We start from the raw sequence: 54,042 nt of genomic DNA on the forward strand, positions 1-54,042 counted from the left end.
GACCACGTCGCCCAGCGCCTCCTGGGCATGGTCGGTGATGCCGATGGTCACGCTGCCATCGCCGTTGTCCAGGACCCATTCGTGGCTGTCGGCGTAGCGCAGGTTGGCGGGGATAGAGCTCATCTGTGTTTCCTATAAGAAATTTGTTTTTGACCAGGGAATCCTAGGACAACCGCGGCGGGCCGCCAACCTTTTTGACTAGGTGTTTTGTAAATATACAAAGACTATATTCGAATAAAAGGCGGCGGAGCGATTTGGTATGGGTGGGTGTTGTCTCGTTAATTCAATGCTTTAGAGATGAGCAGACCGATGTGCTTCTTGCCATGTTCGCGGTCATGAGGGCGATGGCGAGAAGAGTTTCTCCAAAGCGATGCTTGTTTCCTTTAAGAAACTTCGTCTAGTCTTGGGGCACGCGAGGGCGGTCGCCCGCCGATGGCGGCCGTATCGAACACCTCTCTTTTCTTCGTCAACCCGAGGCGGTCCATGAGCGAGATGAAGCACACCCCCCTGTATGCCCTGCATGTCGAGCTGGGGGCCAAGATGGTGCCCTTTGCCGGCTACGAGATGCCCGTCCAGTTCCCCCTGGGCGTCAAGAAGGAGCATGAGCATACGCGCGGCGCCAGCGGCCTGTTCGACGTCTCCCATATGGGGCAGGTGCTGCTGCACGGGCCGAATCCCGCCGAGGCGCTGGAGACCCTGGTGCCCGCCGATCTCGTCGGCCTGCCGGCCGGCATGCAGCGCTACGCGCTGTTCACCTCAGAGGAGGGCGGCATCCTCGACGACCTGATGGTGGTCAACAACGGGGATCACCTCTACCTGGTGGTCAATGCCGCCTGCAAGTCGGAGGACATCGCCCACCTGCGCCAGCACCTGCCCGAGGGCTACGCGGTGGAGGAACTCGATCGCGGCCTGCTGGCCCTGCAGGGCCCGAAGACCGCCGAGGTGATGGCGCGCCTCTGCCCCGAGGCCTGCGAGATGGTCTTCATGCAGCATGGTCATTTCGAGATCGACGGCATCCCGGTGTGGATCAGCCGCAGCGGCTACACCGGCGAAGACGGCTTCGAGATCTCGGTGCCGGCCGACCAGAGCGAGGCCCTGGCCCGCCGCCTGCTGGCGGAGCCGGAGGTCGAGGCCATCGGCCTGGGGGCCCGTGACTCCCTGCGCCTGGAGGCCGGGCTCTGCCTCTATGGCCACGATATCGACACCGGCACCACGCCGGTCGAGGGCGGGCTGATCTGGGCCATCGGCAAGCCGCGCCGGAACGGCGGGGAGCGCCCGGGCGGCTTCCCCGGCGCCGACCGGATCCTCCACCAGGTCGAGGCCAAGGACCACGCCCGCAAGCGGGTCGGCCTGCTCGGCGAGGGCCGGGCGCCGGTGCGCGAGGGCACCGAGCTCTTTGATGCCGAGGGTAACGCCCTGGGCCGGGTCACCTCCGGCGGCTTCGGCCCCACGGTGGGCAAGCCGGTGGCCATGGGCTACGTGCCCGTCGCCCTGGCCGAGCCCGGCACCACCGTCTATGCCGAGGTGCGGGGCAAGCGCCTGTCCATGGTGGTGACCAAGACCCCCTTCGTCACCCCGGGCTACTACCGCGGCAAGTGAGGCCGCGGGCCACGATCCGCCCGCCGGGAGGCCCCGAGGCCAGCCCGGCGGGCATGCAGAGGCACCACCCCTAACAATCAAGAGGATGTCGTCATGTCGTTCACCCATCTGCAGGATGCCGATCGCGATCTGCTGCGGGCAATTCGCGAAGAGGAGGGGCGCCAGGAGGCGCACATCGAGCTGATTGCCTCCGAGAATTACGCGAGCCGCGCGGTCATGGAGGCCCAGGGCAGCCAGCTGACCAACAAGTACGCCGAGGGCTATCCCGGCAAGCGCTACTACGGCGGCTGCGAGTTCGTGGACAAGGTGGAGGCGCTGGCCATCCAGCGGGCCTGCGACCTGTTCGGCGCGGACTACGCCAACGTCCAGCCGCACTCCGGGGCCCAGGCCAATGCCGCGGCCTTCATGGCGCTGGTCAAGCCGGGCGACACCATCCTGGGGATGAGTCTCGACCATGGCGGCCACCTGACCCACGGCGCGGCCCCCAACTTCTCCGGCAAGTACTACCACGCCGTCCAGTACGGCCTGAACGTCGAGACCGGCGAGATCGACTACGACGAGGTCGAGCGCCTCGCTCGTGAGCACCAGCCCAAGCTGATCATTGCCGGCTTCTCCGCCTATGCCCGGGTGGTCGACTGGCGGCGCTTCCGCGCCATCGCCGACGAGGTGGGGGCCTGGCTGCTGGTCGACATGGCCCATGTGGCGGGCCTGGTGGCCGCCGGGCACTATCCGAGCCCGCTGCCCCATGCCCATGTGGTGACCACCACCACCCACAAGACCCTGCGCGGCCCCCGCGGCGGCCTGATCCTCTCTTCGCACGCGGATGAAGCGCTCCACAAGAAGCTCAACAGTGCGGTCTTCCCGGGCCAGCAGGGCGGCCCGCTGATGCACGTGATCGCCGCCAAGGCGGTGGCCTTCAAGGAGGCCATGAGCCAGGAGTTCGTCCAGTACCAGCAGCGGGTGATCGACAACGCCCGGGCCATGGCCGGGGTGTTCATGGCGCGCGGCTATGACGTGGTCTCCGGCGGCACCGACGACCACCTCTTCCTGGTCTCGCTGATCGCCCAGGGCGTGACCGGCAAGGACGCCGACGCGGCGCTGGGCCGGGCGCATATCACCGTCAACAAGAACGCCGTGCCCAACGACCCGCAGAGCCCCTTCGTCACCTCCGGCCTGCGCCTCGGCACTCCGGCGGTGACCACCCGCGGCTTCGGCGTCGAGGAGTGCGAGAGCCTGGCGGGCTGGATCTGCGACGTGCTGGATGTCCTGGCCGCCGGCGATGACACGACCGCCATCGAGCAGACCGTGCGCGACAAGGCAGAAGCGCTCTGCCGGGCCCATCCCGTCTACGCCTAGGTGTGATCTCGGTGTGAGGTGACGACAAGAGGAGGGGCGGCATCCAGGGATGCCGCCCCTCTTTCGTTTCTCCAGGGCCAAGGTCTCCTGCGGTGACTAGCCCAGGTAGGCGAGGGCCCCGGCGGCCATGGCCTCGATGCCGGTGCGCAGCGTGACCTCGTTGCCCGGGAAATAGTACGGCGAGTGGGGCATCTCCAGGTGGCGCATCTTCTCCGCCACGCTCTCACCCGGCGTCTCGGCCCAGCGCTCGGCGGGGGTGGCACCGATGAACCAGTAGACGTAGGGGATATCCTCGCCGCCGAAGCCGCCCTCCGTGGCGTTACCGAAGAAGGGGAAGTCCTCGCTGCCGTTGAGGCGCGGCATGGCGTAGAGGCTGGCCTCGCCGAAGTGCTCGCCGTGGGCTCGTCGCACCCGCTCGACGGCCGTGGGATCGTTGTGCAGGGCGAGGGTCTCGTTGAGCACGCGGCACTCCGGGGGGCGGGGCGAGCGGCCGGCCTCGCACTCGGCGCGAACGATGCGCTCGATCGCGTCCACGACCTGGCGGTGCAGGGCGTTGTCGAAGCTGCGGATATTGATCTCGAGCTCGGCGGAGTGGGGGATGATGTTGGCCTGGGTGCCGGCGGCAAGCTTGCCGACGGTGACCACCACGGTCTCCTCCGGGGGCACCTCGCGGGAGACGATGGTCTGCAGGCGGGTGACCACATGGGCGGCGATCACCACCGGGTCCACCGTCTGGGCGGGCATGGAACCGTGACCGCCGGCGCCGTGGATCGTCACCGCCAGGTTGGTGCAGGCGGCCATGGTGCTGCCGGCACGGTGGCCGATGGTGCCGGCCAGAGCCGGCATGTTGTGCTGGCCGAAGATGACATCCGGCCGGGAGAAGCGCGTGTAGAGGCCGTCATCGAGCATCGCCCTGGCCCCGCCGAAGATCTCCTCGGCGGGCTGGCAGATCAACATCAGGGTGCCGGACCAGTGTGCCTTGAGTCCGGCCATCACCGCGGCGGCGCCCACCACGCAGCTGCTGTGCAGGTCGTGGCCGCAGGCGTGCATCAGCGGCACCGTGCCGCTCTCGGTCTCGGCCGTGCGCGTGCTGGCGAACGCCAGGTTGGTGGCCTCCTGGATCGGCAGGGCGTCCATGTCGCCGCGCAGCATCACCGTGGGGCCCTCGCCGTTGTGGAGCAGGGCCACCACGCCGGTGCCGCCCACGCCGCGGGTTACCTCATAGCCCAGTGTCTCCAGCGCCTCGGCGAGTCGCTCGCTGGTCTCGTGCTCCTCGAAGGGCAGCTCGGGATGCTGGTGGATCTGGCGGTACAGCGCCTGAACCCTCTCGAGGGTCGCCTCCACCTGGGCGCCGATGGCGCCCTTGAGCGCCGGCATATCGGTTTGCGTCGTCATCGGGGTCTCCCTGGCAGGTCAGTGGCTGGAGGGGGTGGCCACGGGGTGGCCGTTGCGCGAGGCGTGATCGAGACGCTGCCAGGCGGCGACCACCGCCACGTTGAGCAGCATCGCCCAGACGCCGGCGTGCCAGCCCAGCGGCGAGCTCCAGACGAACTCCATCAGCAGGAAGGCCAGGCTGCCGGCGAGCGCCCCCGCCATCACGCTGGCCCGGCGCAGTCGCGGCATGAACAGCGCCCCGATCACCATCGGGAACAGCTGGATGATCACCCCGTAGGCGGTGAGCAGGATCATCACCAGGGAGCCGGGATTGAGCAGCGCGATCAGATACGCCGCCAGCGACAGCCCCAGTACGCTCCAGCGCGTCACGCCGACCGTGGTCTTCTCACTGGCGTGCTTCATCACGGTGGTCCCCAGGACGTCGCGCACCAGCACGATGGCCGCGGTATGGGCCAGGTTGGCCCCGGTGGACATGGCCGCCGCCAGGGCGCCGGAGAGCATCAGGCCGATCACCCAGGGCGAGAAGTCGGCCACCTCCATCACCATCTTCAGCAGCACGGTGTCGGCGCGCTCCAGCGGCGTGTCGGCAAAGGCCAGGATGCCGGCGAAGCCGATGAACAGCAGGGGAACCAGCAGGTAGGCATAGAGCGGGTAGAAGACGCTGACCTTGCGCAGGGTCCTGCCGCTGTCGGCCGAGTAGAACTTCATGAACAGGTGCGGCCACATGGCGCCGCCGAAGGCGCTGACCAGCACCGCGGTACTGAAGTAGCCCCAGCCCATGCCGGTGGCCCCGGGCATGGTCAGATATTCCGGCGCCTGCTGCTGGAGCTGGGTGAACATCTCGCCCACGCCGCCATACAGGCGCCCGGAGATGGCGAGCCCCAGGAACCAGGCGATGGCGATCATCATCACGCCCTGCACCAGGTTGGTCCAGCCGATGCCGCTCAGGCCACTGCAGAACACGTAGGCCGCCACCACCACGAAGGCCAGCAGGCCGCCCAGCCAGAAGGGCACCATGCCGTCGGTCGCGGCCTGGAATAGCAGGCCGGCGCCGGCGATCTGGATGGTCAGGTAGGGCACCAGGGCCACCACGCCGATGAGGCCGGCCAGCATGCCGAGCGGTTTGCTGCGGTAGTGATCGGCGATCATGTCGCCCTGGGTCAGGTAGCCCCGCTCGCGGCCGAGCTTGGCCACCCGCGGACCCAGGGCCCAGATGGTGATCGGCACCAGCGAGAGATACGCCAGGATATAGAAGGCCGGCGCGCCGTGCTGATAGGCCCAGCCGGGGGTGCCGAGGAAGGCGAAGGCCGAGAAGATCTCGGCGCCGAGGATGAAGAACAGGATCACCACACCCACGTGGCGGCCACCGGCCACGTAACCCTCCAGGCTCGAGCTCGACTGGCCGCGGGCGCGCAGCCCCACCGCCAGCACCATCGCCAGGTAGACGAGCGTGATGCCGATGATGATGACGGAATCACTCATGGCGGCCCCCTCCGTGACGGACGACGAAGGCGACCCACATGCCGGCGAAGAGCACCAGCATCCACAGCACGTACCAGAAGAACAGGAAGGGCAGGCCCAGCACGGTGGGCGCGATGCGGTTGGCGATCAGGGCGCCGGGCCAGATCATGGCCAGGGTGCACAGCGCGAAGTGCAGTCCCGTTAGCAGGTGATAGGTCTTGTTCATGGGAGGGTCCAGCTCGCCGAGACGAGTCTTGTTATGGGTTGTACCGACACTATGGGAGGCATTCAGCGATAGAAAAAATATAGGTTTGGTATCGCAGGGATGCTTTTATGGTATGGGTAGAGTCTGACGCCACCCTTTCCTGTACCGAGGAGAGCCATGGAGTTCCGCCAACTCAGCTACTTCATCGCCGTCGTCGAGACCGGCTCCATCTCCGCGGCCAGCCGTCACGTGCATGTCGCCCAGCCGGCACTGACGCGCCAGATTCGCCTGCTGGAGGAGGATCTCGAGACGCGACTGTTCGACCGCCATGCCCGGGGCGTGCGTCTCACCGTGGCGGGTCAGGCCCTGTATGAGGAGGCTCAGGAGCTGCTCGACCGACGCACCCGGCTCCGGGCGCGCCTCGTCTCGCTGGGGCAGGGAATGACCGGCAGGGTCTGCCTGGGCGTGACGGTGACCCACCTCTGGGTGCCGGAGGTGGCGCGGCTGCTGGGGAGCTATCGAGATCGCTATCCCCGGGTGGCCTTCGAGGTCTTCCCGCTGCTCTCCGGGCCACAGCTGGAGCGACTGCGGGAAGGGAGCCTGGATGCCGGCATCCTCTATCTGGACAGCGCCGAGCAGCCGGAGCTCGAGACACGACTCCTGCAGCATGACCATCTGATGCTTGCCGTGCCGGAGACCTCGCGCTGGTCTTCCACGCCGCCGCGCCGGCTGGTGGAGCTGGCGAAGACCGACTTCGTCTGGGGGGTTCGCAGTGCCTCCCCGCTCTACTACGACCGGGTGATGGCGCACTTTCAGCGCCTCGGGTTCTCGCCACGAGTGGTCCAGTACGGGGCCGACAATATCACCATCCTCAGCATGGTGGCGGCGGGGTTGGGGGTGGCCATCGTACCCTCGGCCAGCAGCTCGCATCCCATGCCCGGCATCCGCTTCGTCCACCTGCCGGAACTCGAGGCCTGCGACATGCCGCTATGGCTGGCCTGGCGGTCGACCAATGACTCGCCGGCCCTCCACAACCTGATTGGCCTGATCGACGAGGTTTTCGGGTGAGGAAATGCATCAATATCAGCGATTGTTGAACTCAGGACCTCATGAAGGCCGACGTCCCGGAACCTGCTAGGGGCCCATGACGGCCCCTGCCGATAGGTCGTTTGTTCGGTCTCAGGGGTAGCGGCCGCTGCGGCGATTCTCCACCAGCACCTCGAGGATGGCGGTGGCCGCCTGCATCACCGGGGAGGGGGGCTCCCCGCGGCGGCGGCTGCAGATGACGGGGGCTGTGATGCTCCGGTCGGCGAGATAGACATAGCTGATGCCGTCGCGCTGAACGCGTCTGACCTGCTCCGGGACCAGGCTGATACCGATCTCCGAGGCCACCAGGCCCAGAGCCGTCTGCAGCTCGTTGGCTTCCTGCACCACCTCGACCTTCAGTCCCTGGCGACGGAAGAGCCCGAGCATCGTGTCGGCCATGCTGGGGCGTGGCTTGGCGGGAAACAGGATCAGCGGATAGCGGGCGAGCTGCTCGAGGGTCGGGGTGGTGCCCTCCAGCGGGTGACCCGCCGGCAGGGCGGCCAGCACCGGCTCGTCGAACAGCACCTCCTGCTCCACGTCGGGGTCGTCGATCTTCAGCCGGCCGAAGCCCAGATCGATGCGACCCGCCTTCAGGGCCTGGATCTGCTGCACCGTGGTCAGCTCCGCCAGGCTCAGCTCGACATTATCCTTTTGTCGTAAGTCGCGCACCAGCAGCGGCAACTGCCCATAAAACACCGATGGCACGAAGCCGATGCCGAACATGACGCGCTTGCTGCGGGCCATGCGTCGTGTGGCATCCAGGGTGGCATCGACCTTTTCCAGTATCTGGATGGCGTGCTGCCGAAAGAACTGGCCAGTGGTGGTCAGGCGCAGGCCACGGGAGCCCCGTTCGAACAGCTCGGCCCCGACTTCCTTCTCTAACTGCTTGATCTGCCTTGATAAAGGAGGCTGTGACATGTGCAGCCGTTCGGCAGCGCAGGTCAGGTTCAGCTCCTCGGCGACCACGCAGAAGTACCTGAGATGGCGCAGTTCCATGATACCTCCTGGGTATGGCTGGGCACCCAAACAATATTGGTTCGGTCTTCGCGCTGCAATCAGACTGCCATCCAATCACCCGATTCCCGGAGTTCGGAGCCCCCATGTCATCCGTGATCGAACGTATCGAGACGCTGCTGGTCGACCTGCCGACCATCCGCCCACACAAGCTCTCCATGACCACCATGGCCTGCCAGACCATGGTCATCGTGCGGATGCGCCACAGCGATGGCATCGAGGGGCTCGGCGAGGCCACCACCATCGGCGGCCTGGCCTATGGCCCCGAGAGTCCCGAGAGTATCAAGACCAACATCGATGCCTACCTGGCGCCGCTGCTGATCGGTCAGCCGTCGGGCAACATCCATCGGCTGCGTGCCCGGCTGAACCGCCAGGCCCGCGGCAACGCCATCGCCAAGTCGGCGCTGGAAACCGCGCTCCTCGACGCCCAGGGCAAGCGGCTGGGCCTCTCGGTGGCCGAGCTTCTGGGCGGTGTTCGACAGGCGCATCTGCCGGTGCTCTGGACCCTGGCCAGCGGCGATACCGAGAAGGACATCGACGAAGCCCTGCTGCGCCTCGAGCAACGTCGCCACTGCGACTTCAAGCTCAAGATCGGCGCCAACCCGGTAGACCAGGATGTCCGCCACGTCGCCGCCATCAAGGAGGCCCTGGGCGATCGGGCAAGCGTCAGGGTCGACGTCAACCAGGCGTGGGACGAGCCCACCGCGGTGCGCGGCATTCAGGCGCTGCAGGACGCCGGCATCGAGCTGATCGAGCAGGCCATTCCCGCCCGCGAACATGCCGGCCTGACTCGCCTGTCATGTCGCTTCAACGTGCCGATGCTGGCCGACGAGGCCGTTCAGGATGCCCGCGACGGCCTTGAGCTTGCCGCCGGCGGCTTCAGCGGCGCCTTCGCCCTGAAGATCGCCAAGTCCGGCGGGCTGCACGGGGTACTGGAACTGGCCCATGTGGCCCAGGCCGCCGGCATCGGTCTCTACGGCGGCACCCTGCTCGAGGGCACCATCGGCACGGCCGCCGCACTTCACGCCTGGGCGACGCTGCCCGAGATGGCATGGGGCACCGAGATGTTCGGTCCGCTGCTGCTCAAAGACGACATCGTCGCCGAGCCGCTCAACTACCGCGAGTTTGGTGTCGACCTGCCCCAGGGCCCGGGTCTCGGCATCGCCCTGGACGAAGACAAGCTCGCCCACTATGCGCGCAAGAACTGAGAAGGAGAACGCCATGCTGTTTCAGGTGGAAATGACCGTCAAGCTGCCGCTGTCCATGCCGGCCGAGCAGGCCGCCGAGATCAAGGCGACCGAGAAAGCCTACTCCCAGGAGCTACAGCGCTCCGGCAAGTGGCGCCATCTGTGGCGCGTGGCCGGCAGCTATTCGAACGTCAGCATCTTCGACGTCGAGGATAACGCCGAGCTGCAGGAGCTGGTCAGCAACCTGCCCCTCTTCCCCTACATGGAGATCAGCGTCAAGCCGCTGTGTCGCCACCCGTCCTCCATCCGCCAGGACGACACCTGAGTCACGGATGAAGCACGCCATCTCCCGCCTGCGGGACAGCATCAGATAACAATCGAGGATAACCGACCATGACCGTGAAGATTTTCGATACCCCCGAAGTCCAGGACTTCCTGAACGCCATCGCCGGCTTCGACCAGCAGGGCGGCAACGAGCGCGCCAAGCAGATCGTCCATCGTCTGATCTCCGACCTGTTCAAGCTGATCGATGACTTCGATGTCAGCGAGGAGGAGTACTGGTCAGCCGTTAACCTGCTCAATGCGCTGGGCAGCCAGACGCAGTTCGGCCTGCTGTCGCCGGGCCTGGGCTTCGATCACTTCCTGGACATGCGCCAGGACGCTATCGATGCCGAGGCCCAGCGCACCGGCGGCACCCCGCGCACCATCGAAGGCCCGCTCTACGTGGCCGGCGCCCCGGAAGCCGAGGGCTTCGCGCGCATGGACGATGGCCAGGACCGGGATGGCGAGGCGATGTGGCTGACCGGTCAGGTGCGTGACGTCGACGGCACCCCCATCGCCGGCGCCAAGGTCGAGGTATGGCACGCCAACTCCAAGGGCGGCTACTCCTTCTTCGACAAGACCCAGAGCGAGTACAACCTGCGCCGCACCATCTATACCGACAGCAAAGGCCGTTACACCGCGCGCAGCATCATCCCGTCCGGCTACGGCGTGCCAGAGGGTGCCCCCACCGACGTAGTGCTCAAGTCCCTGGGCCGTCATGGCGAGCGCCCGGCGCACATCCACTACTTCGTCTCGGCGCCGGGTCACCAGCACCTGACCACCCAGATCAACCTGGCGGGCGACCCCTACACCTTTGATGACTTCGCCTTCGCGACGCGCGAGGAGCTGGTGGTGCCGGCCCACCGCATCGAGGCGGCGGACGAGATCGCCCGGCGCGAGCTGGACGGTCCCTTCTCCGAGGTGGTGTTCGACGTCGAGCTGTCGAGGACCGACGTGGCCGAACTGCAGACCCGTCATGCTCGCCCGCGGGCCAAGGAAGACGAGCAGGACCAGGCCAGCCAGCTCGCCGGCACCGCCAAGGTCTGAGCCGTTACCCCACTGACGAACGGAGACTTCGCCTCACGGCGGAGCCTCTTCTCAAAACAATCGAGGAGATGGACCATGACCACTCAGCTTGACCAACTCAAGGAACGCGTCCGCAGCGCCGTCGTCGACGACGCCGACAACGGCATCTTCCGCTGCCACCGCAGCATGTTCACCGACCCTGCCTTCTTCGACCTGGAGATGAAGCACATCTTCGAGGGCAACTGGCTGTTCCTGGCCCACGAGAGCCAGATCGCCGAGCCGGGCGACTACTTCACCGTGACCATGGGCCGCCAGCCGGTGGTCATCACCCGCGACAAGCAGGGCGAGCTGCACGGCCTGATCAACGCCTGTGCCCACCGTGGCGCCACCCTGTGCCGCCGCAAGCAGGGCAACAAGGGCACCTTCACCTGCCCCTTCCACGGCTGGACCTTCAAGAACGACGGCAAGCTGCTCAAGGCCAAGAACGAGAAGAACGGCGCCTATCCGGAAGGCTTCAAGCAGGAGGGTTCCCACGACCTCAAGCGCCTGCCGCGGTTCGCCAACTACAAGGGCTTCCTGTTCGGCAGCCTGAGCGATGACGTCCAGCCGCTGGAAGAGTACCTGGGCGAGACCACCAAGGTCATCGACAACATCGTCGACCAGGCGCCGGAAGGCCTGGAGATCCTGCGCGGCACGTCGTCGTACACCTATAGCGGCAACTGGAAGCTGCAGGCCGAGAACGGCGCCGACGGCTACCACGTGAGCTCGGTGCACTGGAACTATGCCTCGACCATGGAGCGTCGCAACTACGATGCCGGCGGCACCAAGGCGGTGGACGCCGACGGCTGGTCGAAGAGCCAGGGCGGCTTCTACTCCTATGAGAACGGTCACATGATGCTGTGGACCCGGCTGCTCAACCCCGAGGTGCGGCCCGTCTACACCCGCGAGGACGAGATCGAGGAAGAGCTCGGCGCGGCGCGAGCGGACTCCATCGTCAACCAGACCCGTAACCTCTGCCTCTATCCCAACGTCTACCTGATGGACCAGTTCTCCACGCAGATCCGCGTGCTGCGTCCGCTCTCCGTCGACAAGACCGAGGTCACCATCTACTGCTTCGCGCCCAAGGGCGAGTCGGCAGAGAACCGTCGCGTGCGCATCCGCCAGTACGAGGACTTCTTCAACGTCTCGGGCATGGGCACGCCGGACGACCTCGAGGAGTTCCGCGCCTGTCAGGACGGCTACCACGGCCAGCTGGCCGAGTGGAACGACCTCTCCCGCGGCGCCAAGCAGTGGATCGAGGGGGCCGACGAGAACGCCCAGGCGATCGACATGAAGCCGCTGCTCAGCGGTGCCTCCCCGGAAGATGAGGGGCTCTACGTGCTGCACCACCAGCACTGGGTCAAGGAGATGCTGCGTGCCATCGACAAGGAACGCAGCCAGTTCATCGCTACCCAGTCCGCGTAAGCGCACGAACCGAGAAGGGGAGAACAGACATGAGTATCAGCTACCACGACATCCAGGCCTTCCTGTACCGCGAGGCGCGCCTGCTCGACGACCGCCAGTGGGACGAGTGGCTGGAGTGCTACCGCCAGGACGCCGAGTTCTGGATGCCGGCCTGGGACGATGACGACCAGCTGACCCGGGACCCGCATAGCGAGATCTCGCTGATCTACTATCCGAACCGCGAGGGTCTCGAGGATCGGGTCTACCGGATCAAGACCGAGCGCAGCGGGGCGAGCACGCCGGAGCCGCGGACCACCCACCAAATCACCAACCTCGAGGTGCTGAAGGAGGCGGGTGACACGGTGGAGGTGCGTTTCAACTGGCACACCCTGAGCCACCGCTACAAGAAGACCGACAGCTACTTCGGCAGCGCCTTCTATACCCTGGATGTGTCGGGCGAGGCGCCGCTGATCACCAGAAAGGTCGTGCAACTCAACAACGACTACATCCACCAGGTCATCGATATCTATCACATCTGACCCGGTGCGGGAGGAGATTCGATCATGAGCTACACCATTGCCCTTAACTTCGAGGACGGCGTCACCCGCTTCATCGGTTGCAAGGCAGGGGAGACGGTCCTGGACGCCGCCTATCGTCAGAAGGTCAACCTGCCGATGGACTGCTCCGATGGCGTCTGCGGCACCTGCAAGGGCCACTGTGAGCAGGGCGGTTTCGACATGGGAGACGAGTACCTGGATGAGGCGCTCTCCGACGAGGAGGCCGCCGAGGGCCAGGTGCTGACCTGCCAGATGGTGCCGTCCTCCGACTGCGTCATCCAGATCCCGGTGGCCTCCAGCCTGTGCAAGACTGCGGTGGGCAAGCTCGAGGGCAGCGTGGCCGTGGTCGAGCAACTCTCCGAGGACAGCATCGAGCTGGGGATCGACCTGGACGACGAGGCCGCGCTGGCCTTCCTGCCGGGGCAGTACATCCATATCGATGTGCCGGGCAGCGATCAGCATCGCTCCTACTCCTTCAGCTCCAAGCCCGGTGATCGGCGGGCGACCTTCCTGATCCGCAATATCCCTAACGGGGTGATGAGCGGCTACCTGACCGAGCGCGCCCAGGTTGGCGATCGCCTGGCCCTGACCGGGCCGATGGGCAGCTTCTACCTGCGCGAGATCAAGCGCCCGGTGCTGATGCTGGCCGGCGGCACGGGCCTCGCGCCCTTCCTCTCCATGCTCGAGCTGCTGGTGCAGAAGAAGGCGGAAGGGGAGGCCAATGAGCAGCCGATCCACCTGATCTACGGCGTCAACAAGGACGACCACTTGGTCAAGGTCGATGCCCTGGAGTACTTCGCGAAGGAGCTGCCGAACTTCACCTACTCCACCGTGGTGATGGATGAGGCCAGCGAGCATCCGCGCAAGGGCTACGTGACCCATCATATGGACGGCGAGGTGCTGCACGACGGCGACATCGACGTCTACCTGTGCGGGCCGCCCCCGATGGTCGATGCCGTGCTCAAGCACTTCGACAAGGAAGGCATTGTGCCGCAGAGCTTCCACTACGAGAAGTTCACGCCGAACCAGGCCCCCAAGGAGGCGTTATGAGCATGGCGCGCCTCGACGGCTCACGCTTTCAGGATCGGGTCATGGTCATCACCGGCGCGGCCCAGGGCATCGGGCAGCGAGTCGCCGAGCGTGCCGGTGCAGAGGGCGCGCGCCTGGCGCTGGTGGATCGTGCCGACCTCGTCCATGAGGTGGTGGCGGGGCTGGTCGAGCAGGGCGTCGACGCCATCGCCTTGCAGGCCGACCTGGAGACCTGGGAGGGCGCCGAGGAGGTGATGGCCCGGAGCGTCGAGCACTTCGGCCGTATCGACATTCTGATCAACAACGTGGGCGGGGCGATCAACTTCAAGCCGTTCACCGAGTTCACCCCTGACGAGATCTCGGCCGAGATCACCCGCTCGCTGATGCCCACCCTGTGGTGCTGTCGGGCGGTGCTGCCGACCCTGGTGGCGCAGGGCGGCGGGGTGATCGTCAACGTCTCCTCGGCGGCGACCCGCGGTATCCATCGGATCCCCTACTCGGCGGCCAAGGGCGGCGTCAATGCCATGACCGCCTCGCTGGCCTTCGAATATGCCGAGCATGGCATCCGCGTGGTGGCCACCGCGCCCGGCGGCACCGAGGCGCCGCCGCGCAAGATCTCCCGCGGCACCCCGACGCCGCGCAACGCAACGGAGCAGGCCTGGTTCCAGGCGCATATCGACCAGACCAAGCAGAGCGGCTTCTTCGGTCGCTACGGGACCCTGGACGAGATGGCCGCGCCGATCCTGTTCATGGCGTCTGAGGAGGCCGGCTATATCACCGGCAGTGTCCTCCCCGTGGCCGGCGGCGATCAGGGTTAGCCCCAGGTAACAGAGCGGCCCGGTGCGGGCCGCTTTTCGCGAGTCGCCGTTTCTCTACTTCCTCCTTACACCAACCACAACAATTCCCCTGGAGCACCCCATGAAACACCTCGAGAAGGGCGTCGGGCTCTTGTCGGCGCCCCGCGCCTTTGCCCGCGACCTCAATGCCGATAATCTCAGTGCCGGGCTGGTGGCGGGGATCTTCGGCCTCAGCGCCGGGATCATCCATATCAGTGCCGGTACCGCCGCGGGTCTCCCTCAGGAGTTCACCCTGCTGTGGGTGATCAGCTACCTGATGATCAACGGCCTGTTCGGGCTGTTCGTGCCGGCCTACTATCGGCTGCCCCTGCCGATGGCCAACTCCATCCCCGGCGCCCTGCTGTTCGCCGCGATCATTCCCATCGTGGGGCTCAACGAGGCGCTTGGCGCGACACTGATGGCCGGGGCGATCTCGCTGGTCGTTGGCCTGGCCGGATGGATGAGCCTCGTCATGCGGCTGATACCAATGCCCATCGTCATGGGCATGGTCGCCGGTATCCTGCTCAAGTTCGGCATCAACATGGTGACGCCGCTGGAGAACGCCATGCTGCCGGCCATGGTGATGATCCTGTCGTTCTTCTTTGCGGCGCGCTTCCTGCGACCGGTACCGCCGCTGGTCGTCACCCTGGTCGTGGGCGTCGTCTACATGGCCATGTCCGGGGCCGACTTCTCGAGCGTGGAGTTCTCGGTCCGGTTTCCCGAGTTCATCATGCCGGCATTCTCCCTGGACGCCTTCCTGGCCTATGGGCTGCCGCTGGCGCTGATCCTGGTCGGCATGGAGACGCCGGCCGGCGTGGGCCTGGTCAAGGGCATGGGCTTCAAGAGTGCCCCGGCCAATGCCATTACCGCCGTGGGCGGCATCGGCACTATGGTCTCGGCCTTCTTCAACCTGCACAGTACCTGCATCGCGGCACCGATGACCGGCATCTGTTCCGGGCCGGAAGCCGGCAGTCACGACAAGCGCTGGGTGGCCGCCGTCATCGTCGGCATCATCTTCATCGTGGCGGCCCCCTTCTATGGCTTCGTGTTCAGCCTGATCGAGGCGATGCCCAGCTACTTCATCTCCATCATCGCCGGCCTGGCGCTGCTGCGGGTGATCGGCTCGGCGATGCACATGACCTTCTCCGGCAAGCATGAGGTGGGCGCGATGTTCTCCTTCCTGATCGCCGTGTCCGGCCTGCAGATCTTTGGCATCGGTTCCTCCTTCTGGGCGCTGGTGTTGGGGGCCGCGATCTCGATGCTCGTCGAGTTTAGGGACTTCGACTTCTCTCGTACGAAGGCAACCGTCTAGAGGAGGCCGGCCTTCTCCGGCTGCGCCGATCTTTCATCATCCTCGACACCCACCTCGGCGTCGCCTGAGGTGCGACGGAGAGACATTGCATGCGACTTCACAAGGATTGGTCGATACCCGCGATCAGCGCCGGCTTCGTGGCGGTGCTGGTCTCCTACTCCGGCCCGCTGGCAATCTTCTTCCAGGCGGCCCAGAGCGCCGAGATCTCGACGGCCATGATGACCTCCTGGGTGTGGGCGATCTCCATCGGCGCCGCCGTCTCTGGCATCGCGCTCAGCCTGTGGCTGAAGGTGCCCGTGGTCACCGCCTGGTCGGCCCCGGGCACGGCGCTGCTGGTCACGCTGTTCCCCGGCCTGTCACTGAACGAGGCGGTGGGGGCCTACCTGACGGCGGCGGCGGTGATCTTCGTGATCGGCATTACCGGCTCCTTCGACCGCATCATCCAGGCGATCCCGCCGGGCATCGCCAGCGCCATGATGGCGGGCATCCTCTTCCAGTTCGGGGTCGGGGTCTTCGTCTCCCTGGAGGCGGTGCCGGCGCTGACCCTGGGCATGATCCTGACCTACCTGGTGTTCAAGCGGCTGACCCCGCGCTACAGCCTGGTGGCGCTGCTGGTGGTCGGCGTCATCCTGGCGGTGGTGTTCGAGGATGCCAGCCTCGAGGGGGTGACGCTGAGCCTGGCCGAGCCGCAGTTCATCCGTCCCGAGTGGACCTGGAACGCTACCCTGAGCCTGGCCATCCCGCTGGTGCTGGTCAGCCTGACCGGCCAGTTCCTGCCGGGCATGGCGATCATGCGCAGTGCCGGCTACAACACCGCGGCCAGGCCGATCGTTACCCTGACCAGCCTGACCTCCTTCGTCACCGCCTGCTTCGGCGGCATCACCACGGTGATCGCGGCAATCACGGCGGCGATCTGCACCAGCAAGGAGGCCCACGAGGATCCCGACAGGCGCTACGTGGCTGGGGTGGCCAACGGGGTTTTCTACCTGATCGGGGGCACCTTCGCAGGCACCATCGTGCTGCTCTTCACCTCGCTGCCCGGCGAGTTCGTGGCGGTGCTGGCGGGCCTGGCGCTGATCGGCGCCATCACCAGCAACCTCAGCGCCTTCGCCGCCCACCATGACCACCTGGAGGCCTCGGTGATCACCTTCATCGCCACGGCCTCGGGCATGAGCCTGCTGGGGTTGGGCTCGGCCTTCTGGGGGGTGGTGATTGGCGCGCTCGCCTATGCGCTGCTGCACCGGCCGCTGCCCGGTCTCGGGCGCAAGGCCAGGCAAGCGCAAGCCCGCAAACCGTCCTGATTATCGCGATTTCAAGAGCAATGCCTTTCATGCACGACATCGATGTTGTTGCCACGGCTCAGGCACGTCATCAACCACAACAGCGTGGTCTGAGCCGCTCTGTCCTGCATCAAGGGTGTGGTGCCACGGGCGTCGCTGCGGGCCAGCTGCCAGAGTGGATCTCGCCCAGCGTGGTGGTATCGCTGAGATCGACCCGGCCCATGGCCAGTCGTCCTCTTGAATCGCGTTTTGTCCGGAAGATATTAACTACTAGAGAGAAATTGCTCGCCATCTTCGTTGCTACTTCAGCCTGGTGAGCAAGGCGGGATCAAGTGGTCGGCGCTCGCTCCCGGCATGATGCGGGGCGAGTCGCCATCTGGACGGCGCGCCGGGGCTCGCCTAGGGTAGAAGCCTTGCCCGCCCGGACGAGCGCGGGACCCACGTTCATCCGCCGTGAGAGTAGGCATGCGACTCCGGGTCCTGTCCGACCTGCATCTCGAACACTTTGCCGAGGGGCGCGACCTGCCACGGGTCGACGCCGATGCCGTGGTGCTGGCCGGCGACATTCACACCGGCTGCCAGGGACTCGCCTGGGCGGCCGAACGCCTCGCGGGCACCCCGATCCTCTACGTCCCCGGCAACCACGAGTTCTACGGCACCGGTATGCCCGTGCTACGACGGGAACTGGCCGCCGAGGCCGCACGTCTCAACATCCACCTGCTGGACAACCGCTCGCTGACTCTGGGCGGCGTACGCTTTCACGGCACCACGCTGTGGACCGACCTCGCCCTCTACGCTGGCCAGCCGGAACACGACCCGGCGTTGACCGAGGCCAGGGCGCTGGTCCTGATGCCGGATTTCCGTATCATCGAGCAGCCCGACGGGGCAGTGTTCTGCCCGGCAGAGAGCCGCCGTCTGCATGCCGAGGCCCTGGCCTGGCTGGAGGCTGAGCTGGCGCGGCCGTTCAGCGGCCCGAGGGTGGTGATCAGCCACCATGCCCCCCTGGCCGACTGCATTCCGGCGCGCTACCGTGGTGATCTGCTCTCTCCGGCCTTCGCCTCCCATCTGCCGCAGTTGATGGGCCGCATGGACCTCTGGCTCCATGGCCATGTCCATGAGCCGGTGGACCTCAAGGCCGGCGGGACACGCGTGATCGCCAACCCTGGCGGCTATCCCGACGAGTTCGTCCCGCCGCTCTTCATTCCCGACCTGATTATCGAGGTGCAAGCCCCATGACGCTGCTCATCGGTACCTACCTGCTGGCCAGCCTGGCAGCGGTGCTCCTCTATGGTATCGACAAGGCCGCGGCCCGACGTGGCGACTGGCGCATCCGCGAGTCGACCCTGCACTTCGTTGCCGTCGTCGGCGGCTGGCCGGGCGCCATCCTGGCCCGGCGCGGGTTTCGCCACAAGACGCGCAAGCAGCCTTTCGGCAGGATCCTGTGGGGCTGTGCGGCCCTGAACCTCGGCCTGGTAGCATGGCTGGCAACGGCGGACGCCGCCGGGGGGCTGCGGCGCCTGGCGGGCGTCGAGTAGCTCCCTTGTCGAGCGATTATCTGACAGAGCGGGGCGGCACGACGTCCCTCGGATTCATCCTCACCCGGCACTGGCGGGAGACGCCCGGGGGCGTGGAGGTCGCGTTCTGGCTGGCCACCGACGAGGGCCCGCTCGAGGTGCGCCTGGCGCCCCGGCCCTCGGTGGCCTTCCTGCCGGCCGAGCAGCGCGAGCGGGCCGAGGCGGTGCTTGCCGACGAGCCGGGCGTCACCCTGCGCGAGCTTTCGCTGCGCGACTTCCAGCGCCGCCCGGTGCTGGGCCTCTACTGCCGGGAGCAGCGCCGGCTGGGACAGCTCGAGCGCCGCCTCCGGGAGGTCGGCGTGACGCTCTACGAGGCCGATATCCGCCCGCCGGAGCGCTACCTGATGGAGCGCTTCATCACCGCGCCGGTGACGGTCACCGGCACGCCCGACGGGGAGGGCCGCCTGGTCGCGGCGCGGCTTAAGCCCGCGCCGGACTACCGCCCCCGGCTGCGCCCGGTGTCGCTGGACATCGAGACCAGCGCCCGGGGCGAGCTCTACTCGATCGCCCTGGAGGGCTGCGGGCAGCGCCAGGTGTTCATGCTGGGCCCGCCCAACGGCGAGGCCGGCGGGCTCGACTTCCGCCTCGACTACTGCGAGAGCCGCGCGGCGCTGATCGAGGCGCTGAACGCCTGGATCGCGACCCACGACCCGGATGCCATCATCGGCTGGAACCTGGTGCAGTTCGACCTGCGCCTACTCCACGAGCATGCCCGCCGGCTAGGCGTGCCGCTGCGGCTGGGCCGCGGCGGGGCCGAGATGGAGTGGCGGGCCCACGGTCGAGAGGCCAACCACTACTTCGCCTCGGCGGCGGGCCGGCTGATCATCGACGGCATCGAGGCGCTGCGCTCGGCCACCTGGCACTTTCCCTCCTTCAGCCTGGAGCACGTGGCGCAGACGCTGCTCGGCGAGGGCAAGGCGATCGAGACGCCCTATCAGCGCCTCGACGAGATCCTGCGCCGGTTCGCCGAGGACAAGCCGGCGCTGGCGCGCTACAACCTCAAGGACTGCGAGCTGGTGACGCGGATCTTCGCGCACACCGAGCTCTTCGCCTTCCTGCTGGAGCGGGCCAGCGTCACGGGGCTGGCCGCCGATCGCAGCGGCGGCTCGGTGGCGGCCTTCACCCACCTCTACCTGCCGCGGTTGCACCGGCTGGGCCTGGTGGCGCCCAACCTCGGCGAGGGCGAGCCGGCCGAGAGTCCCGGCGGCTTCGTCATGGACTCCCGCCCCGGCCTCTACGACTCGGTGCTGGTGCTCGACTTCAAGAGCCTCTACCCCTCGATCATCCAGAGTTTTTTGATCGACCCGGCGGGGCTCGTGGAGGGGCTCGCCGAGCCCTCCGACGCCGTCTCGGTGCCGGGCTACCTGGGCGCGCGCTTCTCGCGCACGCGCCACGCCCTGCCGGGCATCGTGGCGCGGGTCGGGGAGGGGCGCGAGGCCGCCAAGCGGGCCGGCAACGCGCCGCTCGCCCAGGCGCTCAAGATCATCATGAACAGCTTCTACGGGGTGCTGGGCTCGAAGGGCTGTCGCTTCTTCGATGCGCGCCTGGCCTCGTCGATCACCATGCGCGGCCACGCCATCATGCATCGCACCCGCGAGCTGATCGAGGCCGAGGGGTATACCGTTATCTACGGCGACACCGACTCGACCTTCGTCTGGCTCGGCTGCGCGCATCCGGAGGACCAGGCGGCGGCGATCGGCCAGCGCCTGGTGGCGCGCGTCAACGCCTGGTGGCGCGAACACCTTGCCGAGGAATATGGCCTCGTGAGCGCCCTGGAGCTGCAGTTCGAGACCCACTACCGGCGCTTCCTGATGCCCACCATCCGCGGCGCCGAGGCGGGCAGCAAGAAACGCTACGCCGGGCTCGTGCGCGACGCGGCGGGGGAGGAGCGGCTGGTCTTCAAGGGCCTGGAGACGGTGCGCAGCGACTGGACGGAGCTCGCCAAGGAGTTCCAGCAGGAACTCTACCGGCGCGTCTTCGCGGGTGAGCCGTGGCGGGACTACGTGCGGGACTTCGTCGGCGACTTCCTGCGCCGCACCCGGGAGGGCGAGGAGGATGCGCGGCTGATCTATCGCAAGCGGCTGCGCCGGCGACTCGATGACTACCAGCGCAACGTGCCGCCCCACGTGCGCGCCGCCCGGCTCGCCGACGAGCACAACGACCGGCTGGGCCGGCCGCGCCAGTACCAGCGAGGGGGCTGGATCCGCTACGTGATGACGGTGGCCGGGCCGGAGCCCCTGGAGCGGCGGCAGGCGGCGATCGACACCGACCACTACCTGACCCGCCAGCTCCAGCCGGTGGCCGATGCCATCCTGCCCTTCGTAGGCGACGACTTCTCGGCGCTGATCGACCGCCAGCTGGGGCTGTTCTGACCCTGGGGTTGAGAGCACCGTCAAGCGCCGGTGGGGGAGGAGCTCAGCGCTCGCCGGTGACGGAAGGAAGGGCGTGGCGGCCGAACTGCAGCTCGGCGAGGTGGCGATAGAGCGGGCTCGTCTCGAGCAGCTCGTCGTGGCGTCCGGCCGCCACCAGGCGGCCCTCGTCCATCACCAGCAGGCGGTCGGCGGCGACCACCGTGGCCAGCCGGTGGGCGATCACCAGGCTCGTGCGCTCGGCCATCAGCCGGTCAAGCGCCTCTTGCACCAGGCGTTCGCTCTCAGCGTCCAGGGCGCTGGTGGCCTCGTCGAGCAGCAGCACGCGGGGATCCTTGAGCAGGGCGCGGGCGATGGCCAGGCGCTGGCGCTGCCCGCCGGAGAGCTGCACGCCGCCGGGGCCGAGCGGGGTATCGAGGCCCTGGGGCAGCGACTCGATGAAGCCCAGGGCGTTGGCGTCCCGCGCCGCCCGACGCAGCGCGTCGGGATCGGCATCGCCCCGGCCGAAGCGCAGGTTGTCGGCCACGCTGCCGCTGAACAGCACCGGCTCCTGGGCCACCAGGCCGAGTCGTGAACGCAGCTCGCGCGGGTCAAGCTCGCGCAGGTCGATGCCGTCCAGGCAGAGGCGGCCCTGGTCGGGATCGTGGAAGCGCAGCAGCAGCGCGAGCAGGGTGCTCTTGCCCGCCCCGGAGGGGCCCACCAGGGCGACCCGCTCGCCGGGCGCGATGGTAAGATCGAAGGCCGTCAGCGCCGGCGTTTCCCGGCCGGGATAGGTGAAACTCACCCCCTCGAGTTGAATCTCGCCGCGCAGCGGGACGGGAAGGGACGTGGGGCGCGCCGGGGTATGGATTGCGGGGCGTGTCTCCAGCAGTTCCAGCAGCCGCTCGGCGGCGCCTGCGGCGCGCTGCACGTCGCCCGCCACCTCGGCCAGCGTCGCCACCGCCCCGGCGGCCAGCACCGCGTAGAAGACGAAGGCCGAGAGTTCGCCCGCGGTCATGCTGCCGGCGAGCACCGCCTGGCCCCCTTGCCAGAGCATCACGCCCACCGCGGCGAAGACCGCCAGCAGGGCGCCGCCGGTCAGCCAGGCGCGCTGGCGCGTGCGTGCCACGGCGGTGGCGAAGGCCGCCTCGACCCGCGCGCCATAGGCCCGGCGATCGCTCTGCTCGTGATTGAAGGCCTGGACGGTGCGGATGCCCGCGAGGGCCTCGCCGGCATAGCGCCCCAGCTCGGCCACCCGGTCCTGGCTGAAGCGCGAGAGGCGCCGCACCCGGCGGCCGAACCACAGGATCGGCAGCACCGTGGCCGGAATGCCCAGCAGCACGATGGCCGAGAGCCATGGCTGGGTCACCAGCATCAGCGCCACGGCGCCCGTCAGCATCAGCACGTTGCGCAGTGCCAGCGAGATCGAGGAGCCGAACAGGCTCTGCAGCACGCTGGTGTCCGCCGTGAGCCGCGAGGAGATCTCCCCGGCGCCGCCGCCTTCCCCGCGGCTGCTCTCGAAGAAGCCCGGCTCCAGCTCGAGCAGGTGATCGAAGACGCGGCGGCGCAGGTCGGCGGCCAGCCGCTCGCCGATCCAGGTGACCAGGTAGTAGCGCAGCGCCGAGGCGATCGCCAGCACCGCCACCACGGCCAGCATGCCCGCAAGGACCTGGTTGAGCTGGCGGGGATCCCGGGTCAAAAAGCCCTGGTCGATCACCAGGCGCAGCCCCTGGCCGAGCAGCAGCACGCTGCCCGCCGCGGCGAGCAGTGCCAGGGCGGCCAGCGCCACTCGCCCGCGATAGGGGGCGAGCAGCGACAGCAGGCGCAGCAGCACGCGGGGATCGGGACGGTCGGTCATGGGGTTCTCGCGAGAGACGCCGGTTGGCAGTGTCGCGACGATAACAGCCTGCGCGGCGCGCTGCATGACACCACGGCCACGCCGCGGGCGTCGCGCCGCTTGCTAGGCGTCGTGGGCGTGCAGGAAAATCGTGCAGGAAATCCCTTCGACCTGGAGTGCCCCATGACCGAGTCCCTGAAGCTGGGCTGCCCCCATTGCCACGCCGTCAATCGCGTCGAGCGATCGCGGCTCGACCATGGCCCGGCCTGCGGCAAGTGCCGCAGGGCGCTGTTCACCGGCGAGCCAGTAGCATTGAGCGACGCGAACTTCTCCGCCCTGGTCGAGCGTAGCGAGCTGCCGGTGGTGGTCGACTTCTGGGCCAGCTGGTGCGGTCCCTGCAAGGCGATGGCGCCGATCTTCGCCGACGCCGCCCGTGAGCTCGAGCCGCGGCTGCGCTTCGCCAAGCTGAACACCGAGGAGCAGCAGGCGCTGGCGGCGCGCTTCGGCATCCGCAGCATCCCCACGCTGATCGTCTTCAAGGATGGCGGGGAAGTCGCCCGCCAACCGGGGCTCCTGCAGGGGCCGCAGCTGCGCCAATGGCTGCAGCCCTACCTGGCATAGGGGCCGGCGCCGATCCGCTCGACCGCCCGGCCGCGAGGCTGCGTGGCGTCGTCACCACGCAGTTGCGCCCCCGCGCCTTGCCTGCATAGAGGGCTCGATCGGCGCGCAGCAGGCCGGGGTCCAGGCTGCCCTCGCCTGGCTCGACGCAACTGATGCCCAGCGTGACCGAGAGCGTCAGGATCATGCCGTTGATCTCCAGGGGCTGACGGGAGACCGCCTCGCGGATGCGTTCGGCGATCCCGCCGGCGGTGATCGAGCAGGCCTGGGGCAGGGCGATGACGAACTCCTCGCCGCCATAGCGGCCCATGTGGTCGCTGTCGCGCAGCATCGACTGGCAGCGCGCGGCGACCACCCTCAGGGCCATGTCGCCGACGGCATGGCCGTGCCTGTCGTTGATGGTCTTGAAGTGATCGATATCCACCATGCACAGCGACAGGGGCGTGCCGTCGCGGTTTGCCTCGCGGCGTGACTGCTCGGCCAGTTCGAAGAAGCGCCGCCGGTTGGTGATCCCCGTCAGCTCGTCGGTGCGTGCCATGTGACGCAGGCGCCGCTCCAGGGTGCTGCGTTCCTCAAGTTCCGCCGCCAGCCTGCGATTGACCGAGCGCGCGTCGGCCAGGCTGGCGAACTGCGCGCGTTGCAGGCGGTGGAGCCGGGTCACGGTCATCCAGCACAGCAGGTTGACGAACCCCAGCAGCAGCAGGCTGTTCGCCAGCACCCCGCCGGGCAGCGGCGCCCAGAGCCGCATCGCGACGAGCAGGCCGCCGATCAGGTAGGCGTTGCCCGCCAGCATCCAGGGCACCCGGTTGGGGATGAAGAGATACAGCGACATGCTGGCCGCCACCAGCGAGGCGAGGCTGATCCAGATGCCATCCGGACGCAGGGGAACGGTCAGCAGCAGCCCGCTGATCGCCAGCAGGCAGGCCAGGTTGACCGGCAGCGGCGCCTGGGCCAGGGCGGGCCGATACCTGACCGCGAGAGCCAGCAGCAGGAGCATCAGGGTCACGCTGATCCGCATGGCGAGCAGCAGCCAGAAGTCGTGGCTCGAACCCAGCAGGCTGTAGTCGGTCAGGCCGAAGGCGAGGAAGAGGCCGGCGGCCACCACCAGGGCGTGACGCAGCTGGCAGGCGTCATGGGCGCGCATGGTGCGGCGGAACAGCGCCTCGCGGGCGGGGTTCCGGAATTCGCCCCGCCAGTCGAGGTCTTCGGCGGTCGCGGCGATGGTGACCATTGACGACCTCCTCGTGGGCCGGCGCGCCTTGTCGGGGCAATGGGCGTCCGGCCGGGTTGGCAGGAAAACTGTCCGTAGGCACGCCGCGGCGTCCGGCCGCAGGGTCATGCCACTGGCCAAGCATGGTGAGGAAATCGCAGTATCGCCACCCACCTCGGACACGTGTCGCCATACGCTGATGCGCCGTGTCAGCGATCGCTTACAGGGAAAGTATGACCCCTTGGCTAAGTCGAGCGCTTACTGCGCCTTGCTGCCCAAGGTCTCCAGGCGCTTGAACCACGTCTGGCAGTCGGCCTCGTCAAGGTTCTCCACCGAGCCGATCAGCGTCTCGCGGACCGGCGCGAAGCCGACAAAGCCGAGGATATTGCGCTCCAGCGACTTGACGCTGTGAGCGCGATAGAAATGTCGGTAGATCGCCGCCGGCATGCCCATAGTCACGACCACCCGCGCCGAGCGGCCCGTGAGCCCCTTGCGACCCAGCGGATTGCCGTCCAAGTACTCGAAGGCGAAGTGGGGACGCATGACCTGCTCGAGGAAGCCCTTCACCAGCGCCGGCATGTCGCCGAGCCATAGCGGAAAGCACAGCACCAGGTGCTCGCACCAGGCGATGGCGTCTCGCGCCGGCTCGAGGGCCGGGGGCATCGGCTCCTCGGTCCAGGCCTGCTGACTGCGCAGCAGGGGGAACGCCTGCTCGGCGATGGTCAGCGAGCGCACCTCGTGACCGGCCCGCTCGGCGCCCCGGCGATAGTGGTCGGCCAGGGCGTGCAGCAGGTGCGGGGCGGCGGTATCGGGGTGGCCCTGGAGGATCAGGATGCGGCGCATGGCGGGTCTCTCTCTCGACACGAAGCTCGACGGGAATCTTGAGGGCGATGGCGTGGCTCAGCATAACCCACCCCGCGTCGTTCGCCCGAGGCGGCGAGGCTTTCGGAGAGACCCCTTCAGAGAGACGCCGTCGCGTCGAGAGAGGCGCGCCCTTAGTCCTGGCGCTTGAGCTGCTCGCGCAGCTGCTTGGGCACCTGCTTGATGATCAGCCGATCCTGATCCTCGTCGTACTCGACGCTGGAGCCCAGCAGGTGGGAGTCGAAGCTGATCGATACGCCACCCGAGCGCCCGGCGAAGCGCCGGAACTGGTTGAGGGTGCGCTTGTCGGGCGGGATCTCCGGGGAGAGACCGTAGTCGGCGTTGCGAATATGCTCATAGAAGGCCTTCGGCTGCTGCTCGTCGAGCACCTCCGAGAGCTCCTCCAGGGTGATCGGCTCGCCGCGGCTCGCCTGGTCGCTGGCGTAGTCGATCAGCGCGTCGGTCTTCTCGCGGCTGGCCTCTTCGGGCAGGTCCTCCTGCTCCACGTAGTCGCTGAAGGCCTTGAGCAGGGTGCGGGTCTCGCCCGTGGCATCCACGCCCTCCGCGGCGCCGAGCAGGGCGGCGAAACCCTCGGCGAGCTTCTTGCCGCCGCGATCCTTGGTCCAGGAGAGGTACTGCTTCGAGGGCGAGTCGCTACGCCACTGCTGGATGTCCAGACGCGCGGCCAGGCTCATCTGGGTCAGGTTGAGCTGGCGCACCGGCACGACCGCCAGGTCGTCGTCGACGCCGAAGCCGCTGCGATGATGCAGCAGCGCCAGGCTCAGGTAGCGGGCGTCGCCGACGCGCTGGTCGACCATCAAGAGATCGCCGGAGAGCGTCAGGTGGTCACTGATCAGCTCGGCGAGGCGCTTGGCCACGTCGCGGCTGAAGGTGGCGAAGTCGCGGCCGCCGTCGAGGTAGTCGGCGAGCTCGGTGGCGAAGGGCGAGCTTACCTCGCCCTCGGGCGTGGCGTCGACGAAGTGGCCCCAGGCCTTGGGCTTGGCATTGAAGGCGTCGTTGACGCCGGCCAGCAGGTCGTCCAGCGCCGCCGAGGGGGCGAGGTCCTGGGCGGCGGGGGTCAGCGTCGGCGCTTCGCCGGAGGCCGTGTCGATGCGATGGATGATGCTGTGCAGGATCGGCATGGGAGCTCCGCGGTGAAGGGGCGAGGGTGGGGATGATACCCGCCGGGGGCGCCGCTCGATAGCCGATCGGCGAGGTAACGCCGCCGGCAGCGACCGGCGCGGACTATGCTGAAGGCCTGGGGTGGGCGCCGCGTCGCGCCGGCACCCGGAGGCTCGAGGCGAGCCCCCCGACATCGACGCCGGAGGCGGATTTGCATGCGTATCGTGGTAGCCCTGGGTGGCAGTGCCCTGTTGCGGCCAGGCGAGGCCATGACCATAGACAACCAGCGCCACAACGTGCGCCGAGCCGCGCTGGGCCTGGCCGAGCTGGCCGGCCGGCACCAGCTGGTGTTGACCCATGGCAACGGCCCCCAGGTGGGGCTGCTGGCCCTCCAGGCCCAGGCCTACCTGCCGGAGGAGGCCTATCCGCTCGACGTGCTGGATGCCCAGACCGAGGGCATGATCGGCTACCTGATCGAAGCGGAGCTGATGAACGAGATGCCGGCCGGCGCCAGCTGTGCGACCCTGCTGACCCGGGTGGAGGTCGATGCCGACGATCCCGCCTTCCTCTTCCCGACCAAGCCCATCGGCCCCGACTACGACCTCGACGCCATGCATCGCTGGAAGGCCGAGAAGGGCTGGGCCTTCGCTGAGTCGTCGCCCGGGCGCTGGCGGCGGGTCGTCGCGTCGCCCCTGCCGCGGCGCATCCTGCCCATCGACGTCATCGGTCGCCTGGTGGACGCAGGAGTGGTGGTGATCTGCGCCGGGGGCGGCGGTATCCCCACCGCGCGAGGCGCCGGCGGGCGCCTGGACGGCGTCGAGGCGGTGATCGACAAGGATCACGCCTCCAGCCTGCTGGCGACCCGGCTGGACGCCGATGCCCTGCTGCTGCTGACCGACGTGACGGCGGTGTTCGAGGGCTGGGGCGGGCCCGCGCCGAGACCGCTGCATCGCGTGACGCCCGAGGCGCTCGCCGACCTGTCGTTCGAGCCGGGCTCCATGGGTCCCAAGGTGGCGGCCGCCTGCGAGTTCGTCACCGCCCGTGGCGGGGTGGCCGGCATCGGCGCGCTGGAGGATGCCGGGCGGATCCTCGAGGGCCTGGCCGGCACCCTGATCCAGGCGTGATCGGGGCGGCGTGCTCGGATCGATCGCGATCGGACGCGAAGGGATCGGACGTGGAGGGATCAGGGCTTGAGGCGATAGCCGCTCTTGAAGATCCAGCCCACCATGGCCAGCGCCACGGACAGGAACAGCAGGATCATCCCCAGGCTGACCAGCGGGCTCACGTCGCTGATGCCGTAGAAGCTCCAGCGGAACCCGCTGACCAGATAGACCACCGGGTTGGCCAGGGTCATCGCCTGCCAGAAGGGCGGCAGCATGTCGATGGAGTAGAAGGTGCCGCCGAGGAAGGTCAGCGGGGTGATCACCAGCAGCGGCACCAGCTGCAGCTTCTCGAAGCCGTCGGCCCAGATGCCGATGATGAAGCCGAGCAGGCTGAAGGTCACCGCCGTGAGCACCAGGAAGACCACCATCATCAGCGGGTGATCGATGGAGTAGGGCACGAACAGCCGCGCCGTGACCAGCACGATCACGCCGAGGAGCAGCGACTTGGTCGCCGCCGCGCCGACGTAGCCCACCACCACCTCCACGTAGGACATCGGCGCCGAGAGGATCTCGTAGATCGAGCCCGAGAAGCGCGGGAAGAAGATGCCGAAGGAGGCGTTGGAGACGCTCTGGGTCAGCAGCATCAGCATGATCAGGCCCGGCACGATGAAGGCGCCGTAGCTGATGCCGTCCACCTCGCTGATTCGGGTGCCGATGGCCGCGCCGAACACCACGAAGTAGAGCGAGGTGGAGATCACCGGCGAGACGATGCTCTGCAGCATGGTGCGCATGCTGCGCGCCATCTCGGCGAGATAGAGAGTCTTCACGGACTGCAGGTTCAAGCGCTTCATGTTCAGCGACGCTCCTGGACCAGGCTGACGAAGATGTCTTCCAGTGAACTCTGGCGGGTGTGCAGGTCCTTGACCCGAACCCCCACCGCCTCGAGGTCGGCGAGCAGTCCCGAGATGGTCGAGTTGCCCTCCTGGCGCGCGGCGTCGTAGCTGTAGACCAGCGCATGACCCTCGTCGGCCAGCGCCAGGCCGTGGCCCGCCAACGACTCCGGCAGTGCCTCCAGGGGCTCCTGCACCTGCAGGGTCAGCTCCTTGCTGCCGAGCTTGTTCATCAGTGCGTGGGTGTTCTCGACCAGCACGATCTCGCCGCGGCGAATCACCCCGATACGATCGGCCATCTCCTCGGCCTCCTCGATGTAGTGGGTGGTGAGGATGATCGTCACTCCCTGGTCGCGCAGGCCGCGCACCACCTCCCACATCTCGCGGCGCAGCTCCACGTCCACCCCGGCGGTGGGCTCGTCCAGGAACAGCACCTGGGGCTCGTGGGAGAGCGCCTTGGCGATCAGCACGCGGCGCTTCATGCCGCCGGAGAGCTCCAGCAGTCGGCTGTGGCGCTTCTCCCACAGGGTCAGCGAGCGCAGCACCTTCTCGATGTGCGCCGGGTCCTTGGGCTTGCCGAACAGCCCGCGGCTGAAGCTGACCGTGTCCCATACCGTGGTGAAGGCCTCGTTGGTCAGCTCCTGGGGCACCAGGCCGATCAGCTGGCGGGCGGCGCGGTAATCGCCGACGTTGTCGTGGCCATCCACCAGCACCCGGCCCTGGCTTGCGTTGACCAGCCCGCAGATCACGCTGATCAGGGTCGTCTTGCCCGCGCCGTTGGGGCCGAGCAGGGCGAAGATCTCGCCGCGCTGGATCGTCAGGTCGACATCGACCAGCGCCTTAAAGCCGTCGGAAAAGGTCTTCGACAGCCCCTCGACGCGGATCATCGGTGTATCACTCAAGGGTGATGTCCCCCCGGAACTCGAGGTCGAGCTCTAGGCCCGCCACCTCGACCGTCACGCGCGCCGGCAGGGTCTCGTTACCCGTCAGGCGGCCATCGGCCAGCGCCTGCCGGACGGCCTGCTCGATCTCCTGCTGGGTGTTCACGCCCACGTTCTTCAGCAGCTTTCTGATGCTGTGGTTGAAGGTGTCGTCGTTCATCGAAGGGCTCCTCTGGCGTCGGTGACGATGCGGCTTCCTGACATCATCCTCCACTTGATACAGGTACTGTACAAGAAAAAGCCGCGCATGGGCTCCATGCGCGGCTCCTGACAGCGGCCGGGTGGCCTCAGCTGCGGCTGGTGATTTCCAGCAGGTGATAGCCGAACTGGGTCTTCACCGGGCCGTGGACCTTGCCCACTTCACCCTCGAACACCACCTTGTCGAACTCCGGCACCATCTGGCCCGGGCCGAAGGTGCCGAGCTCGCCGCCCTGACGGCCGGACGGGCAGTTGGAGTTCTCGCGAGCCGCCTCGGCGAAGTCGCGACCGCCCTCGATCTCGGCCTTGAGTTCGTTACACTTCGCTTCGCTGTCCACCAGGATATGACGTGCGCTTGCCTGAGCCATGTTGCTCTCCTCGAAGGTCGGCTGGGATGCCGGTTGATGTCCCGCGGAGCATATCACGCCACCCCTCATGGGTGTCCCCTGCGAACTGGTCCCCGTTTACCTTTGGTGACATGCTGACGGTCAAGTGCCATGCCGGCCGCAGCGAGTAGGCCTGGACCCGACCGTCGGGGCAGGACCGGCGCGAGGACGCAACGAGTGAAGCAGTGAACCGTCATCCTGAAACACCACCCATGACCTGAAGCACGACCCATGAACGGAGTAGAGTCCCATGTCCGAGCGAGTCATCCTGACCACCTCGTCCCACCTCGAGGGCTACCGCGTGACAGAACACGTCGATATCGTCTCGGCCGAGTGCGTGCTTGGCATGAACATCCTCAAGGACATGTTCGCCGGCTTTCGCGACTTCTTCGGTGGGCGCAACACGTCGTCCCAGGATGCCTTGCGCGACGCCAGGGTGGCCTGCCTGGACGAGCTGCGTCGGGAGGCGAGTAACATGGGGGCTAATGCCGTCATCGGCATCGACCTCGACTACAGCGAGATCTCCGGCGGCGGCAAGTCGATGCTGTTCCTGGTCGCGACTGGCACGGCGGTGAAGGTCGCCAGGGCCTGAGCGCCTCGCAAGTGGGCGCTGTGAGCAGCCGTTCCCGGCCGTTGCGCCGCCTTGTCCTGGAGCTGCTCGCTGCCTTCGGCGTCCTGGGGCTGCTGGTGTGGCTGGCGCTGTGGTGGCTGGCGCCGGCCCCCGTGTCGGGTCGGCTGGTCGAGTATCACGGCGCTGCACCGATCGCCGGTGCCACCATCACCCTGCGCCGCCAGGGCTGGGGGCGGAGCGACCACCACGGCCAGCTGATCTGGGACAAGGGCTATGTGGCCACCGCCACCACCAACGCCGAGGGGCGCTTTCGCGTGGCGATGCCCGGCCCGGTGTGGCTCGTGGGCTCGGGGGGCGGCCGGCTCAGGGCCGAGGCGGAGGGCTATCAGACCCTGGATATCGGCCATGCGGCGCCGGGCGCGGCGCTGATCCTGCAGACGGTGGTCAATCGCGACGAGCGCCTGCCCGGCGGGACGGCCTATCTCGGCTGGGATGCGGCCGGCGAGCCCTTCGGGTGGTCGTTCATCGATCATGCCCCGACGGGCGATCTGTCGAGGGTCGATCTCTACCCCGTCAGCATGCAGCGCGACCCCCTCGAGGTCACGCTGGCCGCGACCGAGGGCGGAGGGCTTCACTTCGTGTCGGCCGAGGCTCAAGGCATCGCCATGCCCTCGTATGACTACCTGCTGCGCTATCAGAACGTCTCGCCTGCGCCGCCCTCGGCGACGAAGCTGACGCTGAACGACACGCCCGGCACGCTCTTCGTGCGCACGGCGAAGGGACGGTTCGCCAAGCTGGCCTGGGAGCCCGGTGCCGTGACCGCGATGTCGGGCGAGGTGCCGGGGCTGGACGCCACCAGCGAGCGGCTGCTGTCATTGCGTTTCGTCTATCGTCCCGGCCCTGGCAACACGCTGCCGTATCAGCCGCCGCTGTTACCGGTGGAGCCCGTCCTAGCCGCGCTGCTGACGACCCTGCCCGAGGAGGGCGCGCCCTATGCGGGGCCGCGCGCCTACCGGCTGGTGGTGACCGATGCCGAGGGCAGGATCCTGGAACGGCAGCACGTCGAGCTGACGCCGGGCGTTCCACGGGATCTGGCGAGCTGTGCCGACGACTCGCCGCTGACATGGCGCTTCGATTCGCTGCGGCTGGAGTACGACGAGGAGGGCCTGCCGCGCCTGCAAATGACGGTGGATGGCGAGCGGTTCGTCTACCACTCGGCGCCGATGCGGGTCGGCCCGCGTGATGATACCGTCGTCGAGGTGATGGCCTTCGATAGCGACCACCGTCGCCATGATCTCGAGGTTCGCCTGCGTGAACTGCCTGCCGACAGCGATCTCGATGGCTGTCTGCCCTCGTCCTGAGTCGGGGTGAAGTGGCGAAGGCATCTTGTCCCGTTCATTCTGCGTGCTCGCCGCTCCGCCTGGATCGCGGTTCAGGCCGTCGAGTATTTCGTCACCGGGCGTAATTGCAGCAGGTACGGCTTCTCGCGCTCGAACGCCCATTCGATGTCATGGGGTCCTGTACCGAACACGCTCTCGCATTGCGACACCAGAACGTGCAGTGCCGCCAGTTTTTCCGCATCCAGGCAGTGATGCTCGACCAGATGCTCCGCCACGGCCTCCTGGCAGGTCAGGCCTCCGGGCATACGCTGAATACGGATGTCCTTGACGCCTGCGCGGCATTCAAGGAGGCAGCCTGCACGATCCATGCGATAGCAATCGGGGATGACCAGACCCTGCACAACCGCTTCACCCAGCCCCCACACGGCCTCGACGACACGTTCGTCCTGTCCGCTCACGGGGTTGCAGGTGAACAGCACGCCGGCCACCTCCGCGTCGACAAGACGCTGAATGACCACGCCCATGCGGATGTCGGTGTCCACCCCGACACGGTCGCGATATCCCCGGGCAGACGCCGTCCACGCCGATTTCCGGACCACCAGAACCGCGTCCGACACGGCCTCGAACCCTATGACGTTGAGAACGGTCGCATGCTGTCCGGCGAAACTCGCACCACCCGAGTCCTCGCCGATGGCCGAGGATCTTACGGCCACCGGACCGGGCATCTGCGCACATATTCCCGCAAGTTCCGCCCGTGCGTCGCGGTCACCCGAGGCGATCGCATCGACGAACAGAGTGTCGAGCGCGCAACCTTCAGGCACAGGCAGCCCGGCGCGGATCGCCGCGCCGAGTTGCGTGGCCTTTCCGCCGTAGGCCTGCTCATCGCGGGCCGACGACAATGGAACCGGTGTCATGGCGCGTCGATCCGGACGTCGCCTGTGGTTCCGTCCACGGTCACACGTGCTCCGTCCGCGATCCGCGCGGTGGCGTTGCGGGTCCCCACGACGGAGGGGATGCCATATTCGCGCCCCACGATGGCGGCATGGGAGAGCAGGCCGCCGGCATTCGTGACGATGGCGCCCAGCAGGGGAAGGACGATATTGAAGGAATCCGTGGTCGCCGCCGTGATCAGTACATCACCCTGTTCGAGGCGACCGAGGTCTGCGATCGTGTCGATGACCCGGGCGCGTCCGCTGTAGGTGCCGGGGCTCGCTCCGATGCCCTTGATGACGGGACTGTCGCGCTGGTCTCGAGGCCCCGCCCCGAGGGATTGAATGGCCGTCCCCAGGGCGGTCATCACGCGTATCACCTCTAGCGGCAGGCCGTCCATCGGGGGCGGCGGAGAGGCGGGATCGCCGAGTTCCGCGGGCGCATTCTCGGCCCGTTGCTCCTTGCGATACCTGGCGCGTTCCGCCAGTTCCGCGGCGCCAGGGCCTCCCGCGCGGCGCAGAAGGGCCTGGATCTCCTCGTAGCTCGCCTCGATGAGATGTGCCGCCGCGTCGATCCGGCCCTCCGCGGCAAGCCTCTCGCCGGCGGCAAGCAGGGCGCGGCGCATGACGCCCCCCGCCCAGACGTCGCTGTAGAAGCCTCGCTCGTCACGCAGCCGCGACATGAGACGCACCTCGTCGAGAAGCTCATCGAACTGGGCGTGGTATTCGGAGGGAATCTTCTCTCGCAGCCTGGCCACTTCCCCTTCGGTGACGGCCCCGTCCCGATGCACAGGCTGCGCGACGGCCAGCCTGATCCGGGCGACGAGCGCGTCGGGCACTTCGATGGCCCTGGGCTCGGCGGTATCCAAGCTGTTGAGCAGTCGATCGCCCACCACGCCAAGATAGGCTCTCGTTGCTTCGCCCAGTGAACCCGACTCGTGGCGGAGCTGCTCGAGGATCTCCGCACTCGCCTGGCCGCACTCCAGGCGCTCGCGGGCATCCGGGCGGTGGCGTATCTCCTCGGCCAGGCGATCCATCTCCGGAAAGGAGCCGGCGGATTCCGGGGCCGATCCACGGGTCAGCGCGAGAAACTCGCCCATCGGCAGGCTGGTCCAGGCGCCGACATGGGCCATGAAATCCCCCACCGGAAGAATCGCCGCCAGATTGAAACTGTGATGTTGATGAATCATGCGTTGCAGGTTGTCGCGGCAACGATCGACATAGGTCATCAGTTCGTCGTCGGACAGCGTGGCGGGGTCTACGGCCAGCAGCGCCTGATGCGTCTTGATGGAGGCGGGTTTCACGTCGCGGTCCCAGCGCTCGAGATCCTCTCTCCAGATCTTGGTCCGGAACACCTCCTCGGCGGCCGTGAAACGCTCCGGAATGTCCGCCTCGGCCGCGGGGACGGGGCTCGAGTAGGCGAAACCGTTCACGAACCGGAAGTCCAGGGTGTCGATCAGCAACCCATAGCGGCGTGCGCACTCCAGAAACCCGCTGGTGATGCCTGGTGGATGGATCTCGGCCTGAAAATGCGACACCGGGCGCGGGAAATGCGCCGCGTCAACGGACCAGGTTCCCGGTCCGGGGGCTTCAAAGGCGGTCGGGGCGGACGGAGTGGGACGGTTCATGGTGTCATGTCCTGCCGTGAGTGCAGCTCGGAGGGAGGGTCGGGCACTAGATTGATGCTAGCAGACTTCACATCCCTGACAGGGGGCTTTATCTCCCCTCAGGAAGGGGCGGGCACGGCCGGAGGCATCGGCGAAAGGCAGCCGAAGGAACGACGTCAGGGGGATCCTGCCGCCGTATTCCCCGCGCCCAGCAGGCGCTGGCTCATGAGGGCGGACAGCACGATGGCCACGGTAAACAGCCAGATCATGACCTCATGGCGCGTCATGCTGACGATCGTGTCGCCTCCCAGGACCGCGCCGAGAACCAGGATGCTCAGGATTCCTCCGAGATAGCGCATCGTGGAACTGACCCCGGCGGCCATTCCCGCCTGCCCCGACTCTACGGCGCTCATCAAGGAGGCCTGGGCGGACGCGTTGCACAGGCCAAGGCCCAGCCCGAAGATCAGCAGGGCCAGCATCGCGTCCTGCGGAGACTCGAACGACGCCAGGTGCCAGAGCTGCACCATGCCCGACAGCAGCAGCGCACACCCCAGGAGCGCCACACACCGTGCGCTGATCCGGTCGGTCAGGTGTCCACCCACCGGGGCGGCCACCACCATGCCGATCATCATCACGAACAGCAGGTAGCCGATGTCGCGCGGCGCTGCCTCGCGGAACACGGAAAAGAACTGCGGCAACTGGTACAGCAATCCGTACATCGCGAAGTTCTGCAAGGCGATCATCAGCGTTCCCGCGGCAAAGGCAGGCAGAGAAAACAGGTGCGGATCGAAGACGGGGGCTGCGGCCTTCACCTCCCAGGTGACAAAGGCGATGCCGACGAGCGTCCCCGCCAGAATCGCGGCGATAAAACCCGGGCCATCGAGTCTGCTCGCCACGATCAAAAGCGCTAGGGACAGCGCCAACAGGCCGATGCCGACAACATCCAGCGACTGGGCCAGTGCCCTCAGGGAACGCCGTGCCGGGATGTGGCTTGCAGGCAAGGGATACCGGTGCAATAGAAGGGCCGAAAGCGCCAGGAATGGCAAATTGGCGATGAACACGGCGCGCCAGCCGAACAGGCTCACGATCTCACCCCCCAGGGCGGGCCCCCCTGCCGCGGCAATGCCCATGGTCGCGCCAAACAGGCCAAAGATACGGCCACGCCTTGCTGTGGGTACATGCAGACGCATCAGGGCGAGTGTGGCAGGGACCACCAGCGCACCGGCAGCCGCCATCGTGCAGCGTGACACGAACAGGAGGCTGACACCCTGTGCCAGGAGCCCGAGCCCCGCGCCGATGACGTAAAGCCCGATCCCCGTCCACAGAAGGCGCGAATGCCCGATGAGATCGCTGATCTTTCCCGCCGGCCCCTGGCAGACCACGTTGACGACCAGATAGCCGGTGACCAGCAGACCCGTGATCAGGACGAGATCCGCCCCGATCCCGATGCCGATGGAAGGGAGCGCCACGGCAATCAGCGTCGACCCCAGCGGCGCCTGCGCTGAGGCGATCAGCAGGGCCGCAGTGCTTGCGGCGTGCATTCGGGTGTCAGCGTCGCTGGCGTTCAAGGGAGCGCCCCGTCAATGTCGCCATGCGCATGGCGCAGGCTTTGCGATCAACGGCGACTTTCTGGCGCCCCCCGTCGACGAGGTGTTCGCCGACATGCCGCTCGGTATGTGCCACCGGCATGGGGCAGGCGGATGCCCGACGGTGGAGGCGATCAGAATCCGGCATCCCTGCACGACTCTCCGGCATGTCGGGACCGCGTCACGTGGACGACAGCGGTCGATGGCTGTCGCAGCGGGGCCGAGCCGGGGCCGTCTCACGGCCCGGGTTCACTCGCCCGCCCCGATGCTGAGGCGGAAGGCCTGCAGGCTGTCGAGTTCGAGACGATACTCCTCGGAGAACACCGGATGGCCGATCACGCGGATGTCGAGGCTCGCCTCGGCGCTGCGGTAGGCGACCTCGGCGGTGATATGGGTGTCGGTGACCAGCGGCGCCATGGGGGCGAAGTCGATTCCTTTCACCTCCACCGCGGTGAGGCCGAGGCGGTCGAGGTGATCGCCGACGGCGCGCTTCAGGCTGACGTCGTAGTAGAAGTAGATGCCGCCGTAGGCCAGGCCGGCCAGCGCGGCGAGGGTGATAATGAAGCGAACCATGACCGTCTCCTTGGTGGTGTCGCACAGGGGGATATCGCGAAGGCGCCGCCTTCGAGAGCGCGTTTATAGCATAGGCGCGGCGCTAGCGGGGCAGCCAGGGGCCTTCGCGGATCACCGGGAAGCCCGCGACCGGGCGGTTGTAGAGATAGAGCCAGGCGGGGCCGAACGCGGTCGCCTGCACGAGGCGGTCGTAGTCGCCCTTGCGCGGGGTGCGCACCCGGTAGTCCTCTAGCCGGTCGAGGCCGGCCAGCAGCCGGGCATCGACCCGAAACACCTCCACCGCGATGCCCCGGGAGGGCTCGAGCTTGGCGGCGGGGTAGGGCCCCAGGTCGTAGAGCGTGGCGTCGGTGAGGCGGTCCTCGCCCAGGAAGGCGGCGCCGTCGAGCCAGTGATGGTTGCGCAGGCCGCGCTTCAGGGTGCCGTAGACGGCGACCAGCGGCGTGCGGGTCACGGCCAGGGTCGGGGTGTGCATGGCCGTTGCCTCCTCGTGCGTCGGGTCTAGATCCTGGGAAAGGCTCGAGCTTACCGCGCACGGGCGGCGCGACGCCACGCCATCGCCGCAGTCGTCACGGCTCGGTCGTTTCGGGCTCGGCGCTCGATGAGTCGGCTCAACGAGGCCCTGCTGGCGGCCTTCCTTGCCTATTATTCGAGGCGGCGGATCGCGCCACAGGAGACGGGCATGCATATCACGATTCTCACGCTGACGATCGCCCTGCCGGGCTGTCGCTCCCTCAAGGAGAAGCGGCAGCGCATCGGGGGGCTTCACGAACGCCTCGGGCGAAACCCGGCGATCGCCGTCTGCGAGAGCGGCGATCATGATAGCCACGACGCCAGCGAGTGGACCTTCGTGGTGGTGGGCCTCACCTCGCGGGCCGTGGCGTCGCTGTGCAGCGAGATCGAGGACAAGTGCCTGCACACGGTGGACGGCCGGGTGATGGAGGTGACCCGCGAGCGGCTGTGAGCCGGCTCCCGCGGCAAGCGGCCCACGAGGGTCATGCCGTGCGCGCGGCGAGCCATTGTCAGCGGGCGGGCCACCTGCGCTAGCCTGTAGGTCGAACGCTCACCCGAACCACCTCCCGGAGTGCCCGACATGACCCACGCCGACTGCCTGGGCATCCTGTTGCCCGACGACGGGCCGGATGACTACGAGTGGATCACCCTGGCGGAGCAGGCCGAGGACCTGCCGCGCCTCGCGCTGGGCCGAGTGCCAAGCGATGGCCACCACGCGCCGGCGGCGCTGCTCGCTCTGGGCGCCGTGGAGCGGCTGGCCCCGGCGGGCGAGCGGCTGGTCGAGCAGGACGGGGCGCGAGCCGTGGTGTGGGCCTGCACCAGCGCCAGCTTCATCGGCGGGCTCGACTGGGCCCAGGACCAGCGCGCCGCGCTCGAGGCGCGCCTGGGGGTGCCGGTGACCAGCACGGCGCTGGCGTTTCTCGAGGCCCTCGACGCCCTGGGGCACGATCGGGTCGACCTGCTGAGCCCCTACCCGGACGACGTCACCCTGCGGCTGGTGAGCTTCCTGCGCGAGGGCGGGGTCGGCGTGGTCCACGACAAGGCGCTGGACTGCCCCTATGCCGCGGACTCGCATCGCGCCGACATCCTCGAGGAGGTGCGCCGTTTCGGTGCCCGCCATCCCGATACCACGCGGCCGCTGCTGATACCCGATACCGCCATCGACACGCTGGGGTTGCGCGAGGCGCTGGTCCGGGAGGCCGACCGCGAGGTGCTGACCGCCAACCAGGTGAGCCTCTGGGCCGGTCTCCGGCGGCTCGCCGGATCCTGTCGACCGCCCGCGCTGCTCGGGCCCCTGGCCGATCGCTGAGCTTACTGGTCGGTCAGAGCTGGGGGGCGTCGAACTCGGCCGGCTCGTCGCTATAGACACAGACGTTGGCATCCTCGATGTCGCCGGCCGGGTCCTCGAGGTGGGTCGCGAAGAACTCGCGGATCTCACGGCGCTGGCAGTGCGCCTCGAAGGCCTCGCGGTTGGCCCAGATCTCGTGGAAGACGATCGGGTAGCTGTCACCCTGGGCGAAGGGGTTGTCGATATGGCGGGTGACGGTGTATTGCAGGCAGGCGTCCTCGCGGTGGGCATTCGGCTCCAGGGCCTGGAGTGCCTTGAAGACGGCGTCTTCCTTGCCGGGCTTGGGCTTGAAGCTCGCGGTGCAGTAGATCTTACGGGACATGATGACTCCTGATGGGGGGAATGCCGCGGCGACGATACCAACAAGCGCGCAGCGCCACCAGCCACCCTGATCCCCGGCTCGGGCCTGGGGCCTTGCCAGCCCGTCGCCCTGGGTCGTTGGGCCCATGGCGAACGCTGGTCCCCCGACGGCCCCCACAACTCGGGGGCGAGACCACGACCATCGACCCGGAGGATGAATGCCATGCGGCTAGACGGTTCCTGCCACTGCGGCGCCGTGCGATTTCGCGTCGAGTCCCCGCACCCCTATCCCTATCAGCGCTGCTACTGCTCGATCTGTCGCAAGACGGCCGGCGGGGGCGGCTATGCCATCAACCTGGGGGCGCTGGCCGAGACCCTCGAGGTCGAGGGCGCCGAGCACAGGCGGATCTACCATGCCGTGATCGACGGCCAGCAGAGCGCGGGCGAGCGGCACTTCTGCGGCCGCTGCGGCAGCGCGCTCTGGGTCCATGACCCGCACTGGCCCGAGCTGGTCCATCCCTTCGCCTCGGCGATCGACAGCGACCTGCCGATCCCGCCCGAGCGGGTTCACCTGCTGCTCGACAGCAAGGCCGGCTGGGTAGAAGTCGAGGCTCGGGACGGCGACCGCTGCTTCGCCGGCTACCCCGAGGAGAGCCTCGCCGAGTGGCATCGGCGCCGGGGCCTGGAGCGCTGATCGACCCGGCGCCGGGACTGGCAGCGCGGCGTTGCTATGCCACAATGGCGCGGCATGAGCGGGACAGCCAAGAGGCGCGGCAAAAGAAGATCGGCACAAGGAGAGCGGCAATGACGGAACGGGCGGCACGCGGGGAGGCCATCCCGGTGGGCATCAGCGCCTGCCTGACGGGCGAGAAGGTGCGCTACAACGGTGGGCACAAGCGCTCCCGCTACTGTCTGGAGGTGCTCCAGGAGCGCTTCGCCTTCGAGCCCTTCTGTCCCGAACTCGCGGCCGGGCTCGGCGTGCCGCGAGAGCCCATCCGCCTGGTCGGCCTGTACGACGAGGCGCCCCGGGTGCTGGGCACCCAGGACCCGAGCCTCGATGTCACCGAGCGCCTGGCGGAGGTCAGCGAGGCGTTCGTCGCCGGCCACCGCCACCTGCGCGGCTTCATCCTGATGAAGGGCTCGCCGAGCTGCGGGCTCGAGCGGGTCAAGGTCTACCATCCCAACGGCATGCCCAGCCATTCGGATTCGGGCGCCTTCGTGCGCGCCCTGCGTCGCCACTTCCCGGAGCTGCCGCTGGAGGAGGAGGCGCGGCTCAACGATGCCGTGCTGCGCGAGAATTTCATCACCCGGGTCTACGCCTTCGACGACTGGAAGCGCCAGGTCGAGGCCGCACCCGGCTACCACGCCCTGCTGCAGTTCCACAGCCGGCAGAAGTACCTGCTGATGGCCCATCACGTGGAGACCTATCGCGAGCTGGGCCGCTACCTGGCCGACGCCAGCAAGCGGCCGCTCGACGAGGCCATGGCCCACTACCTGCAGCGCTTCATGGCGGCGCTCGGCCGGCCGGCGACCCGCAAGGGCCACACCAACGCCCTGCTGCACGTGCTGGGCTACCTCAAGCAGGCCGTCGACGGTGAGGCCCGCCAGGACCTGCTGACCGCCATCGAGGACTACCGCCAGGGCCACGTGCACCTGGTGGTGCCGATCCGCCTGCTCACCCACTACGTGAAGCGCTACGGCTCGGACTACATCCGCGCCCAGACCTACCTCGACCCGCACCCCTTTGAGCTGGGCCTGCGCAACACCATCTGACGCACCTCGCGCGCCGCTAGAGCCGGCGCTCGTCGCGGGTGGAGCGCAGCAGCAGCCGATCCAGCAGCCGGGTGCCGAGCAGCCGCCGGAGGGTGCCGAACAGGTGGGTCGGCACGGTCACGTAGTAGCGCGCCCTGGGGCGCCGGCTCTCCAGGGCATGCACCAGCTTCTCGACCACCGCCTCGGGCCCCAGGGTGAAGCGCCCGCCGCCGTCGTCGCCGGCCAGTCGCGCCTCCACGGCGCGGTAGGTCTCGGCGTGGGCGCTTGCCGCGGTGTCGATATGCGCCTTGAAGGCGCGGTAGGCGCTCTCGCGAAAGCGGCTGGTGATGGGCCCCGGCTCGATCAGGCTGACGTGGATGCCGCTGCCGTCGAGCTCCAGGCGCAGGGTGTCGGTCAGCCCCTCCAGGGCGAACTTGGAGCAGACGTAGGCGCCGCGGTAGGGCAGGGCGGCCAGGCCCAGCACCGAGCTATTCTGCACGATGCGCCCCCCGCCCTGACGGCGCATCGCCGGCAGCACCCGGCAGGTGAGCTCGTGGGTGCCGAGCAGGTTGGTCTCCAGCTGGGCGCGCAGCACCGCGCGGGACAGGTCCTCCACCGCGCCGGGCTGGCCGTAGGCGGCGTTGTTGAAGAGCGCATCGAGATGCCCGCCGGTCGCCGTCAGCACCGTCTCGACGCAGGCGGCGATCGACTCGCTCTCATCGAGATCGAGGTACACCGCCGTCAGGCCGGCCTCGCGCAGCCGCGCCAGGTCCTCATCGCGACGCGCGGTGGCAAATACTCGCCAGCCGCGCTCGGCGAGGGCCAGGGCGGCGGCCTGGCCGATGCCGCTGGAGGCCCCGGTGACCAGCACGCTTCGGGAGGGAGTATCGGGGGAGGCGGACATCGATCGGGCTCCTGGCGGTCGGGGAAGAGGGTAAGGCAACCCCGCACTCTGTCGCCTGGCGCCCGACCATGCAAGCCGCGCTCGAAGTCCCTACAATGCGGGCCACTTCCGAGGTCGAGCGTCCATGTCCCCGTCTGTTGCCCCCTCCCTGTCCCATGCCGAGCGCTTCGCGCGGCTGACCGCGCTGCTTGCCGAGTCGCAGCCGCTGTGGCGCCCGCTGCCGTTCCAGCACCGGGCCTCGCCCTGGGGCGAGGCATCCTTGGCGCTGGATGCCGCGCTGCTGGCGCTCACCGAGGACGAGGCGGCGCGCCTGCAGGATGCTCCCTTCACTGACTCGCCGCTCGCCGAGTGGTTGCCGGTGGCAAAGCTCGAGGCGCTTTCGGCGCTGCCCGAGCTCAAAGGCGATGGTCGCGCGCTGCCGGCGGCCTGGGCGGCCCACGTCGGCGGGCGCAAGTGGTCGCAGATCGAGGCCTTCCTGCCTCGGGTGGCGGCCGCGCCCGAGGAGCGGCTGGTGGAGTGGTGCGCCGGCAAGGGGCACCTGGCCCGGTCGCTCTCGCGCCGCGGCGAGACCGAGGTGACGGCGCTGGAGTGGCAGGCGGCGCTCTGCCAGGACGGGCAGCGACTGGCCGACCGCCAGGGCGCGGCGGTACGCATGGCCGAGCAGGACGTTCTGGCGCCCGAGGCGGGACGCTGGCTCTCGTCCGAGACGCACGTGGCGGCGCTGCACGCCTGCGGCGACCTGCACGCCCGGCTGATCGAGCTCTGCGCCGCCCAGGGCAGCGCCGTGACCCTGGCGCCCTGCTGCTATCAGCGCACCGCCGCGTCGCACTACCGGCCGCTGTCGCAGGGCGGCCGCGAGGGGGTGGCGGCCCAAGGGCTCTCGCTCACCCGCGAGGAGCTCGCCATGGCGGTGCAGGAGACCGTGACCGCCCCGCGCCACGTGCGCGTGCGCCGCGAGCAGGCCGGCGCCTGGCGGCTGGGCTTCGACCTGCTGCAGCGCGAGGTGCGCGGCATTGATGCCTACCTGCCGGTGCCGAGCCTGGCCTACGGCCAGCTGCCGGAGCGCTTCGAGGCCTTCTGCCGCTGGGCGGCCGAGCAGAAGGGGCTCGCCCTGCCGGCCGCCGGCATCGACTGGTCCGCCTTCGAGACGGCCGGCGCGCGGCGCCGGGCCGAGGTGAGGCGCCGCGAGCTGGTGCGCCACCTGTTCCGTCGTCCGCTGGAGGTGTGGCTGGTGCTGGATCGTGCCCTGCGTCTCGAGGAGGCGGGCTTCGACGTGGAACTCGGCACCTTCTGCGCGCGGGAGCTGACGCCGCGCAACCTGCTGCTGCGTGCCTCCCGCCGTGCCGACCACGGCTGACGGTCAAGGATCGAGAGAGGAGGGAGCCCATGCCCTGGAAACGCCTTGCCCTGCTGGGCCTCTGCGGCTGGGGGCTCTTTCATTTCGTGATCGCCCCGCCGGCCGAGGTGGTGGCCACCGCCATCGCCGAGCATCACCCGCTGCCCGAGGCGGCGCCGCTGCTCTCCATCGCCGAGCCGCCGCGCCAGGGCGAGATCGAGGCGGCGCCTCGCCGCCTGCCCGTCGAGGGCCTCGGCGTTCAGGTGGTGCCCCGGGCCACCTTCGAGCTCACGGCCAGGGTGCTGTCGAGCCGGGAGTATCGCCTGGGTCGCGATGCGCGGCTCTCCCCTCTGGACCTGGCGCTGGGCTGGGGGCCGATGGCCGAGGAGCGCGTGATCGAGGCGCTGGAGATCTCGCAGCGCCATCGCTGGTACTACTGGCGCTCCGACACCCGGCCGCCGATCCCTGCCCGGGCGATCGCGATCAACAGCAGCAACATTCACATGCTGGCCGGCGATGGCCCGACGATGGCGGCGCTCAAGCGGCTCGAGGCCGGCGACAGGGTCACGCTGCGCGGTCATCTGGTGGATATCGAGGGCGATGACTGGACCTGGCGCACCAGTACGCGCCGCACCGATACCGGCCAGGGTGCCTGCGAGATCATGCTGGTCGACTCCCTCATGGTGCACTGACGGGCGCCCCGGCCCCCCTGGCCGACCGATTCTCGTTCGCCCTTGCTCTCTAGGCTTCTCCTTTTCCTTCTTTATCGTCGCGCTCTTTCCCTCACTCCTGCTCCCGCGCTTCCCGCCAGTCGCGAAAGAGCGCCTGGATGCGCGAGCGAGTGCGGGCGTACCAGGTCTCGTCCTTGGCCACCGCCCGCTCGGCGTTAAGCGGATGGGTCGGGATGTGCAGGCGCATGTCCACGCCGCTCTCGGGGTGGGTGGTGACCCGCACGGCCGCCGAGCGGCGAGCCGGGCCGTAGGGGATGCGCCGTGCCAGGTCGGCCAGGCGCTCGGTGTCGGTGGCGAAGCGCAGGAACTCGCGCGCCGCCTCGGGGTGGGGAGCGCCTCGCGGGATCGCCCAGGTCTCGTGTTCCTGGACCTGGCCGTCCCAGAGGATCTCGATGGGTGCGCCGCGGTTGACCATGGCCTCGAAGAAGCGGCCGTTGTAGCCCGAGGCCATCACCACCTCGCCCTCGGCCAGCAGGCGGGGCGGGGTATCGCCGGCCTGCCACCAGTGAATCTCGTCGAGCGTCTCCAGGCGCTTCCAGGCCAGGTCCAGGCCGCGCCGCGTGCTGAGCAGCCGGTAGAGCTCCTCGCGGGGCACGCGATAGGAGAGCAGCGCCCACTCCAGGTTGACGGCCGGGGTGTCCTGCAGGGCGCGCGGCCCGGGGAAGCGTTGCTGGTCGAACAGGTCGCCGATGCGGGTGGGACGCCGCCCGGGAAAGGCGTCGGTACGGTAGGCGACCACGGTGGCGAAGATGCTGTGGGTGATGGCACAGCGTCCGAAGGAGTCCGGCAGGAAGTCCGCCGCCGCCGGGGTGCCGTCCGGGGCCGGCGCCAGCAGCCCGGGCGAGAGCGGCTCGAGCAGGCCCTCTGCGCAGGCCGCCATGGCCTCGCTGCGGGTCATGTCGATCAGGTCCCAGGGCACCTCGCCGGCGGCCACGGCGCGCCTGAGCCCCTCGAGCCCGCCGTCGTACTGCTGCACCGTCACCGGCCGGCCGGTGGCGGCGGTGTAGGGCGCGAACAGCGCGGCCTGCTGGGCGCGTTCGTAGGCCCCGCCCCAGCTCAGCACGACGAGGGCGTCGTCGCTGGCCGAGACGGGCGTGGCGGCGAGCAGCGCCAGCCACAGCAGGCGCGCCGGTGAGCGGCCCCGCGTTCGCTTGGACTCTCGTGCCATCGGACGTTCATCCCGTGCCATGTTCCTCCCGTCGCAGCTCGTCGCCGTGTGCCAGGTAGGCGCGGGTGATGCTCGACTCGAAGACCACCCCCAGGAAGACCCCATCGCCATCGACCACCGGCAGCGCCTCCCCGGTGACGTCCTCGAGCGCCGCCATGGCGTCCCAGAGCGAGGCGTCGGGCGCCAGCACGGGGCGCGCCAGCGGGGCGATCGCATCCACCCGTTGCACTCCCTCGGTGTCCCCCAGCGGATTGCTCGGCATGCCCTGCTGAGTGGCCTCCCGCGCCGCTTCCAGGTCGGCCAGGCTCACGCAGCCCCGATAGCGCCCCGCCTCGTCGACCAGGTAGCCCTCGCCGTGGCGGGCGCGACACAGCGCGGTGACCGCCTCGGCCACCGGCGTCTGTGGCCTGAGGGTCACGCAGTCGTCGGTCAGGTGCTCCATCACTGGGGTTCCCCGCAGCACGGCCCGGCCGCGCCCGGCGGAGAGGTCCAGGCCGCGTTCCACGAGCTGGATGTCGAACAGCGAGCGGCCGAACAGCTGGGCGGCGATGGGGCTCGCCAGGGTCACGCTCGCCAGCGCGGCGGTGGTCAGCGCGTAGCTGCCGGTCAGCTCGAAGACGATCAGCAGGCTGGTCAGGGGCGCGCCGATCACCGGGGCGGTGACCGCCACCATGCCGCAGACGGCATAGAAGACGAAGGTCTCCTGAGGCGCGCCGCTGAGCTGGCCGAGAAGGCTTCCGCACAGCGCCCCGAACAGGGTGCCGATGACCAGCGCCGGGCTGAACACCCCGCCGCCGAAGCCCATGCCCAGGCAGAGCCCCGTGGCGGCGATCTTGAGCACCAGGACCAGCAGCAGCTCGCCGCTGCCAAAGGCGCCGGCGATGGTGGCGAAGCGCAGGGTCTCCTGGCCGATGCCGAGGATGTCGGGGACCCACAGGGCGGTGAGGCCGAGCAGGGCGCCGGCCAGGGCGGGGCGCAGCGGCGCGGCGAAGGGCAGGCGCCGCGCCAGGCGCGTGACGCCGAGCAGGGTACCCATGTAGGACCCGGCGACCAGGGCGCCGAGGCCGCCGATCGCGAGGAAGGCGATGAACTCCCAGGGGCGCGGCACGGCGGTGTCGGCGACGTGGAAGAGCGCGCCGCGCTGGAGCACGTTGGCGGCGATCACGTGGCCGACCAAGGCGGCCGCGGCCACCGGGGCGAAGGCGCGCAGGGCGTAGTGGCGCAGCACCACCTCGTGGGCGAAGACGATGCCCGCCAGGGGCGCGTTGAAGGCGGTGGCGATGGCGGCGGCCACCCCGCAGGCGATGGTGACGTTGTCATCGGAGCGACCCAGGCGCAGCAGGCGGGTGGCGAGCGACCCCAGGGTGGCACCCAGGTGCACCAGCGGGCCGTACTGGCCGACCGAGGCCCCGCTGCCCAGCGAGATCAGGGCGCTGAGCGCCGAGAGGCCGCCGGCCCTCGCCGGCAGCCGGCCGCGGCGCGTCTGCACGGCGGCGATGGCATCGGCCGGGGTATGCGGGCGCCGCTCGGGGATGGCGAGATGCAAGAGGCCTACCGCGAGGCCACCGAGCGTCGGCACCGCGACGGTGATGACCAGCAGCAGGCCGGGGTGGTCGAACATCATGCGACTGCGCGGCGAGATCAGCAGCCAGTCGTTGAGCGCGAGCACCGCGGCGACGAAGCCCACCGCGACCAGCGCGGCGACGGCGCCGATGACGGCGCCCAGCAGCACCAGCCCCAGGAAGCGGACGACGGCCAGCGGTTTTCGGCCGGAGCGGGCGACGGCGAAAAGCGATCTCATCATCAAGGTGTAGGTGGGGGCATCGCGCCGGGCAAGGCGATGAAGCGTCCGGCTCGGCATCGGGCGCCGCCGGACGGGCGCTCGAAGGGCGACACGACGCGCGACACGAAGAGCGACACGAAAGCGTCAAAAAGAGCGACAAGAAGGCCGCGACCATGAGGCATGGCCGCGGCCAGAAAGACGCGGTAACGATGGCTGGCCCGGGCCGGCGGCTCAGTGGTGCCGGCTGAAGTGGCCGTGGGGGCTGGCGGTCATCAGGCGGTCGAACTCGCTGCCGCTCATGTGCACCAGGGTCTGGTGGTCGCCGGCCTCGAAGTAGATATCGGGCTGAAGGCGCAGCATATCGTCGATGTAGACCTGCAGGCCGTAGGCCTGGCCCACCGGGGTGGTGGCGCCGGGGTCGCAGTCGCTGAACGTCTCGGCGATCTGGGCCTCCGAGGCCAGCTGGACCTTCTCGTGGAAGAGCGCCGAGAGTCGGTCGAGGTCGGCATCGCAGGTGCTCGGCAGCACGGCCAGGCGATAGCCCGCGTCGCCCTGCAGCATGACCGCCTTGGCCATCTGGTTACCGGCGACGTGGGCGCGTTCAGCGATGCAGCTGCTGCTCACCTCGCGGGGGTGGGGGACTTCCTCGAAGTCGATGTCACAGGCGCGGAGATACTCCCGGATCGTCATGGGCATGCTCATGACACTTCCTCCTTCGGCCGCTCGGGCCGGGGTCGATAGTGGTGGCCTCCCTGTGGGTGGATGGTGCGTTCCATCCCTTTAGCATAGTCCCTTCGGCGACACAGTCCTTCGACACCGTACCTTCGGCATGGTCCCTTCGACCCGGTCGTTCCCGGCGCTCGCCGGCCCGTGGTGGTGATAGTTGGCGTGAGGCGGCGCGAGTATCCGCTCAACTCGCGGGAGGAAAGCGCGCCAGCCGCTCCCGGGTGACGCCGTCGCGCTGGACGCCCAGCGGCAGCAGGGTGCCCGGGGCCTGGCGGCGCAGGATGAGGCTGAGGTCGGTGGGCCGCTCGACGGCGACGCCGGCGGCGGTGAGGATCACATCGCCCGCCGCGAGGCCGGCCTGCTCGGCCACGCTCGCCTCGCCGACGCTGACGATGCGCACGCCGTCCGGGTGGGCCTCGAGCAGCACGCCCAGGCGCAGCGGGTCGGCGGGCTGGAAGGCGGCTTCATCGCCGAGCACGTAGCGTGCGTCGGCGTGTTCCGCCGGCACGGCGCAGTCGCCGGCCGGGGTCCAGGGCAGCAGGCTCTGGTGATCGGTGAGGCCCAGGTTGTCGAGCTGGGCGGGCACGCCGTCGCCGTTGGCCAGGTGCCCCTGGCCCATCAGCCCCACCACAAGGGGATCGGGTCCTGCCGGATTGCCGGGGCGCGCGGCGTCCGCCAGGGCGGCGGCCATGGCGCGGTCCCAGACCAGCTGGGCGGCGATGAAGCGCGCCAGGTCTGCGGGGTCGTCGAGCTCGACGTGCTGCTCATAGATCGCCGTGAGGCGCTCGCGATAGGCCGGCGCGGCCGGGGCCGGCGGGGTGATGCCGAAGCGCTCCTCCGAAGGGATGGCCTCCCAGCCCTGCATGGCCAGGCGCTCGCGCAGGGCGGGCGTGACGTTGAGGGCCACCAGCGGAATTCGCTGCATCCGCGCGAAGTGCAGGATCGGCAGGTAGAGCGCGGGATCGAAGCCCCAGGCCTGCTGCCAGTCGCTCTCTGCGAGAAAGGCCGCCTCGTCGAGCTCGCCGGCGATCCAGGCGTCCAGCGCCGGCTGGGCCTCCCGGGGCAGCATCTCCAGGCCGATCACCATGGACGGGCGATGGGCATGCAGGGCGGCCAGGGTGTAGAGCTGCCAGCGGTGATGGTCGACCCGGTCATGCTGCTCGCCGAGCAGCAGCACCCGGCGCTCGGCGAGTTCGGGCATCAGCGACGCGGTGGAGCGCCGCTGGCCGTCATCGGTCACCCACTGGCCGGGCCTGGGGCAGTCGTCGGCCAGGGTAACGGAGGGCGCGGCGAGGGGCAGGGCGAGACAGGCCAGGGCGGCCCAGCGGCCAAGGGCGCGGTATCGTGGCATCGATGACTCTCGTCGTGGGTGGCGGGTCGTGCCCGGGATCGGCGGAGGGATATCGCCTACCCTAGCCCGGTCCCCCGTTGGGGAAAAGCGGCACGACGTCGTCCCTCGATGACGCAGCCTGGGCGCATCGGCGATACTGGCGGGGCGAGGGGCCCGTCATCCACCACCGCAGAGGGACAGCATGACATCACACTCGACACCCGTTGCCACTGGTCTGGTGCTGCTGTTCGCCGCCCTGTCGCTCGCGGGGTGTGGCGGCGGGGAAGGCGTCGCCGAGGTGCCTCTGCCGGTGCTGGCAGAGCAGCCCGCGGCCCACGACGACAGCCGGGTGGCGACCCAGGGCGTAGTGCGCCACTTTGATGACCCGTTGCACTACTGGATCGAGGACGAGGACCTGCACCGGGTTGAGATCTTCCCTCACGAGCGCATCGCGCCTTACCTTGGCGAGGCCGTACGAGTGCAGGGACACTTCCGCTTCTCGCCGACAGAAGGACGCCGGCTCACGCTTCAGAGCGTCGAGCGGCTGGGGGGCGAGTGAGCGCGCTGGGCGACGCGGCCGGTCATTAGGCCTCGTCGGCGCCCGGTTGTGTCGGCTCCCGGTCGTCACCGCGAGACGCCGTTCAGGCTTCCCTGGAGCGTGGCGATGAGGCGGCGCGAGCCGCCCTGGTCGCGATGCTCGCCCAGCCAGATGCCCTGCCAGGTGCCTAGGGCCAGGCGTCCTTCGCGCACGGCCACGGTCAGCTGGGTGCCCAGCAGGCTGGCCGCCACGTGGGCGGGCATGTCGTCATCGCCCTCCAGGGTGTGGCGGAAATAGGGCAGGTCGCCGGGCACCAGGTCGCGCAGGAAGGCATCCATGTCATGACGCACGTCCGGGTCGGCGCTCTCGTTGAGGGTCAGTGAGGCCGAGGTGTGCAGCAGCTGAAGGTGCACGAGCCCCACCCTCACCTCGGCCAGCCGCGGCAGGCCGGCGACGATCTCATCGGTGACCCGGTGAAAGCCCCGCGTCCGTGACGACAGGGTGATATCGCGTTGGTCCCACATGGTCTCGATGCTCTCGTCATGGGTCAGGCGCCCAGCATAGGCGAGGCCTCGGCGACATTCATCCCGGGCGCTCGGTCCCAGGCGTTGGCCCCGATGCGCCGTACGCGGACGTCGGCGCCGTCGAGCGCCTCCTGCTCGGTCGGCCGGATTCGGGAAAGGCCGTCCGGCGCTGCCGGACGGCCTGAGCTTGCTTACATGGCGTGCTGGCTGGCGTGTCATGGCGCTCGCGTCATGGCCGGCAGACGAAGTAGTCGTTCTGGATGTCGTGCTCCAGCTGGTGGACCCGGATGTCGCGGAAGCCCGCCTCCTCCAGGTAGGCCAGTGCCCGTTCGCGGCCCCACATGGTGCCGAGCCCCTCGCCGCCCTGGGCCAGCGAGACCGTCATGCAGTGGCTCACCGAGACGGCATAGAGCATCGTCCCCAGCGGGTGGTCGCGGTCCAGGTGGTGGTGGCTGGAGGCGTGAATGTCCTGCACCAGGTAGACCCCGTCCGGTGCCAGGCTGCGGTGGATGCCCTTCAGCAGGCGGCGCGGCCGGGCCTGGTCGTGGATACCGTCGAAGGTGGTGACCAGGTCGAAGGCGCCGGGCGTGGCGGTGACATCGAAGTCGCTCAGGTCACGCACCTCGAACGCCAGGTTGTCGAGCCCGGCGGCTCGTGCCTGGTCCCGTGCCCAGGCGATGGCTTGCTCGGAGAGGTCGTAGCCGGTGAACCGGCTGGCCGGGAAGCGCCTGGCCATCGCCAGCAGGGCACGGCCGCGGCCGCAGGCGCAGTCCAGCACCCGGATGCCGGCCTCGAGCCGTTCGATCAAGCTCGGCGCCAGCGGCAAGATGGCATCGAACAGCGCCGGCAGCACGGTCTGGCCGCTGTCGCTGGCCATCACCTCCTGGAAGCGCGGATAGCGAGAGTAGGGCACGCCACCGCCTTCGCGGAAGCAGCGGACCACGTCGTCCTCCACGTTGCCCAGCAGCGAGATAAACTGAGCATAGATGGCGAGGTTGGCCGGGCCCCGGTCGGTGAGCAGATCGGCGTGGGCGTCGGGCAGTTGATAGGTGCCGGCGCTCGGGTCGGTGTCGATCACGCCGCCGACGACCATGCCGCCGAGCCACTCGCGCACATAGCGCTCGTCGAGTCCGGCAGCGTCGGCGAGCTGCTGGCTGGTGAGTGGCGGCCGTCCGGCCAGGGTCTCGAAGAGGCCGGTGCGGTGGCCGATGGCGGTCAGCAGCATCAGCCCGCTCTCGTTGAGGGCATTGATCAGCCGGGCCTCGAAGGCGCCGCTGTCGACCTCGGTCGCGGGAAGGGAATGGACGTTGCACATGGTCGTTCTCCTGTCGGTTCTGGATGTTGGTGGGCGTTCAGGAGAACCTTACGGCCGGCACGGCATCGCAACGAAAGGGGATTGCGCCGCAAAGGGGTGTTTTCTGCCATGACCACGCATTCCGCCACGCAAGTCGCCATCCTGGCGGTGCCCGAGACCACCGCCTCCACCCTCTACGGCATGTTCGACCTGTTTGTGGCGGCGGGACGCGACTGGGAGCTGCTGATGCACGGTCGCCCCGGCGCGTCGCTGCTACGGCCGCTGATCGTCTCCCGCGACGGTCGCGGCTTTCGCACCGGCAATGGGGCCTGGATCCAGCCGGACGCGTCCCTGGCCGACTGCCCGGCGCCGACGGCCATCTGCATTCCCGACCTGCTGGTGGTGCCCGGCGCCGCCCTGGAGGGACACTATGACCCGGAGCTCGCCTGGCTGCTGGCCTGTCATGGCCGCGGGACCCTGCTCGCCGGGGCCTGCACCGGGTCGCTGCTGCTCGCCGAGACGGGGCTGCTCGCCGGACAGGATGCCACCACCCACTGGGCCTACTGCGATGCCCTGGCTCGCCAGCATCCGGAGGTGTGCGTGCATGCCCATCGTGCCCTGGTGGTCAGCGGGGAGGGCGGGCGCCTGATCATGGCCGGCGGGGGCACCACCTGGATCGATCTGGCGCTGTTTCTGGTGGCACGACTGGTCGGGGTGGACGAGGCGATGCACCTGGCGCGGATCTTTCTGATCGACTGGCATCACGAGGGCCAGCAGCCCTACGCGACGCTGACCGCCGCCCGGCAGGTGGAGGATGCGCTGATCAGCGACACCCAGGTGTGGGTCGCCCAGCACTACGACACCCACTCGCCGGTGGCCGGCATGGTGCGATGCGCCGGACTCACCGAGCGCTCCTTCAAGCGCCGCTTCAAGGCCGCCACCGGCATGACGCCGATGGACTACGTGCATACCCTGCGCCTCGAGGAGGCCAAGCAGATCCTGGAGAGCAGCGACGCGCCCATCGAGGCGGTGGCCGAGGAGGTCGGCTATGCCGATCCGAGCTTTTTCCGTCGCCTGTTCGCGCGGCGCGTGGGGCTCACCCCTCGGCAGTATCGCCGGCGTTTCCGCGGCCTGAGGCTGACGCTGCAATGAGCCCTTCGCCGGCCTCCCGGCGAACTTCTGCAGGGTCGACGGCTATCGGGTGGCGTGTCATGCGGCGGCGGGCCACCGGTGCGGCACCGACGGCGCCCGGTGTATCGGGCCTTAGTCCTCCTGGCCGAGGCCGTTCATCGCGAACGATGCCGCTCGCTCACCTCGATCGCCCCAGCTCCTTGGCCACGTCCGCCATGCTGTAGTAGGTGTGCTCGCCGAACGTCTCCAGCGTCTGCATTTCCTCTTCGCTGGCTTGCCCGCGGGCGTGTGCCTTGAGTTCGTCGCGGCTGGCTGGAAACCGCAGGCCGGCAAAGAGGCTGGCGAAGCGGGCGGCGGACGGTGCCTGCATGGCCTGCTCGCCGCCGGTCTTGCTTGGCTGATCATCGGGGAGCCTTTCGTGGGTCCGCAGCTCACCGAAGGCGCGCGCCACCTCGGCCGCATCGCGATACTCCCGCGCCGGCAGCTGCTCGACGATGCGGCGCACCTCGCGGTCATCGTCATCGATGGCATCGCGCAGCGCGTCTCGCCCCTTGGGAAACGTCACCCCCGCCAGCGCCTTCTCGATATCCGCGGCCGACACCGCCTGCCTGGGGTGGGAGGTCTGCATGTGCTTCTCGTAGCGAGACTTCTGCTCGAACTCGTCACCGCAGATGTCACAAATGAACGGTGTCATCAGCGCAGGTCTCCAAAGGCGTGTTGAATGTCGGCCATCGTCTCGTACCGATGGTCGGGTAGTGCGTTCAGCGCCTCGACGATCTCCTTTGCTGCCTGGTTGTCCCTGGCCTGCCTGACCAGCTCGGCCTTGCGGCACGGCAAGTCCAGGCCCTTGAGGGCATGGGCGATGCCCGACGCCGAGGCCGTGTGGCGAGCCGCTCGGCCGCCGCGCTCACCGCCCTTGCTCGGGTCGCCTTCAGGCTCACGAGATTCCGGTTGCATGCTCGGCTCCGTGAGTTTGCCTGCCTGCAGCGCCTCGGTGGGCCACTCCCGCCGGTTCAGCCCCAGGGTCTTGAAGAGCGCCGCCGTGCCGGTGATCGAGACATCTTCCTCGCTCAGGTCGTCGTGCGCGCCGATGAGCAGCAGTTGAGCGTTGGCGTAGTCGAGCAGGCGGCTATCGTCGATATCGATCCAGCGCTTGTCGGCAAACTTCTCGCGCAGCGGCTCGGGATAGTCCGGCCGGGCATCGGGGAAGCCGGGCACATCGATGGCCGGGTTGCGCACCGAGATCACGTAGCTCGCCTCGGGCAGGATGCCCAGTTCTTCCTGTGCCCGGCCCGGCGTCTGTGGGCGGGTCAGGCGATAGGCCAGGCGCGAATCGCCGTCGCCCGCAACGATCGCGTAGCGCCCCTCGCCGACGGGAATGGCCTCGCCCTGCGCCTGCTCGCCGCGGGTCTTCGTTTCGTACTCCAGCGGCGCCAGCGCCTCGCCGACGGCCTCGGGCGAGCCCGTCATGTCGACCATCGCCCACTCCCGCGCGGTGGACGCCTGCGTGCCCTCGAGGATCTCCGGCATGCGCTTCTTGCCTACCAGCAGCAGCCGAGCGGTATCGGCAGCGTCTGGCACCAGTATCAGGTACAGGCGCTGGACGTCGTCGAGGCTCTGGACACGGTCGACGTCGACCCTGGGCCGGTAGAAGAAGTAGATATCGCCTTTCTCCACGTCGTCTGCCATCTGGCACCTCCTCTTCGCATCGGGCGTCACGGGGGCGCACGCCACCTTCGCCTCGAGCGGTGTAAACCGGGACGTTCCTGATTGAGGGTAGCTGCCTATCGGAGGGTCTTGCCTGCACCGGGCGCCGGGCATCGGGCGCCGGGCGTTGAACCAGGCACTGGCGCCGCGTGACGGCAG

The 54,042-nt window shown here is 68.6% G+C and carries 54 protein-coding genes and 2 pseudogenes; 27 read left to right on the forward strand and 29 right to left on the reverse strand.

Annotated elements, in window-relative coordinates; genetic code table 11:
- Positions 1–123 (reverse strand): annotated as a pseudogene (locus ABE957_RS16165) (glycine cleavage system protein H); the annotation flags it as partial.
- Positions 124–483: 360 nt separating this feature from the next.
- On the opposite strand from ABE957_RS16165, the gene gcvT reads away from it, so the two are divergent.
- Together gcvT and glyA are read left to right on the forward strand one after the other, a co-directional pair.
- Entirely contained in the window at positions 484–1,599 is a 1,116-nt protein-coding gene (gene gcvT, locus ABE957_RS16170; RefSeq protein WP_349759700.1) for a glycine cleavage system aminomethyltransferase GcvT, read from the forward strand.
- A 93-nt stretch (positions 1,600–1,692) separates the two neighbouring features.
- Positions 1,693–2,955, forward strand: coding sequence for a serine hydroxymethyltransferase (glyA, locus tag ABE957_RS16175; RefSeq protein WP_349759701.1), 1,263 nt, complete (start codon positions 1,693–1,695; stop codon positions 2,953–2,955).
- 96 nt (positions 2,956–3,051) lie between these two features.
- Here the strand turns inward: glyA and ABE957_RS16180 are convergent, their stop codons facing one another.
- The 3 genes from ABE957_RS16180 to ABE957_RS16190 are packed head-to-tail and all read right to left on the reverse strand — an operon-like array spanning position 3,052 to position 6,037.
- Positions 3,052–4,350, reverse strand: a complete 1,299-nt coding sequence (locus ABE957_RS16180) for an amidohydrolase (protein ID WP_349759702.1) — start codon at positions 4,348–4,350, stop codon at positions 3,052–3,054.
- 18 nt (positions 4,351–4,368) lie between these two features.
- On the reverse strand, positions 4,369–5,832 hold the full coding sequence (locus ABE957_RS16185) for a sodium:solute symporter family protein (RefSeq protein ID WP_349759703.1): 1,464 nt from the start codon (positions 5,830–5,832) through the stop codon (positions 4,369–4,371).
- Complete coding sequence (locus ABE957_RS16190; RefSeq protein WP_349759704.1) at positions 5,825–6,037, reverse strand: hypothetical protein; 213 nt, start codon at positions 6,035–6,037, stop codon at positions 5,825–5,827. Before ABE957_RS16190 ends, ABE957_RS16185 begins: the two co-directional genes overlap by 8 nt.
- A gap of 156 nt (positions 6,038–6,193) precedes the next feature.
- Here ABE957_RS16190 and ABE957_RS16195 point away from each other — a divergent pair, with 156 nt between their 5' ends.
- Positions 6,194–7,084 (forward strand): LysR family transcriptional regulator, encoded by an 891-nt coding sequence (locus tag ABE957_RS16195; RefSeq protein ID WP_349759705.1) that lies wholly within the window; start codon positions 6,194–6,196, stop codon positions 7,082–7,084.
- A gap of 111 nt (positions 7,085–7,195) precedes the next feature.
- Here the strand turns inward: ABE957_RS16195 and ABE957_RS16200 are convergent, their stop codons facing one another.
- Positions 7,196–8,098 (reverse strand): LysR family transcriptional regulator, encoded by a 903-nt coding sequence (locus tag ABE957_RS16200; protein WP_349759706.1) that lies wholly within the window; start codon positions 8,096–8,098, stop codon positions 7,196–7,198.
- Positions 8,099–8,202: 104 nt separating this feature from the next.
- Between ABE957_RS16200 and ABE957_RS16205 the strand changes: the two genes are divergently transcribed.
- The 9 genes from ABE957_RS16205 (at position 8,203) to ABE957_RS16245 (ending at position 17,128) form a co-directional block, all read left to right on the forward strand.
- Positions 8,203–9,324 (forward strand): muconate cycloisomerase family protein, encoded by a 1,122-nt coding sequence (locus ABE957_RS16205; protein ID WP_349759707.1) that lies wholly within the window; start codon positions 8,203–8,205, stop codon positions 9,322–9,324.
- A gap of 13 nt (positions 9,325–9,337) precedes the next feature.
- Positions 9,338–9,628 (forward strand): muconolactone Delta-isomerase, encoded by a 291-nt coding sequence (gene catC / locus ABE957_RS16210; RefSeq protein ID WP_349759708.1) that lies wholly within the window; start codon positions 9,338–9,340, stop codon positions 9,626–9,628.
- Between the two features lie 68 nt (positions 9,629–9,696).
- Positions 9,697–10,671, forward strand: coding sequence for a catechol 1,2-dioxygenase (gene catA / locus ABE957_RS16215; protein WP_349759709.1), 975 nt, complete (start codon positions 9,697–9,699; stop codon positions 10,669–10,671).
- Positions 10,672–10,746: 75 nt separating this feature from the next.
- Positions 10,747–12,114 (forward strand): Rieske 2Fe-2S domain-containing protein, encoded by a 1,368-nt coding sequence (locus ABE957_RS16220; protein ID WP_349759710.1) that lies wholly within the window; start codon positions 10,747–10,749, stop codon positions 12,112–12,114.
- Positions 12,115–12,143: 29 nt separating this feature from the next.
- Complete coding sequence (gene benB / locus ABE957_RS16225; protein ID WP_349759711.1) at positions 12,144–12,632, forward strand: benzoate 1,2-dioxygenase small subunit; 489 nt, start codon at positions 12,144–12,146, stop codon at positions 12,630–12,632.
- A gap of 24 nt (positions 12,633–12,656) precedes the next feature.
- Positions 12,657–13,700, forward strand: a complete 1,044-nt coding sequence (gene benC / locus ABE957_RS16230) for a benzoate 1,2-dioxygenase electron transfer component BenC (RefSeq protein WP_349759712.1) — start codon at positions 12,657–12,659, stop codon at positions 13,698–13,700.
- Positions 13,697–14,497: a benzoate diol dehydrogenase BenD gene (gene benD, locus ABE957_RS16235; protein WP_349759713.1), complete on the forward strand. Its 801-nt coding sequence runs from the start codon at positions 13,697–13,699 to the stop codon at positions 14,495–14,497. Before benC ends, benD begins: the two co-directional genes overlap by 4 nt.
- A 100-nt stretch (positions 14,498–14,597) precedes the next feature.
- Positions 14,598–15,827 (forward strand): benzoate/H(+) symporter BenE family transporter, encoded by a 1,230-nt coding sequence (locus ABE957_RS16240; protein WP_349759714.1) that lies wholly within the window; start codon positions 14,598–14,600, stop codon positions 15,825–15,827.
- Positions 15,828–15,916: 89 nt separating this feature from the next.
- A complete protein-coding gene (locus ABE957_RS16245) occupies positions 15,917–17,128 on the forward strand; it encodes a benzoate/H(+) symporter BenE family transporter (RefSeq protein WP_349759715.1) in 1,212 nt (403 codons plus the stop codon).
- 26 nt (positions 17,129–17,154) lie between these two features.
- On the opposite strand, the pseudogene ABE957_RS16250 reads toward ABE957_RS16245, so the two are convergent.
- A pseudogene (locus tag ABE957_RS16250) lies at positions 17,155–17,333 on the reverse strand (IS1380 family transposase); the annotation flags it as partial.
- A gap of 239 nt (positions 17,334–17,572) precedes the next feature.
- Here ABE957_RS16250 and ABE957_RS16255 point away from each other — a divergent pair.
- Genes ABE957_RS16255 through ABE957_RS16265 form a run of 3 tightly spaced genes read left to right on the forward strand, consistent with a single transcriptional unit; the run spans position 17,573 to position 21,053 of the window.
- The gene (locus ABE957_RS16255) at positions 17,573–18,343 is read left to right on the forward strand and encodes a metallophosphoesterase (RefSeq protein WP_349759716.1); all 771 of its coding nucleotides are present in this window, start codon (positions 17,573–17,575) and stop codon (positions 18,341–18,343) included.
- Positions 18,340–18,642 (forward strand): DUF1294 domain-containing protein, encoded by a 303-nt coding sequence (locus ABE957_RS16260; RefSeq protein ID WP_349759717.1) that lies wholly within the window; start codon positions 18,340–18,342, stop codon positions 18,640–18,642. The genes ABE957_RS16255 and ABE957_RS16260 overlap by 4 nt, the downstream gene beginning before the upstream one ends.
- Before the next feature lie 5 nt (positions 18,643–18,647).
- Positions 18,648–21,053, forward strand: coding sequence for a DNA polymerase II (locus tag ABE957_RS16265; RefSeq protein WP_349759718.1), 2,406 nt, complete (start codon positions 18,648–18,650; stop codon positions 21,051–21,053).
- Positions 21,054–21,096: 43 nt separating this feature from the next.
- On the opposite strand, the gene ABE957_RS16270 is transcribed toward ABE957_RS16265, so the two are convergent.
- Positions 21,097–22,887, reverse strand: coding sequence for an ABC transporter transmembrane domain-containing protein (locus tag ABE957_RS16270; protein WP_349759719.1), 1,791 nt, complete (start codon positions 22,885–22,887; stop codon positions 21,097–21,099).
- Between the two features lie 162 nt (positions 22,888–23,049).
- On the opposite strand from ABE957_RS16270, the gene trxC reads away from it, so the two are divergent.
- Positions 23,050–23,487, forward strand: a complete 438-nt coding sequence (gene trxC, locus ABE957_RS16275) for a thioredoxin TrxC (protein ID WP_349759720.1) — start codon at positions 23,050–23,052, stop codon at positions 23,485–23,487.
- On the opposite strand, the gene ABE957_RS16280 is transcribed toward trxC, so the two are convergent.
- From ABE957_RS16280 to yejK, 3 genes are all read right to left on the reverse strand, one after another.
- Positions 23,402–24,715 carry a GGDEF domain-containing protein gene (locus tag ABE957_RS16280; RefSeq protein WP_349759721.1) on the reverse strand — a complete coding sequence of 438 codons (1,314 nt, stop codon included), beginning with the start codon at positions 24,713–24,715 and terminating at the stop codon, positions 23,402–23,404. The two genes, trxC and ABE957_RS16280, sit on opposite strands and share 86 nt — an antisense overlap.
- A 237-nt stretch (positions 24,716–24,952) precedes the next feature.
- Complete coding sequence (locus ABE957_RS16285) at positions 24,953–25,537, reverse strand: NAD(P)H-dependent oxidoreductase (RefSeq protein ID WP_349759722.1); 585 nt, start codon at positions 25,535–25,537, stop codon at positions 24,953–24,955.
- 152 nt (positions 25,538–25,689) lie between these two features.
- Positions 25,690–26,697 (reverse strand): nucleoid-associated protein YejK, encoded by a 1,008-nt coding sequence (gene yejK / locus ABE957_RS16290; RefSeq protein ID WP_349759723.1) that lies wholly within the window; start codon positions 26,695–26,697, stop codon positions 25,690–25,692.
- A 195-nt stretch (positions 26,698–26,892) separates the two neighbouring features.
- On the opposite strand from yejK, the gene ABE957_RS16295 reads away from it, so the two are divergent.
- Positions 26,893–27,801: a carbamate kinase gene (locus tag ABE957_RS16295; RefSeq protein WP_349759724.1), complete on the forward strand. Its 909-nt coding sequence runs from the start codon at positions 26,893–26,895 to the stop codon at positions 27,799–27,801.
- A 59-nt stretch (positions 27,802–27,860) separates the two neighbouring features.
- Here ABE957_RS16295 and ABE957_RS16300 read toward each other — a convergent pair whose 3' ends face one another.
- From ABE957_RS16300 to ABE957_RS16315, 4 genes are all read right to left on the reverse strand, one after another.
- Positions 27,861–28,631 carry an ABC transporter permease gene (locus ABE957_RS16300; protein WP_432765426.1) on the reverse strand — a complete coding sequence of 257 codons (771 nt, stop codon included), beginning with the start codon at positions 28,629–28,631 and terminating at the stop codon, positions 27,861–27,863.
- A gap of 2 nt (positions 28,632–28,633) precedes the next feature.
- Entirely contained in the window at positions 28,634–29,557 is a 924-nt protein-coding gene (locus tag ABE957_RS16305; RefSeq protein ID WP_349759766.1) for an ABC transporter ATP-binding protein, read from the reverse strand.
- Between the two features lie 7 nt (positions 29,558–29,564).
- Positions 29,565–29,771 carry a DUF6494 family protein gene (locus tag ABE957_RS16310; protein WP_349759725.1) on the reverse strand — a complete coding sequence of 69 codons (207 nt, stop codon included), beginning with the start codon at positions 29,769–29,771 and terminating at the stop codon, positions 29,565–29,567.
- Positions 29,772–29,898: 127 nt separating this feature from the next.
- Entirely contained in the window at positions 29,899–30,177 is a 279-nt protein-coding gene (locus ABE957_RS16315) for a peptidylprolyl isomerase (protein ID WP_349759726.1), read from the reverse strand.
- Between the two features lie 268 nt (positions 30,178–30,445).
- Between ABE957_RS16315 and ABE957_RS16320 the strand changes: the two genes are divergently transcribed.
- A complete protein-coding gene (locus ABE957_RS16320; protein WP_349759727.1) occupies positions 30,446–30,787 on the forward strand; it encodes a YbjQ family protein in 342 nt (113 codons plus the stop codon).
- Between the two features lie 20 nt (positions 30,788–30,807).
- Positions 30,808–32,127, forward strand: a complete 1,320-nt coding sequence (locus ABE957_RS16325; protein ID WP_349759728.1) for a carboxypeptidase-like regulatory domain-containing protein — start codon at positions 30,808–30,810, stop codon at positions 32,125–32,127.
- Positions 32,128–32,198: 71 nt separating this feature from the next.
- Here ABE957_RS16325 and ABE957_RS16330 read toward each other — a convergent pair whose 3' ends face one another.
- From ABE957_RS16330 to ABE957_RS16350, 5 genes are all read right to left on the reverse strand, one after another.
- Positions 32,199–33,020: a PEP/pyruvate-binding domain-containing protein gene (locus ABE957_RS16330; protein WP_349759729.1), complete on the reverse strand. Its 822-nt coding sequence runs from the start codon at positions 33,018–33,020 to the stop codon at positions 32,199–32,201.
- Positions 33,017–34,663 carry a PEP-utilizing enzyme gene (locus ABE957_RS16335; RefSeq protein ID WP_349759730.1) on the reverse strand — a complete coding sequence of 549 codons (1,647 nt, stop codon included), beginning with the start codon at positions 34,661–34,663 and terminating at the stop codon, positions 33,017–33,019. Before ABE957_RS16335 ends, ABE957_RS16330 begins: the two co-directional genes overlap by 4 nt.
- A 155-nt stretch (positions 34,664–34,818) precedes the next feature.
- Positions 34,819–36,210, reverse strand: a complete 1,392-nt coding sequence (locus ABE957_RS16340; RefSeq protein ID WP_349759731.1) for an MFS transporter — start codon at positions 36,208–36,210, stop codon at positions 34,819–34,821.
- A gap of 267 nt (positions 36,211–36,477) precedes the next feature.
- Entirely contained in the window at positions 36,478–36,801 is a 324-nt protein-coding gene (locus tag ABE957_RS16345) for a hypothetical protein (RefSeq protein ID WP_349759732.1), read from the reverse strand.
- Between the two features lie 82 nt (positions 36,802–36,883).
- Entirely contained in the window at positions 36,884–37,273 is a 390-nt protein-coding gene (locus ABE957_RS16350) for a gamma-glutamylcyclotransferase family protein (protein WP_349759733.1), read from the reverse strand.
- A gap of 207 nt (positions 37,274–37,480) precedes the next feature.
- On the opposite strand from ABE957_RS16350, the gene ABE957_RS16355 reads away from it, so the two are divergent.
- Both ABE957_RS16355 and ABE957_RS16360 read left to right on the forward strand, forming a co-directional pair.
- Entirely contained in the window at positions 37,481–37,762 is a 282-nt protein-coding gene (locus ABE957_RS16355; protein ID WP_349759734.1) for a DUF503 domain-containing protein, read from the forward strand.
- 129 nt (positions 37,763–37,891) lie between these two features.
- The gene (locus ABE957_RS16360) at positions 37,892–38,620 is read left to right on the forward strand and encodes an aspartate racemase/maleate isomerase family protein (protein ID WP_349759735.1); all 729 of its coding nucleotides are present in this window, start codon (positions 37,892–37,894) and stop codon (positions 38,618–38,620) included.
- Between the two features lie 13 nt (positions 38,621–38,633).
- Here ABE957_RS16360 and ABE957_RS16365 read toward each other — a convergent pair whose 3' ends face one another.
- On the reverse strand, positions 38,634–38,981 hold the full coding sequence (locus ABE957_RS16365; RefSeq protein ID WP_349759736.1) for a putative quinol monooxygenase: 348 nt from the start codon (positions 38,979–38,981) through the stop codon (positions 38,634–38,636).
- Positions 38,982–39,182: 201 nt separating this feature from the next.
- Between ABE957_RS16365 and ABE957_RS16370 the strand changes: the two genes are divergently transcribed.
- Both ABE957_RS16370 and ABE957_RS16375 read left to right on the forward strand, forming a co-directional pair.
- Positions 39,183–39,653, forward strand: coding sequence for a GFA family protein (locus ABE957_RS16370; protein WP_349759737.1), 471 nt, complete (start codon positions 39,183–39,185; stop codon positions 39,651–39,653).
- Between the two features lie 110 nt (positions 39,654–39,763).
- Positions 39,764–40,732 carry a YbgA family protein gene (locus ABE957_RS16375; RefSeq protein ID WP_349759738.1) on the forward strand — a complete coding sequence of 323 codons (969 nt, stop codon included), beginning with the start codon at positions 39,764–39,766 and terminating at the stop codon, positions 40,730–40,732.
- 16 nt (positions 40,733–40,748) lie between these two features.
- On the opposite strand, the gene ABE957_RS16380 is transcribed toward ABE957_RS16375, so the two are convergent.
- On the reverse strand, positions 40,749–41,615 hold the full coding sequence (locus ABE957_RS16380; RefSeq protein ID WP_349759739.1) for an SDR family oxidoreductase: 867 nt from the start codon (positions 41,613–41,615) through the stop codon (positions 40,749–40,751).
- Between the two features lie 124 nt (positions 41,616–41,739).
- On the opposite strand from ABE957_RS16380, the gene ABE957_RS16385 reads away from it, so the two are divergent.
- Together ABE957_RS16385 and ABE957_RS16390 are read left to right on the forward strand one after the other, a co-directional pair.
- Positions 41,740–42,972, forward strand: coding sequence for a methyltransferase (locus ABE957_RS16385; protein ID WP_349759740.1), 1,233 nt, complete (start codon positions 41,740–41,742; stop codon positions 42,970–42,972).
- 29 nt (positions 42,973–43,001) lie between these two features.
- On the forward strand, positions 43,002–43,643 hold the full coding sequence (locus tag ABE957_RS16390) for a hypothetical protein (protein WP_349759741.1): 642 nt from the start codon (positions 43,002–43,004) through the stop codon (positions 43,641–43,643).
- A 91-nt stretch (positions 43,644–43,734) separates the two neighbouring features.
- Here ABE957_RS16390 and ABE957_RS16395 read toward each other — a convergent pair whose 3' ends face one another.
- From ABE957_RS16395 to ABE957_RS16410, 4 genes are all read right to left on the reverse strand, one after another.
- Complete coding sequence (locus ABE957_RS16395) at positions 43,735–44,850, reverse strand: extracellular solute-binding protein (protein ID WP_349759742.1); 1,116 nt, start codon at positions 44,848–44,850, stop codon at positions 43,735–43,737.
- A 7-nt stretch (positions 44,851–44,857) separates the two neighbouring features.
- The gene (locus ABE957_RS16400; RefSeq protein ID WP_349759743.1) at positions 44,858–46,654 is read right to left on the reverse strand and encodes a chloride channel protein; all 1,797 of its coding nucleotides are present in this window, start codon (positions 46,652–46,654) and stop codon (positions 44,858–44,860) included.
- A gap of 210 nt (positions 46,655–46,864) precedes the next feature.
- Positions 46,865–47,335, reverse strand: a complete 471-nt coding sequence (locus tag ABE957_RS16405; protein ID WP_349759744.1) for an aminoacyl-tRNA deacylase — start codon at positions 47,333–47,335, stop codon at positions 46,865–46,867.
- Between the two features lie 208 nt (positions 47,336–47,543).
- Positions 47,544–48,710 carry a ChaN family lipoprotein gene (locus tag ABE957_RS16410; RefSeq protein WP_349759745.1) on the reverse strand — a complete coding sequence of 389 codons (1,167 nt, stop codon included), beginning with the start codon at positions 48,708–48,710 and terminating at the stop codon, positions 47,544–47,546.
- A 181-nt stretch (positions 48,711–48,891) separates the two neighbouring features.
- Between ABE957_RS16410 and ABE957_RS16415 the strand changes: the two genes are divergently transcribed.
- The gene (locus ABE957_RS16415) at positions 48,892–49,248 is read left to right on the forward strand and encodes a hypothetical protein (protein ID WP_349759746.1); all 357 of its coding nucleotides are present in this window, start codon (positions 48,892–48,894) and stop codon (positions 49,246–49,248) included.
- Between the two features lie 65 nt (positions 49,249–49,313).
- Here ABE957_RS16415 and ABE957_RS16420 read toward each other — a convergent pair whose 3' ends face one another.
- Together ABE957_RS16420 and ABE957_RS16425 are read right to left on the reverse strand one after the other, a co-directional pair.
- Entirely contained in the window at positions 49,314–49,751 is a 438-nt protein-coding gene (locus tag ABE957_RS16420; RefSeq protein ID WP_349759747.1) for a secondary thiamine-phosphate synthase enzyme YjbQ, read from the reverse strand.
- Positions 49,752–49,980: 229 nt separating this feature from the next.
- A complete protein-coding gene (locus ABE957_RS16425) occupies positions 49,981–51,066 on the reverse strand; it encodes a class I SAM-dependent methyltransferase (protein ID WP_349759748.1) in 1,086 nt (361 codons plus the stop codon).
- A 108-nt stretch (positions 51,067–51,174) separates the two neighbouring features.
- Between ABE957_RS16425 and ABE957_RS16430 the strand changes: the two genes are divergently transcribed.
- Entirely contained in the window at positions 51,175–52,197 is a 1,023-nt protein-coding gene (locus ABE957_RS16430; protein WP_349759749.1) for a GlxA family transcriptional regulator, read from the forward strand.
- A gap of 157 nt (positions 52,198–52,354) precedes the next feature.
- Here ABE957_RS16430 and ABE957_RS16435 read toward each other — a convergent pair whose 3' ends face one another.
- Together ABE957_RS16435 and ABE957_RS16440 are read right to left on the reverse strand one after the other, a co-directional pair.
- Entirely contained in the window at positions 52,355–52,870 is a 516-nt protein-coding gene (locus tag ABE957_RS16435; protein ID WP_349759750.1) for a DUF2795 domain-containing protein, read from the reverse strand.
- On the reverse strand, positions 52,870–53,865 hold the full coding sequence (locus ABE957_RS16440; RefSeq protein WP_349759751.1) for a DUF2795 domain-containing protein: 996 nt from the start codon (positions 53,863–53,865) through the stop codon (positions 52,870–52,872). Before ABE957_RS16440 ends, ABE957_RS16435 begins: the two co-directional genes overlap by 1 nt.
- Between the last annotated feature and the right edge of the window lie 177 nt (positions 53,866–54,042).

It is taken from the genome of Halomonas pelophila, assembly GCF_040196315.1.
GTDB classification, from domain to species: domain Bacteria; phylum Pseudomonadota; class Gammaproteobacteria; order Pseudomonadales; family Halomonadaceae; genus Halomonas; species Halomonas pelophila.

Excerpts from the sequence above, each read along its gene's own strand:
- ABE957_RS16335 (WP_349759730.1), bottom strand. The coding sequence starts at position 34,663 with ATGAACCGTCCCACTCCGTCCGCCCCGACCGCCTTTGAAGCCCCCGGA.
- ABE957_RS16330 (WP_349759729.1), bottom strand. The coding sequence starts at position 33,020 with ATGACACCGGTTCCATTGTCGTCGGCCCGCGATGAGCAGGCCTACGGC.
- ABE957_RS16390 (WP_349759741.1), top strand. The coding sequence starts at position 43,002 with ATGCCCTGGAAACGCCTTGCCCTGCTGGGCCTCTGCGGCTGGGGGCTC.
- ABE957_RS16200 (WP_349759706.1), bottom strand. The coding sequence starts at position 8,098 with ATGGAACTGCGCCATCTCAGGTACTTCTGCGTGGTCGCCGAGGAGCTG.
- ABE957_RS16310 (WP_349759725.1), bottom strand. The coding sequence starts at position 29,771 with ATGAACGACGACACCTTCAACCACAGCATCAGAAAGCTGCTGAAGAAC.
- ABE957_RS16400 (WP_349759743.1), bottom strand. The coding sequence starts at position 46,654 with ATGATGAGATCGCTTTTCGCCGTCGCCCGCTCCGGCCGAAAACCGCTG.
- ABE957_RS16300 (WP_432765426.1), bottom strand. The coding sequence starts at position 28,631 with ATGAAGCGCTTGAACCTGCAGTCCGTGAAGACTCTCTATCTCGCCGAG.
- ABE957_RS16320 (WP_349759727.1), top strand. The coding sequence starts at position 30,446 with ATGTCCGAGCGAGTCATCCTGACCACCTCGTCCCACCTCGAGGGCTAC.
- ABE957_RS16420 (WP_349759747.1), bottom strand. The coding sequence starts at position 49,751 with ATGTGGGACCAACGCGATATCACCCTGTCGTCACGGACGCGGGGCTTT.
- ABE957_RS16425 (WP_349759748.1), bottom strand. The coding sequence starts at position 51,066 with ATGTGCAACGTCCATTCCCTTCCCGCGACCGAGGTCGACAGCGGCGCC.
- benD (WP_349759713.1), top strand. The coding sequence starts at position 13,697 with ATGAGCATGGCGCGCCTCGACGGCTCACGCTTTCAGGATCGGGTCATG.
- benB (WP_349759711.1), top strand. The coding sequence starts at position 12,144 with ATGAGTATCAGCTACCACGACATCCAGGCCTTCCTGTACCGCGAGGCG.
- ABE957_RS16360 (WP_349759735.1), top strand. The coding sequence starts at position 37,892 with ATGACCCACGCCGACTGCCTGGGCATCCTGTTGCCCGACGACGGGCCG.
- ABE957_RS16270 (WP_349759719.1), bottom strand. The coding sequence starts at position 22,887 with ATGACCGACCGTCCCGATCCCCGCGTGCTGCTGCGCCTGCTGTCGCTG.
- ABE957_RS16415 (WP_349759746.1), top strand. The coding sequence starts at position 48,892 with ATGACATCACACTCGACACCCGTTGCCACTGGTCTGGTGCTGCTGTTC.
- ABE957_RS16380 (WP_349759739.1), bottom strand. The coding sequence starts at position 41,615 with ATGTCCGCCTCCCCCGATACTCCCTCCCGAAGCGTGCTGGTCACCGGG.
- ABE957_RS16375 (WP_349759738.1), top strand. The coding sequence starts at position 39,764 with ATGACGGAACGGGCGGCACGCGGGGAGGCCATCCCGGTGGGCATCAGC.
- ABE957_RS16430 (WP_349759749.1), top strand. The coding sequence starts at position 51,175 with ATGACCACGCATTCCGCCACGCAAGTCGCCATCCTGGCGGTGCCCGAG.
- ABE957_RS16260 (WP_349759717.1), top strand. The coding sequence starts at position 18,340 with ATGACGCTGCTCATCGGTACCTACCTGCTGGCCAGCCTGGCAGCGGTG.
- ABE957_RS16395 (WP_349759742.1), bottom strand. The coding sequence starts at position 44,850 with ATGGCACGAGAGTCCAAGCGAACGCGGGGCCGCTCACCGGCGCGCCTG.
- catC (WP_349759708.1), top strand. The coding sequence starts at position 9,338 with ATGCTGTTTCAGGTGGAAATGACCGTCAAGCTGCCGCTGTCCATGCCG.
- ABE957_RS16240 (WP_349759714.1), top strand. The coding sequence starts at position 14,598 with ATGAAACACCTCGAGAAGGGCGTCGGGCTCTTGTCGGCGCCCCGCGCC.
- ABE957_RS16195 (WP_349759705.1), top strand. The coding sequence starts at position 6,194 with ATGGAGTTCCGCCAACTCAGCTACTTCATCGCCGTCGTCGAGACCGGC.
- ABE957_RS16255 (WP_349759716.1), top strand. The coding sequence starts at position 17,573 with ATGCGACTCCGGGTCCTGTCCGACCTGCATCTCGAACACTTTGCCGAG.
- yejK (WP_349759723.1), bottom strand. The coding sequence starts at position 26,697 with ATGCCGATCCTGCACAGCATCATCCATCGCATCGACACGGCCTCCGGC.
- glyA (WP_349759701.1), top strand. The coding sequence starts at position 1,693 with ATGTCGTTCACCCATCTGCAGGATGCCGATCGCGATCTGCTGCGGGCA.
- ABE957_RS16285 (WP_349759722.1), bottom strand. The coding sequence starts at position 25,537 with ATGCGCCGCATCCTGATCCTCCAGGGCCACCCCGATACCGCCGCCCCG.
- ABE957_RS16435 (WP_349759750.1), bottom strand. The coding sequence starts at position 52,870 with ATGACACCGTTCATTTGTGACATCTGCGGTGACGAGTTCGAGCAGAAG.
- ABE957_RS16440 (WP_349759751.1), bottom strand. The coding sequence starts at position 53,865 with ATGGCAGACGACGTGGAGAAAGGCGATATCTACTTCTTCTACCGGCCC.
- ABE957_RS16220 (WP_349759710.1), top strand. The coding sequence starts at position 10,747 with ATGACCACTCAGCTTGACCAACTCAAGGAACGCGTCCGCAGCGCCGTC.
- catA (WP_349759709.1), top strand. The coding sequence starts at position 9,697 with ATGACCGTGAAGATTTTCGATACCCCCGAAGTCCAGGACTTCCTGAAC.
- ABE957_RS16350 (WP_349759733.1), bottom strand. The coding sequence starts at position 37,273 with ATGCACACCCCGACCCTGGCCGTGACCCGCACGCCGCTGGTCGCCGTC.
- ABE957_RS16185 (WP_349759703.1), bottom strand. The coding sequence starts at position 5,832 with ATGAGTGATTCCGTCATCATCATCGGCATCACGCTCGTCTACCTGGCG.
- ABE957_RS16365 (WP_349759736.1), bottom strand. The coding sequence starts at position 38,981 with ATGTCCCGTAAGATCTACTGCACCGCGAGCTTCAAGCCCAAGCCCGGC.
- ABE957_RS16180 (WP_349759702.1), bottom strand. The coding sequence starts at position 4,350 with ATGACGACGCAAACCGATATGCCGGCGCTCAAGGGCGCCATCGGCGCC.
- ABE957_RS16385 (WP_349759740.1), top strand. The coding sequence starts at position 41,740 with ATGTCCCCGTCTGTTGCCCCCTCCCTGTCCCATGCCGAGCGCTTCGCG.
- ABE957_RS16345 (WP_349759732.1), bottom strand. The coding sequence starts at position 36,801 with ATGGTTCGCTTCATTATCACCCTCGCCGCGCTGGCCGGCCTGGCCTAC.
- ABE957_RS16205 (WP_349759707.1), top strand. The coding sequence starts at position 8,203 with ATGTCATCCGTGATCGAACGTATCGAGACGCTGCTGGTCGACCTGCCG.
- ABE957_RS16410 (WP_349759745.1), bottom strand. The coding sequence starts at position 48,710 with ATGCCACGATACCGCGCCCTTGGCCGCTGGGCCGCCCTGGCCTGTCTC.
- ABE957_RS16315 (WP_349759726.1), bottom strand. The coding sequence starts at position 30,177 with ATGGCTCAGGCAAGCGCACGTCATATCCTGGTGGACAGCGAAGCGAAG.
- benC (WP_349759712.1), top strand. The coding sequence starts at position 12,657 with ATGAGCTACACCATTGCCCTTAACTTCGAGGACGGCGTCACCCGCTTC.
- ABE957_RS16305 (WP_349759766.1), bottom strand. The coding sequence starts at position 29,557 with ATGATCCGCGTCGAGGGGCTGTCGAAGACCTTTTCCGACGGCTTTAAG.
- trxC (WP_349759720.1), top strand. The coding sequence starts at position 23,050 with ATGACCGAGTCCCTGAAGCTGGGCTGCCCCCATTGCCACGCCGTCAAT.
- ABE957_RS16295 (WP_349759724.1), top strand. The coding sequence starts at position 26,893 with ATGCGTATCGTGGTAGCCCTGGGTGGCAGTGCCCTGTTGCGGCCAGGC.
- ABE957_RS16245 (WP_349759715.1), top strand. The coding sequence starts at position 15,917 with ATGCGACTTCACAAGGATTGGTCGATACCCGCGATCAGCGCCGGCTTC.
- ABE957_RS16280 (WP_349759721.1), bottom strand. The coding sequence starts at position 24,715 with ATGGTCACCATCGCCGCGACCGCCGAAGACCTCGACTGGCGGGGCGAA.
- ABE957_RS16190 (WP_349759704.1), bottom strand. The coding sequence starts at position 6,037 with ATGAACAAGACCTATCACCTGCTAACGGGACTGCACTTCGCGCTGTGC.
- ABE957_RS16370 (WP_349759737.1), top strand. The coding sequence starts at position 39,183 with ATGCGGCTAGACGGTTCCTGCCACTGCGGCGCCGTGCGATTTCGCGTC.
- ABE957_RS16355 (WP_349759734.1), top strand. The coding sequence starts at position 37,481 with ATGCATATCACGATTCTCACGCTGACGATCGCCCTGCCGGGCTGTCGC.
- gcvT (WP_349759700.1), top strand. The coding sequence starts at position 484 with ATGAGCGAGATGAAGCACACCCCCCTGTATGCCCTGCATGTCGAGCTG.
- ABE957_RS16405 (WP_349759744.1), bottom strand. The coding sequence starts at position 47,335 with ATGAGCATGCCCATGACGATCCGGGAGTATCTCCGCGCCTGTGACATC.